The organism is Corynebacterium aquilae DSM 44791 (assembly GCF_001941445.1).
Classification (GTDB): domain Bacteria; phylum Actinomycetota; class Actinomycetes; order Mycobacteriales; family Mycobacteriaceae; genus Corynebacterium; species Corynebacterium aquilae.
On record NZ_CP009245.1, the window covers coordinates 2361697 to 2419367 of the forward strand.

Annotated in this window: 50 protein-coding genes; 23 read left to right on the forward strand and 27 right to left on the reverse strand. The window is 61.2% G+C overall.

The window, feature by feature from the left end:
- Window positions 1-207: 207 nt before the first annotated feature.
- The gene (gene dusB / locus CAQU_RS10030; RefSeq protein ID WP_075727382.1) at window positions 208-1353 is read left to right on the forward strand and encodes a tRNA dihydrouridine synthase DusB; all 1146 of its coding nucleotides are present in this window, start codon (window positions 208-210) and stop codon (window positions 1351-1353) included.
- Window positions 1354-1417: 64 nt separating this feature from the next.
- Window positions 1418-2158, forward strand: a complete 741-nt coding sequence (locus tag CAQU_RS10035; protein WP_075727384.1) for a phosphate signaling complex PhoU family protein — start codon at window positions 1418-1420, stop codon at window positions 2156-2158.
- Between the two features lie 186 nt (window positions 2159-2344).
- Here the strand turns inward: CAQU_RS10035 and pstB are convergent, their stop codons facing one another.
- From pstB to mshD, 5 genes are all read right to left on the reverse strand, one after another.
- The gene (gene pstB, locus CAQU_RS10040; RefSeq protein ID WP_075728676.1) at window positions 2345-3130 is read right to left on the reverse strand and encodes a phosphate ABC transporter ATP-binding protein PstB; all 786 of its coding nucleotides are present in this window, start codon (window positions 3128-3130) and stop codon (window positions 2345-2347) included.
- An 80-nt stretch (window positions 3131-3210) separates the two neighbouring features.
- On the reverse strand, window positions 3211-4041 hold the full coding sequence (gene pstA, locus CAQU_RS10045; RefSeq protein WP_084563249.1) for a phosphate ABC transporter permease PstA: 831 nt from the start codon (window positions 4039-4041) through the stop codon (window positions 3211-3213).
- A gap of 195 nt (window positions 4042-4236) precedes the next feature.
- Window positions 4237-5289 (reverse strand): phosphate ABC transporter permease subunit PstC, encoded by a 1053-nt coding sequence (pstC, locus tag CAQU_RS10050; protein ID WP_425429695.1) that lies wholly within the window; start codon window positions 5287-5289, stop codon window positions 4237-4239.
- A gap of 143 nt (window positions 5290-5432) precedes the next feature.
- Window positions 5433-6557, reverse strand: coding sequence for a phosphate ABC transporter substrate-binding protein PstS (gene pstS / locus CAQU_RS10055; RefSeq protein ID WP_075727388.1), 1125 nt, complete (start codon window positions 6555-6557; stop codon window positions 5433-5435).
- 568 nt (window positions 6558-7125) lie between these two features.
- On the reverse strand, window positions 7126-8079 hold the full coding sequence (gene mshD / locus CAQU_RS10065; protein ID WP_075728680.1) for a mycothiol synthase: 954 nt from the start codon (window positions 8077-8079) through the stop codon (window positions 7126-7128).
- Between the two features lie 69 nt (window positions 8080-8148).
- Between mshD and CAQU_RS10070 the strand changes: the two genes are divergently transcribed.
- Window positions 8149-8925, forward strand: coding sequence for an LmeA family phospholipid-binding protein (locus CAQU_RS10070; RefSeq protein WP_075727392.1), 777 nt, complete (start codon window positions 8149-8151; stop codon window positions 8923-8925).
- Between the two features lie 58 nt (window positions 8926-8983).
- Window positions 8984-9640: a heme-binding beta-barrel domain-containing protein gene (locus CAQU_RS10075; protein ID WP_075727394.1), complete on the forward strand. Its 657-nt coding sequence runs from the start codon at window positions 8984-8986 to the stop codon at window positions 9638-9640.
- A 64-nt stretch (window positions 9641-9704) separates the two neighbouring features.
- Here CAQU_RS10075 and CAQU_RS10080 read toward each other — a convergent pair whose 3' ends face one another.
- Window positions 9705-10670: an aminodeoxychorismate lyase gene (locus tag CAQU_RS10080; protein ID WP_084563253.1), complete on the reverse strand. Its 966-nt coding sequence runs from the start codon at window positions 10668-10670 to the stop codon at window positions 9705-9707.
- A gap of 52 nt (window positions 10671-10722) precedes the next feature.
- On the opposite strand from CAQU_RS10080, the gene ygfZ reads away from it, so the two are divergent.
- Window positions 10723-11883, forward strand: a complete 1161-nt coding sequence (ygfZ, locus tag CAQU_RS10085) for a CAF17-like 4Fe-4S cluster assembly/insertion protein YgfZ (RefSeq protein WP_245797256.1) — start codon at window positions 10723-10725, stop codon at window positions 11881-11883.
- 244 nt (window positions 11884-12127) lie between these two features.
- Window positions 12128-12301, forward strand: a complete 174-nt coding sequence (locus CAQU_RS10090; RefSeq protein ID WP_075727398.1) for a DUF3073 domain-containing protein — start codon at window positions 12128-12130, stop codon at window positions 12299-12301.
- A gap of 183 nt (window positions 12302-12484) precedes the next feature.
- On the opposite strand, the gene purM is transcribed toward CAQU_RS10090, so the two are convergent.
- From purM to CAQU_RS10105, 3 genes are all read right to left on the reverse strand, one after another.
- Entirely contained in the window at window positions 12485-13549 is a 1065-nt protein-coding gene (purM, locus tag CAQU_RS10095; protein WP_075727400.1) for a phosphoribosylformylglycinamidine cyclo-ligase, read from the reverse strand.
- A 65-nt stretch (window positions 13550-13614) separates the two neighbouring features.
- A complete protein-coding gene (gene purF / locus CAQU_RS10100) occupies window positions 13615-15147 on the reverse strand; it encodes an amidophosphoribosyltransferase (RefSeq protein ID WP_075727402.1) in 1533 nt (510 codons plus the stop codon).
- Window positions 15148-15298: 151 nt separating this feature from the next.
- The gene (locus CAQU_RS10105; RefSeq protein ID WP_075727404.1) at window positions 15299-15676 is read right to left on the reverse strand and encodes a sterol carrier family protein; all 378 of its coding nucleotides are present in this window, start codon (window positions 15674-15676) and stop codon (window positions 15299-15301) included.
- Window positions 15677-15835: 159 nt separating this feature from the next.
- Here CAQU_RS10105 and CAQU_RS10110 point away from each other — a divergent pair, with 159 nt between their 5' ends.
- Complete coding sequence (locus tag CAQU_RS10110) at window positions 15836-16837, forward strand: acyl-CoA thioesterase (RefSeq protein ID WP_075727406.1); 1002 nt, start codon at window positions 15836-15838, stop codon at window positions 16835-16837.
- 53 nt (window positions 16838-16890) lie between these two features.
- Here the strand turns inward: CAQU_RS10110 and CAQU_RS10115 are convergent, their stop codons facing one another.
- Window positions 16891-18078 carry a hypothetical protein gene (locus CAQU_RS10115; RefSeq protein ID WP_075727408.1) on the reverse strand — a complete coding sequence of 396 codons (1188 nt, stop codon included), beginning with the start codon at window positions 18076-18078 and terminating at the stop codon, window positions 16891-16893.
- A 193-nt stretch (window positions 18079-18271) separates the two neighbouring features.
- Between CAQU_RS10115 and CAQU_RS10120 the strand changes: the two genes are divergently transcribed.
- Together CAQU_RS10120 and CAQU_RS10125 are read left to right on the forward strand one after the other, a co-directional pair.
- Window positions 18272-19522 (forward strand): NAD(P)/FAD-dependent oxidoreductase, encoded by a 1251-nt coding sequence (locus CAQU_RS10120; RefSeq protein WP_075727410.1) that lies wholly within the window; start codon window positions 18272-18274, stop codon window positions 19520-19522.
- Between the two features lie 208 nt (window positions 19523-19730).
- Complete coding sequence (locus CAQU_RS10125; protein ID WP_075727412.1) at window positions 19731-19961, forward strand: hypothetical protein; 231 nt, start codon at window positions 19731-19733, stop codon at window positions 19959-19961.
- A gap of 75 nt (window positions 19962-20036) precedes the next feature.
- Here the strand turns inward: CAQU_RS10125 and CAQU_RS10130 are convergent, their stop codons facing one another.
- Together CAQU_RS10130 and CAQU_RS10135 are read right to left on the reverse strand one after the other, a co-directional pair.
- Window positions 20037-21374, reverse strand: coding sequence for a DUF2254 domain-containing protein (locus CAQU_RS10130; RefSeq protein ID WP_075727414.1), 1338 nt, complete (start codon window positions 21372-21374; stop codon window positions 20037-20039).
- A 163-nt stretch (window positions 21375-21537) separates the two neighbouring features.
- Window positions 21538-23517 carry an exo-alpha-sialidase gene (locus tag CAQU_RS10135; RefSeq protein WP_075727416.1) on the reverse strand — a complete coding sequence of 660 codons (1980 nt, stop codon included), beginning with the start codon at window positions 23515-23517 and terminating at the stop codon, window positions 21538-21540.
- Between the two features lie 688 nt (window positions 23518-24205).
- On the opposite strand from CAQU_RS10135, the gene CAQU_RS10140 reads away from it, so the two are divergent.
- Both CAQU_RS10140 and CAQU_RS13220 read left to right on the forward strand, forming a co-directional pair.
- Entirely contained in the window at window positions 24206-25141 is a 936-nt protein-coding gene (locus CAQU_RS10140) for an MFS transporter (protein WP_281247982.1), read from the forward strand.
- Window positions 25142-25330: 189 nt separating this feature from the next.
- A complete protein-coding gene (locus tag CAQU_RS13220; RefSeq protein ID WP_281247983.1) occupies window positions 25331-25618 on the forward strand; it encodes a hypothetical protein in 288 nt (95 codons plus the stop codon).
- Window positions 25619-26008: 390 nt separating this feature from the next.
- Here the strand turns inward: CAQU_RS13220 and purL are convergent, their stop codons facing one another.
- The 4 genes from purL to CAQU_RS10160 all read right to left on the reverse strand — a co-directional run bounded on the left by purL (window position 26009) and on the right by CAQU_RS10160 (window position 30132).
- Window positions 26009-28282 carry a phosphoribosylformylglycinamidine synthase subunit PurL gene (gene purL / locus CAQU_RS10145; protein ID WP_075727418.1) on the reverse strand — a complete coding sequence of 758 codons (2274 nt, stop codon included), beginning with the start codon at window positions 28280-28282 and terminating at the stop codon, window positions 26009-26011.
- On the reverse strand, window positions 28279-28950 hold the full coding sequence (purQ, locus tag CAQU_RS10150) for a phosphoribosylformylglycinamidine synthase subunit PurQ (protein ID WP_075727420.1): 672 nt from the start codon (window positions 28948-28950) through the stop codon (window positions 28279-28281). The genes purL and purQ overlap by 4 nt, the downstream gene beginning before the upstream one ends.
- Window positions 28951-28954: 4 nt before the next feature.
- A complete protein-coding gene (gene purS, locus CAQU_RS10155) occupies window positions 28955-29194 on the reverse strand; it encodes a phosphoribosylformylglycinamidine synthase subunit PurS (RefSeq protein WP_075727422.1) in 240 nt (79 codons plus the stop codon).
- A gap of 215 nt (window positions 29195-29409) precedes the next feature.
- On the reverse strand, window positions 29410-30132 hold the full coding sequence (locus CAQU_RS10160) for a type 1 glutamine amidotransferase domain-containing protein (protein ID WP_075727424.1): 723 nt from the start codon (window positions 30130-30132) through the stop codon (window positions 29410-29412).
- Window positions 30133-30540: 408 nt separating this feature from the next.
- Here CAQU_RS10160 and CAQU_RS10165 point away from each other — a divergent pair, with 408 nt between their 5' ends.
- The 3 genes from CAQU_RS10165 to CAQU_RS10175 all read left to right on the forward strand — a co-directional run bounded on the left by CAQU_RS10165 (window position 30541) and on the right by CAQU_RS10175 (window position 33783).
- Window positions 30541-31740: an acetyl-CoA C-acyltransferase gene (locus CAQU_RS10165; protein ID WP_075727426.1), complete on the forward strand. Its 1200-nt coding sequence runs from the start codon at window positions 30541-30543 to the stop codon at window positions 31738-31740.
- A gap of 79 nt (window positions 31741-31819) precedes the next feature.
- Complete coding sequence (locus CAQU_RS10170; protein ID WP_075727428.1) at window positions 31820-32872, forward strand: enoyl-CoA hydratase/isomerase family protein; 1053 nt, start codon at window positions 31820-31822, stop codon at window positions 32870-32872.
- A gap of 128 nt (window positions 32873-33000) precedes the next feature.
- Complete coding sequence (locus CAQU_RS10175; RefSeq protein ID WP_075727430.1) at window positions 33001-33783, forward strand: enoyl-CoA hydratase; 783 nt, start codon at window positions 33001-33003, stop codon at window positions 33781-33783.
- Window positions 33784-33867: 84 nt separating this feature from the next.
- Here CAQU_RS10175 and CAQU_RS10180 read toward each other — a convergent pair whose 3' ends face one another.
- Complete coding sequence (locus CAQU_RS10180; RefSeq protein WP_075727432.1) at window positions 33868-34461, reverse strand: TetR/AcrR family transcriptional regulator; 594 nt, start codon at window positions 34459-34461, stop codon at window positions 33868-33870.
- Between the two features lie 74 nt (window positions 34462-34535).
- Between CAQU_RS10180 and CAQU_RS10185 the strand changes: the two genes are divergently transcribed.
- Window positions 34536-35222 carry a GAP family protein gene (locus tag CAQU_RS10185; protein WP_075727434.1) on the forward strand — a complete coding sequence of 229 codons (687 nt, stop codon included), beginning with the start codon at window positions 34536-34538 and terminating at the stop codon, window positions 35220-35222.
- 157 nt (window positions 35223-35379) lie between these two features.
- Here the strand turns inward: CAQU_RS10185 and CAQU_RS10190 are convergent, their stop codons facing one another.
- Window positions 35380-35850 (reverse strand): hypothetical protein, encoded by a 471-nt coding sequence (locus CAQU_RS10190; RefSeq protein WP_075727436.1) that lies wholly within the window; start codon window positions 35848-35850, stop codon window positions 35380-35382.
- Window positions 35851-36144: 294 nt separating this feature from the next.
- Complete coding sequence (locus CAQU_RS10195) at window positions 36145-37887, reverse strand: AMP-binding protein (RefSeq protein ID WP_075727438.1); 1743 nt, start codon at window positions 37885-37887, stop codon at window positions 36145-36147.
- Between the two features lie 751 nt (window positions 37888-38638).
- On the opposite strand from CAQU_RS10195, the gene CAQU_RS10200 reads away from it, so the two are divergent.
- Both CAQU_RS10200 and CAQU_RS10205 read left to right on the forward strand, forming a co-directional pair.
- The gene (locus CAQU_RS10200) at window positions 38639-39835 is read left to right on the forward strand and encodes an acyl-CoA dehydrogenase family protein (protein ID WP_084563255.1); all 1197 of its coding nucleotides are present in this window, start codon (window positions 38639-38641) and stop codon (window positions 39833-39835) included.
- Window positions 39836-39982: 147 nt separating this feature from the next.
- Complete coding sequence (locus CAQU_RS10205; RefSeq protein ID WP_075728684.1) at window positions 39983-40744, forward strand: SDR family NAD(P)-dependent oxidoreductase; 762 nt, start codon at window positions 39983-39985, stop codon at window positions 40742-40744.
- A 76-nt stretch (window positions 40745-40820) separates the two neighbouring features.
- Here the strand turns inward: CAQU_RS10205 and CAQU_RS10210 are convergent, their stop codons facing one another.
- Together CAQU_RS10210 and CAQU_RS10215 are read right to left on the reverse strand one after the other, a co-directional pair.
- Complete coding sequence (locus CAQU_RS10210) at window positions 40821-41984, reverse strand: acetoin utilization protein AcuC (RefSeq protein WP_075727442.1); 1164 nt, start codon at window positions 41982-41984, stop codon at window positions 40821-40823.
- A 2-nt stretch (window positions 41985-41986) separates the two neighbouring features.
- Window positions 41987-44671 carry a GNAT family N-acetyltransferase gene (locus CAQU_RS10215; RefSeq protein WP_075727444.1) on the reverse strand — a complete coding sequence of 895 codons (2685 nt, stop codon included), beginning with the start codon at window positions 44669-44671 and terminating at the stop codon, window positions 41987-41989.
- Window positions 44672-44943: 272 nt separating this feature from the next.
- Between CAQU_RS10215 and CAQU_RS10220 the strand changes: the two genes are divergently transcribed.
- A complete protein-coding gene (locus CAQU_RS10220) occupies window positions 44944-45426 on the forward strand; it encodes a hypothetical protein (RefSeq protein WP_075727446.1) in 483 nt (160 codons plus the stop codon).
- A 155-nt stretch (window positions 45427-45581) separates the two neighbouring features.
- Here CAQU_RS10220 and CAQU_RS13250 read toward each other — a convergent pair whose 3' ends face one another.
- A complete protein-coding gene (locus tag CAQU_RS13250) occupies window positions 45582-47540 on the reverse strand; it encodes an oxidoreductase (RefSeq protein WP_075727448.1) in 1959 nt (652 codons plus the stop codon).
- A gap of 65 nt (window positions 47541-47605) precedes the next feature.
- Between CAQU_RS13250 and CAQU_RS10230 the strand changes: the two genes are divergently transcribed.
- The 4 genes from CAQU_RS10230 (at window position 47606) to CAQU_RS10245 (ending at window position 53315) form a co-directional block, all read left to right on the forward strand.
- Window positions 47606-48241 (forward strand): TetR/AcrR family transcriptional regulator, encoded by a 636-nt coding sequence (locus CAQU_RS10230; RefSeq protein WP_084563032.1) that lies wholly within the window; start codon window positions 47606-47608, stop codon window positions 48239-48241.
- A 689-nt stretch (window positions 48242-48930) separates the two neighbouring features.
- Complete coding sequence (locus tag CAQU_RS10235) at window positions 48931-50454, forward strand: CoA-acylating methylmalonate-semialdehyde dehydrogenase (protein ID WP_075727450.1); 1524 nt, start codon at window positions 48931-48933, stop codon at window positions 50452-50454.
- Window positions 50455-50729: 275 nt separating this feature from the next.
- A complete protein-coding gene (gene mmsB, locus CAQU_RS10240) occupies window positions 50730-51614 on the forward strand; it encodes a 3-hydroxyisobutyrate dehydrogenase (protein ID WP_075727452.1) in 885 nt (294 codons plus the stop codon).
- A gap of 195 nt (window positions 51615-51809) precedes the next feature.
- Entirely contained in the window at window positions 51810-53315 is a 1506-nt protein-coding gene (locus CAQU_RS10245; protein ID WP_075727454.1) for a GntP family permease, read from the forward strand.
- 101 nt (window positions 53316-53416) lie between these two features.
- On the opposite strand, the gene CAQU_RS10250 is transcribed toward CAQU_RS10245, so the two are convergent.
- A complete protein-coding gene (locus CAQU_RS10250) occupies window positions 53417-53989 on the reverse strand; it encodes a TetR/AcrR family transcriptional regulator (protein ID WP_075727456.1) in 573 nt (190 codons plus the stop codon).
- A gap of 147 nt (window positions 53990-54136) precedes the next feature.
- On the opposite strand from CAQU_RS10250, the gene CAQU_RS10255 reads away from it, so the two are divergent.
- Window positions 54137-54640, forward strand: coding sequence for a hypothetical protein (locus CAQU_RS10255; protein ID WP_075727458.1), 504 nt, complete (start codon window positions 54137-54139; stop codon window positions 54638-54640).
- Window positions 54641-54765: 125 nt separating this feature from the next.
- Here CAQU_RS10255 and CAQU_RS12745 read toward each other — a convergent pair whose 3' ends face one another.
- From CAQU_RS12745 to CAQU_RS10275, 4 genes are all read right to left on the reverse strand, one after another.
- Complete coding sequence (locus tag CAQU_RS12745; protein WP_157108993.1) at window positions 54766-55581, reverse strand: excalibur calcium-binding domain-containing protein; 816 nt, start codon at window positions 55579-55581, stop codon at window positions 54766-54768.
- Window positions 55582-55838: 257 nt separating this feature from the next.
- The gene (locus CAQU_RS10265; RefSeq protein ID WP_084563034.1) at window positions 55839-56333 is read right to left on the reverse strand and encodes an MlrC C-terminal domain-containing protein; all 495 of its coding nucleotides are present in this window, start codon (window positions 56331-56333) and stop codon (window positions 55839-55841) included.
- Window positions 56230-56625 carry an MlrC C-terminal domain-containing protein gene (locus tag CAQU_RS10270; RefSeq protein WP_169836040.1) on the reverse strand — a complete coding sequence of 132 codons (396 nt, stop codon included), beginning with the start codon at window positions 56623-56625 and terminating at the stop codon, window positions 56230-56232. Before CAQU_RS10270 ends, CAQU_RS10265 begins: the two co-directional genes overlap by 104 nt.
- Window positions 56626-56772: 147 nt before the next feature.
- Complete coding sequence (locus CAQU_RS10275) at window positions 56773-57576, reverse strand: hypothetical protein (protein WP_075727464.1); 804 nt, start codon at window positions 57574-57576, stop codon at window positions 56773-56775.
- Between the last annotated feature and the right edge of the window lie 95 nt (window positions 57577-57671).

The window sequence follows — 57671 nt, forward strand, 5'->3', positions numbered from 1 at the left end:
CCAGCAGCACCCCCAACCAGCACCTTTGTTAAAAGCTGGCGTCGTTCGCTGCTAGCGAACCTGCTTTCTTCGCTTCTGTCATGCCCCCGCAGCTGTTAAGACGCCCCCTGATTAACCTCGCCCCAAGGTGGCTCCAGTTCGGGGCGAGGGGGTTTGCTGCGCTGACGTTTTTCTCTTGCTGGTTGGATTAATGGAAGAATTCGGCTCATGTCAGTGCAAATTGGTTCCCTTTCTTTGTCTTCACCGGTGGTGCTAGCCCCCATGGCGGGCGTCACCAACGTGGCCTTTCGCACCCTGTGTCGCGAACTCGAACGCGAAGCTTTCGGCAGCGTTGCCGGCTTGTATGTGTGCGAAATGATTACTGCGCGCGCTTTGTGCGAGCGCAATGAGAAGACAATGCACATGACGACATTTGCTCCCGACGAGCAGCCGCGCTCCTTGCAGCTGTACACCACGGATCCACACTGGACGTATGAGGCAGCCAAAATGATTGTCGAGGAGGATCTGGCGGACCATATCGACATGAACTTTGGCTGTCCGGTTCCGAAGGTGACGCGTCGTGGTGGCGGCTCTGCCCTGCCCTATAAGCGTCGACTGTTTGGAAATATCGTGGCGGCCGCTGTGAAGGCCACCGAGGGCACTGACATCCCCGTGACCGTGAAGTTCCGCGTCGGCATCGACGATGAGCACCACACCCACCTGGATGCGGGCCGCATTGCCGTGGAGGAGGGCGCCGCCGCGGTGGCACTGCACGCGCGCACGGCCGCGCAGCGCTATTCCGGGGAGGCCGACTGGTCGGAGATTGCACGGTTGAAGGAGCACCTGGCTCATACCGGCATCCCGGTTTTAGGCAACGGCGATATTTTCGCGGCAGCTGATGCGTCCCGCATGATGGCGGAGACCGGTTGCGATGGCGTGGTGATCGGGCGGGGTTGTTTGGGCCGCCCGTGGTTGTTTGCTTCCCTGGCGGCGGAGCTGTCCGGGAAGCCCTTGCCCCCGGAGCCGACCTTGGGAGAGGTCACCCGCATCATTAGCCGCCACGCCGAGCTGCTCGTCGAGCACGACGGTGAGGAAAAGGGCTGCCGTGATTTGCGTAAGCATATGGGCTGGTACCTTCGCGGATTCCCGGTGGGGGGCGATGTTCGTCGTGCGTTGGCGACGGTGAAAACGTTGGATGAGTTGGCTCGTATCCTTGATCCTTTGCGCGATTCTGATGCGCTGGCCGACGATGCCGAAGGCCCACGTGGCCGTCAGGGCTCCCCCTCCAAGGTGGTTTTGCCGGAAGGGTGGTTGGACGACCCGGAGGATGTCACTGTTCCCGAGGGCGCGGACATCATGCATTCCGGCGGATAAACACCACCCCCGCCTTCACCCCCTTTGGCAATGGTTTTCATCCCAACTACTACAATCTGGGGTTATGCGCGATGCTTACGCCCAATCCCTTGCAGAATTTTCAGATAACGTGTGTTCTCTCGCGGACATTGTCTCCGAGACGATGGAGCATGCCACCTCCGCCCTGTGCCGCGCCGATAGGTTTCGCGCGGATAAAGCACTGGATTTAAAGAAGCAGGAAGTTGCCTTGCGGGAGTCCTGCGAGGAGCGCGCGGTGAAGCTTTTAGCGACGGAAAGTCCCGTCGCCCGCGATCTGCGCCAGGTGGTGTCCTCCATTTATATCGTGGAGGATCTCGCGCACATGGCCGCTTTGGCCCGCCACATTGCTCAAATTGCCGCGCGGCGTTCCCCGAAGCCTGCGGTTCCGGAACGGCTTGTCCCCTATTTCACCGAGATGGGCAAAGTGGCGTCCTCGTTGACCCGCACCATGCGCATGGTGCTGGCAAATCCCGACCCTGAGCTGGCATCTCAGCTGATGGATGAGGATGACGCGATCGACGAGCTGCACGCCTATTTGATGACCAAGTTGACCGATGAGGTGTGGCCGCACAGCACGGTTGAGGCTGTTGATGTGGCGTTGGCGAGCCGGTTTTTTGAGCGTTTTGCCGACCATGCGGTCAGCGTTGGTACGCGGATTGTGTATTTGGCGACTGGCTTGCACCACAAGGATTATCTCGCCCGGCGGGAGCGTGAGATGGAGGAAGCTTCCCAGTTCCATGACGAGATTCTGGCGTTGGAGGAACGTTTCCGGAATCAGTTCTCCTAGCGTTAGCACAGTTTCACTGGCCGTCTTCCCTTTCGAGGGAGGCGGCCAGTTTTTATTGGCTTAGCCCATGGAGAAACCCCCGAGGGAAGCTCCCTTTTGGGTGACTTCATTCGGGGGTTATAGCGGGCACTAATCGGACATTAAATAGTGCTTTGCTGTTGTTTTTGGTGCCCGGCGTGCGGGGTTTTAGCCGAAGCGGCCGGAGATGTAGTCTTCGGTTTCCTGGCGGTTCGGGTTGGAGAAGATGACCTCAGTGTCGTCGACCTCGACCAGGTTGCCGGGCTTGCCGGTGGCTTCCAGGGAGAAGAAGGCGGTGCGGTCGGACACACGTGCTGCTTGCTGCATGTTGTGGGTCACGATGACGATGGTGTAGTCCTCTTTGAGTTCGGCAATGAGGTCTTCGATGGCCAGGGTGGAGATGGGGTCCAGCGCGGAGCAGGGCTCGTCCATGAGGAGAACTTCGGGCTGGACGGCGATGGCGCGGGCGATGCACAGGCGCTGCTGCTGTCCACCGGACAGGCCGCCGCCCGGCTTGTCGAGGCGGTCTTTAACTTCTTCCCACAGGTTGGCGCCACGCAGGGCGCGTTCGGCGGTTTCTTTCAGGCGGGCCTTGTCCTTGACGCCTGCCAGCTTGAGCCCGGCGACGACGTTTTCTTCGATGGACATGGTCGGGAAGGGGTTGGGCTTCTGGAACACCATGCCGATGGTGCTGCGCACTGCCACCGGGTCGACGCCGGCGCCGTAGATGTCTTGCCCGTCGAGGGTGATGCGCCCTTCGACGCGGGCGCCGGGGGTGACTTCGTGCATGCGGTTGAGGCTGCGCAGCACGGTGGATTTACCGCAGCCGGAGGGGCCGATGAAGGCGGTGACGGCGTTGCGGGGGATGTCGAGGTTGATGTCGCGCACGGCGTGGAAGTCGCCGTAGTAGATGTTGACGTCTTCGAGTTTCAGCGCCAGGTTGCTGGGAGCCATCAGGCTTGCAGTCATGGTGGTCTTTTCTCCTTTGTGGGGTGCCAGTGGGTGGCGTTGGGTGGGTTGAGGTGGGGTGGGTTTTAGCGCTGGCCGGTGGCGAAGCGGGCGGCGATGATGCGGGCGCCGATGTTGAGGACCGCGATGAGCAGCACCAGGGTGAGGGCGGCGCCCCACATCTTGGCGATGACTGCGTCGGCGGAGCCTGCCTTGTACATGTCGAGCATCATCAGGGGCAGGGAGGACTGCGGGTTGTGGAAGGGGTTGTAGTTGATGGCTTGGGTGGAGCCGACCAGGATGAGCACCGGTGCGGATTCGCCCATGACGCGGGCGATGGCGAGCATGATGCCGGTGATGATGCCGGATCCGGCGGTGGGGATCACGATCTTGACGATGGTGAGCCATTTCGGGGTGCCGAGTGCGTAGGAGGCTTCACGCAGGTCTGCGGGGACGATGCGCAGCATTTCCTCGGTGGTGCGAATGATGACGGGCAGCATCAGCAGCACCAGCGACAGTGACACGGCGATACCGGAGCGTTCGAAACCGAACAGGACGATCCAGACGGAGTAGATGAACAGTGCAGCAACGATGGAGGGCACCCCGGAGAGGATGTCGACCATGAAGGTGGTGATGCGGCCGAGTCGGTTATTGCCGGCGTATTCGACGAGGTAGACGGCAACGAGGATGCCGATGGGGACAGATACCAGGGCGGTGATGCCGACCTGGATGAAGGTTCCGACCATGGCGTGGGCGGCGCCGCCGCCGGGCTTGCTCAGCAGCACGCCTTTTTGGCTGTAGGACCACCAGCTGGAGTTGCCGATGGCGTGGGCGCCGTGGGTGATCAGGTCGGTGAGCAACCACACCAGCGGGATGAGCGCGAGGCCCAGGGTGGCGGTGATGATGACGGTTGCCATGTTGTTGGTGAGTTTGCGGCGCGTTGAGGGCTGTTGGAAGGTGACGCCGGCGCTGACATTGTTGGGCGCGGGGCTAATACTCGTGGTCAAGGCGTGTCCTTTGTGCGTGGGTCGGTCGTACAGATTCGGGTGGTGTGGGGCGACCACACCGGTGGAGATCCCTTGGTGGGGTGGGGGTCTTGGTGAGTCTGTGGCTTATTTGGTCTTTCCTGCGCGGGTCACGATGCCGCGGGCGGCGGCGTTGACGGCGAAGGTGACGATGAACAGCACGAGACCTGCGGCGATGTAGGCGCCTGCTTTGAGGTTGTCGTTGAATTCGGGGGCGGCGTTGGCGATGGCGGTGGCGAAGGTGGTGCCGCCGTCGAACAGGGAGGCGCGGAAGGCGCTGGAGGGGCTGACCACGAGGTAGAGGGCCATGGTTTCGCCGAGTGCGCGGCCGAGGCCGAGCATGGAGCCGGAGACGAAGCCGGTGCGTCCGAAGGGCCACACGGTGAGTTTGACGACTTCGAAGCGGGTGGCGCCGAGGGCGAGGGCGGACTCGATGTGCCCCTTGGGGGTTTGGGCGAAGACTTCGCGGGCGGTGGCGGCGATGATGGGGAGGATCATGATGGCGAGCACGATGCCACCGGTGAAGATGTTGCGGCTGGTGGCGAATGCCGGGGAGTTGGCGTAGTGCTCAAACAGGAAGATGTTTCCTGCGTGCTTGTTGATCCAGTCGAAGAAGGGGCCGAGGGCGGGGCCGAGCACCATTGCGCCCCAGAGGCCGTACACGATGGAGGGCACGGCGGCGAGGATGTCGACGAGCCAGCCGAGGATGCCTTTGAGACGGGCTGGGGCGTAGACGGTGAGGTAGATGGAAATCCCGAGGGCGACGGGCATCGCGATGAGCAGGGCGAGGGTCGCGATGCTCATGGTGACCAGGAAGAGGTTGGCGATGCCGAAGGTCATGGCCTGCGGGTTGCTGGTGTTCCAGTCGCCGCGGTAGGTCAGAAAGCCCCACAGCCCACCGGTGTTGTTGTTCAGGGCGGGCACGGCACGCCAGACGAGGAACAGGCCGATGGCGGCGATCAGCGCGGTGATGGCGATGGAGCTCGAGCGAGCTGCGCCGAGGAACAGGCGGTCTCCCAGGTGGGGGGAGCCGTGCAGGTCCACCGAGCGTCGTTTCGGTGCGGCGGTGTCTGCGCCGGCGGGGGCGGGCGTGGTGTTGGTGGTCACCGCAGAGTCGCTAGTGAGGATATCGCTGGACACGATAGGTGTGGCCTTCCACGTAGAGGGGGCTGAACTGGTTGTTTAGTGCGAGGGGCGTTGTTCGCCGTACTTCACGGGAAAGCGGGTGTGGCGAACACGGGGCGGGCTTCCCGGTGTGTGGGGAAGCCCGCGAGGGGTTGTGATTAGTTGATGGCTTCGACAGCTGCGGCGAGCTTGTCTTTGTACTCACCGGACACCGGGATGTAGCCGGCTTCCTCGAGGTCGCTGTTCTGGGACTCCAGGGCCACGGTCAGGAAGTCCTTGACCTGGTTTTTGGTGTTCTCGTCGTAGCCTGCGGAGCAGACGATCTCGTAGGTGGTCAGCACCAGCGGGTAGGCACCCTTGGTCTTCATCTCGAACAGCTTGGTGGAGTCGACCACCATGTTGTGGCCCTCGGTCTTGAAGGTCAGGTTGTTCAGCGCCACGCCCACGCTTTCGGGGTTGAGCTCAACGGGGCCCTCACCGAAGTCGATGTCAGCGATGTTCAGGCCCGCCTCGGTGGCGAAGCCGGCCTCCACGTAGGTGATGGCACCGTCGATGCTTTGCACCTGGCCGACGACACCGGTGGAGCCGTTAGCGCCAGCACCGGTGGCAGAGGGGAAAGCCTTGCCAGTGGTGTCCCAGAATCCGCCGGTGGCGGCCTTGAGGAACTTCTGGAAGTTGTCGGAGGTACCGGACTCTTCGGAGCGGTAGATGACGCTGATCGGCTTATCGGGCAGGTTGTCGTTCATAGCTGCCAGGGCCGGGTCGTTCCAGTTGGTGATTTCGCCCTTGAAGATCTTGGCGATGAGCTCCGGGGTCAGGGTGACCTTGTCGACGCCGTCCAGCTTGTAGGCGACACCGACGGGACCGATGACCATGGGCAGGTGCCACGCCTCGTTGCCACCACAGCGCTTGGCGGCCGCCTCGATCTGCTCGTCTTTGAGCGGGGAGTCGGAGCCACCGAAAGCAACCTGGCCGGCGATGAACTGCTTCTGACCCGCGCCGGAACCGGAGGGGGTGTAGGAGAAGGACGCGCCGTCGACTGCGTTGGAGTAGGCGTTGCCGAAAATGTCCATCGCCTTCTGCTGGCTCGATGCGCCCTCAGCGACGAGGGTGCCGGTGGCCTTGGAGAGCTTCTCCTGGGCTGCGTCGGACACGGTGTTGTTCTCGGCGTCGCTCGGCCCATCGGAGCATGCTGCGAGCCCGAAGACGACCGCGCCGGCACCGGTCAGTGCGGCGAGGGTGCGGGCTGCGCGGGCATAACGGCGGTGGGTGTGAACAGTCATTGCTGGTCCTCTCAGCGAAGAAAAATGTTGCTTTCGGGGGTGCGAAATGCAGGAGTTGAATTCTTTTGAAGCGCCGCCCCACGAGCTGATCAGAGCGTGACGGAGCGGCTAAAGGACACAGTAATTGCGTTTATAGAAAAGGCCAGAAGTTTTAGGTAAACACTTGGTTAACCTCCTAGTAACTGGAGAACAACTACATCTTTGACCTGCGCAGTTAATTAGTTTAATGGGCATTTACCCATTTTTTTAGGTGACATTTTAAAGCATTTTCCTACCCCCGCATTGGGTAAAAAATTGCCCATAATTGGAAAGTTCCCATTATAAAATTGCCCCATATCCCCGCCTCCCCCACCATCGCCCAAAGCCCACCAATAAATACATCCCAGCCCACCCCCTCAACTACCCCCAATAAGCCGTTCAACGCAACCCCGCCCACACACATCGGAAAACCCCACAAATAGACCTCACGCTGCACAAACCCACCCCACCACACCCCCAAATACACACCACCCCCGCCAGCCCACCGCCACCCCACGGCAGCCAGCCAACACCCCCGACACCACCAGCACTACACCGCGTACACCACGTGGCGCTCAATCACCCCAAAACCCATCCTCTCGTAGGTCGCCACCGCCGCCTCATTATCGGCCTCCACATACAAAATCACCTCAGCCGCCCCCCTACCGAACAAGTGCTTCACCCCCACCGCCACCAGCGGGGAGCCCAAACCCCGCCCCTGATAATCCCGATGCAACCCCACCACATACACCTCACCACGAACCACACTGCCCTGCCCGGAAGGAACCGACCCATGCCACTTCGTGTAATGGAAACCAACCAGCCTGCCAGCCTGCTCATCCACCAACAACAACACCCCCTGCGGATCAAACCACTGCGCAGCCATCGACCGCCGCAGCTGGGCCTCATCCCACCCGCCCTGCTCCGGATGCCAATCAAACGCATCATTATTCACCCGCAGCCACTGCTCATGCACCCAATCCTGACCAAAGCGCTGCACCGCACCCGGATAATCCATCCACACCAAATCCCCCGCAACCGGCCGCGCCGCCAACTCATCAACCGCTAAACGCGCCTCCTGATTCTCAATCCGCATCACCAACAACTCACGCTGCACCGACCAACCATGCGACCACGCAAAACCCTGCGCCGCCGGCACATTTCCATGCGCCCACACCCCCTCCACCACGCCCGCTGACCGCATCGCATCCACCAACGCATCCCCCACCCCGCGCCGCCGAAAACGCGGATCCACCACCATCTCCCCCATCCGATCCGGCAACACCACAGCCACCCCACACACCCGGCCCGGCTCACCCGCAAGGGTCGCGATAAAACACCGCGCCCCCTCAGCACCATCGGCAACCCCCTCCCGCACCGCGCGCACATACGCCTCCGACAACGGCTCCACCCGATCCACCCGGAAAGCCTCATCGATCACCGACTGCACCTGGCCTGCCACATCCCCCTCCACAGGCAACTGCACAGAAACCACATCAAACATCAACACAAACACATCCTTAAAAAGCAGTCTTATTACTTAGGCTGAAATCTACCTGCTTAAATAAGAACCGTGTTGCGCCTAACTATTCCCCGCCCCGCCATCGCCCTCGCCGCCACCTGCGCAGTCCTCGGCGCAAGCGCCTGGGCAATCGACACCGGCGCCGCCATCACCGCCGAACACGCCGCCAGCGAAGCAATCCGCGCCGCCGAACCCGCCGGCGCCCAATCCGTCACCCCCCGCGTCTCCTTCGCCGCCCCCTCCTTCCTGCTGTCCGCACGCAAAGGCAAACTCGCCCACATCGAAGTACGCCTCATCGACGTGCCCACCGAAACCTTCGGCCCCATCACCGTCACCACCTCCGGGCACCAAATCACCGGCAGCAGCGCAGACATCCGCGCCGGACACCTCGACGGACTCGACGCCCACGACGTCACCCGCTCCGCCTCCCTCGACGCCGCCGCCGTCGGAAAAATCCTCGACATGGACGACATCGACATCTCCAACCCCGACGACGTCTCCCCCTCAGCCGCCGCCCGCGCCCACGTCAGGCTCTCCGGAACCCCCGCCGGCTGCAGCAGCCCAGCCACCATCATCGCCGACCTCCGCGTCACCGCCCAAACCATCCACATCACCCCCACCACCGTCGAAACCCACCCCACCTGCAGCGCCTTCAACGGCAACGACGACACCGCCGTGAAGGAAAAATTCACCTGGTCAGCCCCCGGCTCAACCCTGCCCATCGTCGGCAACATCGTCTCCTTCCTCGTCCGCGGCGGATCCCTCTTCCTCGAATCCCAAAACCCCCACCCAACCCACCTCAACCCCCAACTATTCACCGTCGAATAAACCCCGCACCCCACCCAGCCACACAACCCCACCCACAACAAACGCTAGGCTGGGAAACATGTCTGACAACACCACGAACACCCCCGACAGCAACCAGCCGGCACCCCTATCCGGCAACGACGCCGTCAACCTCGCCGCCGAACAAGCCAAAACCACCAGCGACAAAAACATCACCCCCTTCCCCGGGCTCCCCGTCGCCGAAGACACCGCCAACCTCCGCCAAGGCCCCAACCTGCACGACGGACTACTAGCACTACTCCCCCTCGTCGGCGTATGGCGCGGCGAAGGCCAAGCAGACACCGGCGAAGACGGCCCCTTCGCCTTCGGCCAACAAATCACCGTCTCCCACTGCGGACAAAACTACCTCAGCTACGAATCCCGCATCTACCGCCTCGACGAAGAAGGCAACCCCGCCGGCCTCGACCAACGCGAAACCGGATTCTGGCGCATCTCCGACAAAGACGAAATCGAATTCATCTGCACCCACTCCAGCGGCATCGTCGAAATCTTCTACGGACAACCCCTCAACGAACGCGCCTGGGAACTCGAAAGCGCCTCCACCATGGTCACCGCCACCGGCCCCACCACCCTCGGCCCCGGCAAACGCCTCTACGGACTCCTGCCCACCAACGAACTCGGCTGGGTCGACGAACGCCTCGTCGACGGCGCACTCAAACCCCGCATGTCCGCCCAACTACGCCGCGTCGCCGGCTAACCCACACCCCCAAAAAAGCCGTATCCCCACCCCGGGATACGGCTTTTTTACACCCCAACTACCCTCAAGCACCCACCTGCGCAGCAATCGCCCGATCCAACAACGCCGCCACATCAACAGCATCCTTATTCTTCGGCAACTTCTCCTGACCCAACCGCGTCACCTTCACCGCAGTCCGCGCCGCACTAACCAACCACACCCCATCAGCAGCCCGCAGATCCTCCACAGACAACTCCTTCGCCTTCACGCTCAACCCCTGGGCCTGCGCAAACTCAAACAACAACGCCTGCGTCGTGCCCTCCATAATCGAATCCAACCCCAACGGAGTCCGCAACTTATTACCCCGCGTCACCACCACCGTCGACGTCGCACCCTCCAACACCGTCTCCCCCTGCACATAAATCACATCATCAAACCCCTCCTGATGCGCATAACGCACAACCGACATCGCAGCCGCATAATTCAAACTCTTCGCCCCCACCGCCAACCACGGAAACTTCTTCCGATTCTTCTTCCCCGGCAACTCATACCCCCGCTCAGCAAGCATCACCCGCACCCCCTTCTCCCGCTGCTCATACACACTATCCGGCAAGGGACGAACCACAATCCACGCAGTCGCATTCCCCGTAGCCGCCCGCCCCCGCGACAACGTCCACGAACACGAACCATCCTGATCATCACCAAAAGCCCGCGCCGCCTCCAACGTCGCTTTCAACCACGTCTCCTCCACCACCTCAGGAAGATCCAACAACTCCGCCGAACGGGCAAAACGCCGCACATGCCGCTCCACATTCACCGGGCGCCCACCACGAATCAACAACGTCTCAAAAACGCCATCCCCACGCGTCACCGACGCATCATCGAAATACACGTGCGGCAAACTCGGACTATGCATCCGCGTCGACCCCCCATAAGGCTCCACAATCACAATGACGGGATCCTTCTTCGCCCCCGAACGATGCCGCCCCAAGCGCACATCCACATCGAAACCAGCGGCACAATCCGCAGCGTTAGGCCCTGAAGTAGTCATGCTACAAGCATAGAGCGCCACCAGCCCCACCCCGCCCACTACGATGGCAGGTGTGACTGAGTCGATACCCGAAAAAGACACCACCGCACGCTACCGCTCCGCCCTGCTCGACTGGCCCGGCGCAGCACCCGCCACCGACCCCACCGCCCTCGAAGGACACGGCAGCGTCGCCTGGCACTACGGCGACCCACTCGGCGAACAACACAAAACCACCGTATTTATCGACCGCAGCCACCTAGCCACCGTGGCAATAACCGGCGCAGATGCGGCCACGCTCTGCAACTCACTGCTCAGCCAAAAACTCGACGACGCCGCCCCCGGCACCCTCACCGAAGCGCTCAACCTCGACGCCCAAGGCCGCGTCCTCCACCACGCCCACGTGGTAGTAGGCGACAACCTGATCCTGCTCACCGCAGAGGACACCCACGCCCACCAACTGAGCGACTACATCACCAAAATGGTGTTCTGGAACGACGCCGAAGTACGCATACATCCCCTCGGCATCATGACCCTGCTGGGCGATCCCGATGCCGACATCGTCGCCGAAACCCGCCACCTGGCCACACTCGCCCGCGACTGCGGCGCCACCACCCACCCCGCCACCATCACCCCCGACGACCTCGACTCCATGGGCGGCATCCTCCGCCCCATCCCCGAAGGACCCCGGGCCCGCGTCGATGTCCTGCTGCCCCGCGAACACACCGACGCCTTCGCGCGCGCCCTCTCCGATCGCGGTGCCCACCCCGCCGGACTACTCACCTTCACCGCGCACCGTGTGTTCGCCATGGACGCCCAAACCGGCATCGACTCCGACGAACGCACCATCCCCCACGAAAACCCCCAATGGGTGCGCAATGCAGTCCACCTGAACAAAGGCTGCTACCGCGGACAGGAAACCGTCGCCCGGGTAGATAACATCGGCCAATCCCCCCGCGCACTCGTCCGGGTACTCCTGGACGGCTCCTGCCCGCAGCTTCCCGCCCCCGGTGCCCCCATCACCAGTGGCGGACGCCCGGTGGGATTCCTCGGCACCATCGCGCAACACCACGAATGGGGACCCGTTGGCCTGGCAATGATCAAACGGTCCGCATTGGGCTCCGCTGCCTTGCAGTGCGAACAAGCAGCCCTCACGATCGATCGCGACAGCCTTCCTGAAGACTCCGGCCCCAAAGCCGGCAAACTCGCCCAACAGCGCCTCAAAGGGCAGCTGTAGCAACCTGTGCGAAGCACCCCACACCACGGCCACCGGGAATCACCCGCCCCTAAATACGAGGGCTGTTGTGTGAAGCTTTACGCATAGACTTTCGTCGAATTCCCCCCAGGTGCACCCGCCATGACCAGGAATGTTAGCCAAATTTTTTGCTTTACCGCTATTGTGTCATGCAGGAAGATAATGTTGAAACTCAACGGGGCTGCCGAACTCCCGCGCACCCCGGTCAAACCAAGGGGGTCCAACCATGGGTCGCGGTCGTGCAAAAGCGAAACAGGCCAAGGTTGCTCGCAAGCTCAAGTACAGCACTCCTGAAATGGACCTTGACTCACTCCAACGTGAGCTCGTGCAAAAGTCGGATGACCACTCTGAGTTCGATAACTCTTACGAGAAGTGGGCCGATGAGGACGACTGGCGCTAGCCAGCCGTCCGTGTGAGTGCATTAACACAACCTTTTCGTTCCTGGCTCACCAGGACAGCATTCACAGAGATCCTGGTCGATCGATCAGGATCTCTTTTTGCTGCCTAAAACAATAAGAACCGCCCGCCCCAGCCCCGAACAATCGGGGAGGTGGCGGGCGGTCTGTTGCGCAGGATAAGCGATTTACCAGTTGGGGTGGGAATCGCTCATGACCACTCGCTCATCGCTTTCTGCGGTGGTCACGGTGCCCAGCTCCCAGGCGTCAATGTGGCGGGCGGTCAGCATAGCCAGAGCCCGATCACGATCCTCGGGGGCGACAACGGCAATCATGCCAACACCCATGTTGAAGGTCTTCTCCATCTCAGACATGGGAACCTTGCCCAAATCGGCGATGGTGCGGAAGATCTGGCCGGGAGTCCAGGTGGCGCGGGAAATCTTCGCGGTCAAACCTTCGGGGATCACACGCGCCAGGTTTCCGGCAAGTCCACCACCGGTGACGTGGCAGAAGGTGTGCACGTCACATTCGGCCGCCAACGCCAGGCAGTCCAAAGCATAAATCCGGGTGGGCTCAAGCAGCTCCTCCCCCAAGGTGCGACCCAACTCATCCACATAGCCGTCGAGAGACAGCTCTGCTTTCTCCAGCAGGACGTGGCGAGCCAGGGAGTAGCCGTTGGAGTGCAGGCCAGAAGACGCCATACCGATGATGACGTCGCCAGAACGCACCTTGTCCGGGCCGAGAACCTCATCAGCTTCCACCACACCAACAGCGGTAGCGGACACGTCGTAGTGTCCGGGCTCCATCACGCCGGGGTGCTCCGCGGTCTCGCCACCAAGCAGCGCACAACCGGCCTGCACGCATCCCTCAGCGATGCCCTTGACGATCTCGGCAACGTGTTCCGGGACGACCTTGCCGATGGCAATGTAGTCCTGCAGGAACAGCGGTTCAGCGCCGCACACCACAAGATCATCAACGCACATGGCAACCAGGTCGATGCCGATGGTGTCGTGCTTATCCATGGCCTGCGCCACGGCGAGCTTGGTGCCCACGCCGTCGGAGCCGGCAGCGAGCAAGGGGTTGTTGTACTTGCCGAGCGCGAAAAGGCCGGCAAATCCGCCCAGTCCGCCACGGACTTCCGGGCGGGAGGCGCGCTTTGCGTGGGGTGCAAAAAGCTCGACGGCTTTGTCGCCAGCCTCAATATCGACGCCGGCAGCGGCGTAGGAGACGGCGTCGGTGTTCTGGTCAGTCATAGTCGTGTCAGCAATCGTGTGAGAAAACGTGAAAAAAGGAAGAGAAAGCGCGACGATTCGGCAGCCTAGGAGCCAGCGACGTCATCGCCACCGGTGCCTTGCATAGCGCGAACCAAATCGGCGTTCGCGTTACCCGCAGGAAGACCCAACGGATACACACCATCAAAGCAGGCGCAGCATAGTTCTGGATAGACCTGCTTGGTGGATTCCACCATGGCGTCAACGGAAACGTATCCCAAAGAGTCCGCACCGACGGCGGTGCACACGGACTTCACCATGGCTTCTTCGTCATCGCCCTCCACGCAATTGGCGAGGAGCTCACCCGGGGAGGCGAAGTCGATGCCGTAGAAGCAGGGCCACTTCACCGGCGGAGAGGCGATGCGAACATGAACCTCGGCAGCACCTGCTTCGCGCAGCATCCGAATCAGTGCGCGCTGGGTGTTGCCACGAACAATCGAATCGTCGACGACCACCAAACGCTTGCCGGCAATGACCTCGCGCAGAGGGTTCAGCTTAAGGCGAATACCGAGCTGGCGAATGGTTTGGGAAGGCTGAATGAAGGTACGGCCCACATAGGCGTTTTTCATCAGCCCTTGGCCGAAAGGAATCCCCGACGCCTGGGCGTAGCCCACCGCCGCGGGTGTGCCCGATTCCGGCACGGGGATCACCATGTCCGCCTCGGCGGGGCATTCCTTGGCCAGTTGGCGGCCAATTTCCACGCGGGTGGCATTGACGGCGCGACCGCGGATGATGGAGTCCGGACGGGCCAGGTAGACATATTCGAAGACGCAGCCCTTGTGGGTCGTCTTCGCGAAATGCTCGGAGCGGACACCGGAGGCATCAATGGTGATGAACTCGCCGGGTTCGACTTCGCGCACGAAGGACGCGCCCACAATGTCAAGAGCCGCAGTCTCGCTGGCAACCACCCAACCGTTGTCGAGACGCCCGATGGACAGGGGACGCACCCCGTGCGGGTCGCGGGCGGCGTACAAGGTTTTGCCATCGGTGAAGGTCAAACAGAAAGCACCCTTGATGCGGGGCAAAAGCGCTTTGGCCGATTCCACCAATGAAACATTCTCGCTCACCCCATGCGCCAGCAGGGCGCACATGACGTCGGAGTCGGAAGGGTGGGTTTCCTTGTTGACCAGCTCCAACGAGGCTGCCTCATCGAGCAGTTCGAGGTAGTTAACCAGGTTGCCGTTGTGCCCGAGAGCCACGTCGGTGCCATCGGAGGCCATCCGGAACATTGGCTGGGCGTTTTCCCAGCAAGCCCCACCAGCGGTGGAGTAGCGGGTGTGGCCGATAGCCACATCACCTTTGAGGGCACCGAGGGACTGTTCGTCGAAAACCTGGGACACCAGACCCAGATCCTTGAACACGACCACCTGGTCGCCGTCACCGACGGCGATACCTGCGGCCTCCTGCCCACGGTGCTGCAGAGCGTAGAGACCGTAGTAGGTCAGTTTGGCCACGTCCTCCCCAGGCGCCCACACTCCAAAGACGCCGCACTCCTCGCGGGGGGCAGTCTCGCCGTGGTCGTCGTAGGGGGAATACGAAAAACGGTCAGATGTGCTGTTCGATGCCGATAAACCCGGCATCGCATTTCGCTTTAAAGCCACGCGCCACATGGTAGTGGGAAAAACCCACTGCTCGCTAGAATCGTGCTCACCCCGTGGGGGTGGCTCTCCCCCTCAAGGGGAGAAAGTAACCCGATCGGCGTTTGTCTGTCTGCAAACTGTTGCTAACAACTCATAGTGGGACGATCGGCAAAAAATGCGCGACCTCAAGCGCTCGCGTCCCCGAAACCTCTACTCCGGGTTCCTGCGCCACATCCTGTAGTTTTTTCAGGCCGGTAGCCACCTGCAACCAATGCAGGGGCGCTAATTCCACCACGTTCGGTGGAGTACCGCGGGTGTGGCGCGGCCCTTCGATGCATTGCACTGCCACGAATGGTGGGACACGCAACTCCACGGTGTGCCCTGGCGCCGCATGTTCTACTGTGCGCGCAGTCAACCGTACGGCGGCGGCGAGGGCCTTTCGGTCGCAGGAATCAACCTCCCCACGGATGTAGTCGGAAATGGCCAGCACTGCAGTTCTGGTTTCAACGGGATCTGGGGCTTTTCTCACACCTGCGATCCTAGTAAAGTGCGGTAGGACACATTAAGCGCCCCTCTCCCCGGCGCGCCCCTCCCCTGCCTTACGCCTGCTAGGCGTTGTTGCTGTTGTGGTTGTTGGTGGGGCGTGTGTTTGTTTCATCCTCTTTTTGCTTTAAGGCTGTCTTTTTTCATGTCTGCTTTGTCTTCTGTTGATCGTTCTCCTGAGGTGACGCTGCGTTTTTTGGCGGCTCCGACGGATATTATTTTGGCGGGTTCTCACGGTGTGGGTGGTGGCCGTGTGTTGGAGTGGATCGATAAGGCGGCGTATGCGTGCGCTGTTGGGTGGTCTGGTGCTTATTGTGTGACCGCGTATGTGGGTCATATTCATTTCACGCGCCCGATTCCTTCTGGCCACATGGTGGAGGTGCGTTCTCGGATTGCGATGACTGGCCGTTCGAGTATGCACATCATTAATGAGGTGTTGTCTGCGGATCCGCGTGAGGGTGTTTTTACTCGGGCGTGTGATTGTTTGGTGATTTTTGTGGCGAAGGATCCGGCGACGGGTAAGGCGATGGAGGTGCCGAAGTTCGTTCCTCGTAATGAGGAGGAGGAGCGGGTGTATGCGGCTGCTGAGTCTCGCATTGAGTTGCGTAAGGCGATTGAGGTTGAGATGGAGAAGCAGACGTACAATGGCCCGTCTGATGCGCCGCGTTTGATTACTCGTTTTTTGGCGAAGCCGACGGATGTGAACTGGGGTGGCAAGGTTCATGGTGGTACTGCCATGGAGTGGATTGATGAGGCTGCGACGGCGTGCACGATGGAGTTTTCTGGGGAGCATACGGTGGCTGTGTATGCGGGTGGTATTCGTTTTTATCGTCCGATTCAGATTGGCGATTTGATTGAGGTGGATGCTCGGATGATGCGTGCGGATGCGCGCAGTATGCAGATGAGTGTGCATGTGCGTGCTGGTGCGCCGACGGGTGGTCGTGGTGCGTTGGAGGAGGCTATTCACGCGACGATTACGTATGTTGGGGTCGATATTGATGGCCAGCCGTTGCCGGCGCGGGAGTATATTCCGCGGACGGAGGAGGATCAGCGTTTGGCTGGTCATGCGGCGGTGTTGCGTGAGTTGCGTGCGAAGTATCATCCGCTGCCGTTGATTTCGCGGACGAATCCGATGGAGATTGATTAGTCGGGGTGTTGTTGACCCGCCGGTGTTGGTGCCGGCGGGTTTTTGTGTGGGGTTTAGGTGGTTTTTTCTGCTTGTTCGAGGGCTTTTAGGGTGTCTTCGAGCAGGGCGTCTTGGTTTTGCTGGGTGAATTTTCGGGCTTGTTGGATGCGGCCGGTGCGGATGAGTCTTAGGACGTAGGCGTTGGGTTGGTTGTGTGCAAGTTGGGGTTCTGCTTCGGTGCGGATGAATTCTTCGGTGCTTGTTCGGTCTTTGCCTTGGAGTTGTTGTGCTGCGGTTTCTATTCGGGTGAGCATGGTGATGGTGGGGGCAGCTTGGTAGGCGCGGATCCATATGCCGATGAGTTCTTCGGCGCGGTCGGCTTTTTGTAGGGCTATTGCGAGTTGTTCGGCGAGTTGTTGGCTGCCGGGGTGTTCGCTGAGGCGGGTGAGTGCGTCTTCGCCGATGTCGATGGCTCGTTGTAGGTGTCCTGCTTCTTGGAGGTTGTGTACGAGCTTCGCCATTGCGTGGCTGTTGTTCCAGTCGGGTTGGGCGAGTTCTATGAGTTTTTCGGCGTCGCCTTGGGCTATTGCGAGGCGGGTGAGTGCGTCGGTGGGGATGGTGCGGTTTGTTTCTTGGGCGAAGAGGTTGGCGTATTCCTCCAGTGCGGCTGCGCCCAGTGTTGGTGTGTAGTTGACGATGTTGGGGTCAAAGAGGTCTTGTTCGCTTTGGTAGGTGAATTGGTGGAGCCAGTGGACTAATTGTTGTTGTTCGGTTTCGTTGAGTTTGGGGCGGACGTTGTTTACTGCGTGCGCGTGGTTTTCCATGAGTTCTTCGACCAGCTGGGTGTGTAGCCCTAATGAGCTGTCGGATCGCGCGGTTGTGTCTGCTGCGTATGTCATGGCTAGTTGGATGAGGGCTATGACTTCCCTGCTGGGGTGCTTGTGGGCGAGTGTTCCTAGGGTGTTGATGGTGTCGTTGGCGTTGTCGGCCCAGGTGTTTGCGGCGTCGTAGAGGTAGAAGTCGCGCTGTGGTTTGAGGGTGTTTTCGATGTCTTGGGCGAGGTCGTTGAGCCTGCTGGTGCTGGTGGTGTTGAGTTGGTTGACGATTGTTGCTAGTTGGTTTGCTAGTTGTTCGTCCAGGGTGCGCAGCGGGGCGATGTGGGGGCTTAGGTGTGTGGCGAGGTGTGCTGCGAGTTCTGTGGGTTCTGTGGGTTCTGTGGGTTCTGTGGGTTGTGGTGGGGTGGGGTTGTTATGTGTGTCCATGGGGTTCGTCCTCGGTGTTTGTGGGGTGTGTGGCCAGTATTGTGGACAGTTTTGTTTAGGATATCGCCAATATTCATGGCGTGGTTTGCGGCTGTTTGGGTGTGGGGGCGCCGGCGCGGTGGTGGGGTTTTTGCCATGATGGTGTCACTGATGTTTTTGTCGTAGTTTTTCCGATTGAGGTGTTGAGGTCCAGATGAGTGAGCGTTCGCAGTCCGGTAGTTCTTTGTCCCCCGATGCTGGCGTTGCCGAGCCGGATGTGGTGGTTGTTGGTGCGGGTTTGGCAGGTTTGGTTGCTGCCCGTGAGTTGGAGGATGCCGGCGCCCGGGTCGTGGTGGTTGAGGCTGCTGATCGTGTGGGTGGTCGGGTTACTACTGATGTGGTGGAGGGGTTTACGTGCGATCGGGGTTTTCAGTTGTTGAATCCGGCGTATCCTGCTGCGCGTTGGGAGTTGGATTTCTCGCTTTTGGGTTTGCAGCATTTCCCGCGTGGTGTGGTTGCTGTTGAGGGCGCTACTCGCCGGGTGTTGGCGGATCCTTTCCGTTTTCCTCGCAGTGTGAAGGCGTCGTTTCAGTCTTTGTCGCCGGCTGATGTGTTGGCGGTGCTTCGTCTTATCCGCCCGGGCCAGGAGGGTTCTTTGGGTTCTGCAGTGCAGGCGGCGGGTTTTTCTCCTGCTATTCAGCGGCTGGTGTGGAACTTTTTGTCTGGGGTGGTGGCGGATAGGGAGTTGTCGTGCCCGGTTGGTTATGGGCAGTCGTTGTTGAAGTATTTTGCTTTGGGTGCTCCGGCGGTGCCGGCGCAGGGTATGGCTGCGATTCCTGCCCAGTTGGCGGAGGATTTGCGGGCTCCGGTGCGGTTGAATACTGAGGTTTTGTCGGTTGCGCGCACTGGTGAGGGGTTGCGGGTGGATACCAGTGAGGGTTCTTTGCGGCCTCGGGCTGTGGTGTTGGCTGCTGGCCCGTGGGCTTCTGCGGCGTTGTTGGGTAGCCCGCTGGAGACTGCGGGTGGGTTGACGACGTGGTGGTTTGCTACCCCTACTCGTCCGACGCGGTCGCGTTTCTTGCATGTTCCGACGCATGCTGCTGCGCGTTTGGCGCATGCGGTGGTGGTGTCTAATACTGCGCCGTCTTATGCGCCGGCGGGTCAGCATTTGGTGCAGGCCACGGTGGTGGGTGCGGTGGCTGATGCGCAGGGGCAGGCTGATGCGGTGGCGGCGGATGCTGCTGCGCTGTTGGGGTCGAGTTGTGATGATTGGCGCCTGTTGCGGGCGGATGTGGTTGATCATGCTTTGCCCCGGGTGGGTGCAGCACCGCTGCCGGAGGCTCCTGCAGGGGTGTTTGTGGCGACTGATGCTCAGCATGCGAGTATTCAGGGTGCTTTGCAGGCGGGCCGGGATGCTGCTGTTGAGGCTGCTGAGTCTTTGGGGCTGTCGTTGCGGCATCACTAGGCGCGCAGGTGTTTTTTCGCGGGTGACAGGGTGGGGCGCTTCGGCGTTTATGATGAAGCGTGGTTGGGTGTGACGCTGCGTTGAGCGCCTGGTGTGGCTCAACGCACCTTCTCACCGTCTCACCACCTCACCGACTCATTGTGCGCTGTCGGCTGTTTGTCGCTTTTCGCCTTTTCGGTGCTGTTTTTATTCCGGTAGAAAGTTACTCATGTATTCCCTGACATTGCTGACCACTGCTTTGACTCTTTTCGCGGTGGCTTCGGCCACGATTGTGTTGGTCATCGAGCTGCGCCGCGACGCGACGACGCTGCGGGCTGTGGTGACTAGTGGCGCTTGTGTGGTGTTTCCGGTGGTCGGGTTGTTGGCCTACATCATTTTCCGTGCGGTGGAAACGCGTAAGGAGTTGGAGGATGGCCGGGCGAACAGGCCGAATACTTAGGCTGTGCCATATGGATATCCCCGCTGTTGATGACCAATTGGTCTTTGACAGCGGGGATATTTTTTGGGGTGGTTTTTAGCTGTTTGTGCGGCGGGTGTGCTGTTTCTGGGCTGCGTGGTCGAGGGTGGAGTTGGTAGTGACTTCACGCAGTTGCTCGTAGCGTGCCTGGATGTCGGCCAGGTCGGCTTCGGCGTCGACGAGGCGCTGAGCGTCGGCGAGGACGAGGTCGCCGTGGTGTTGGATGTAGTTGACGCGTTCGGGGATGTCGACGACGGTGGCGACCTGGGCGAAGGCTTCGAGCATGCGGATGTAGACGGCGGTGGTGCCGGCGGCGTTTTGGCGCAGCTGGTGGAACATGACGTCCATGAGGCCTTCGAAGGTGGTGACGGTGTATTGGACGCGCAGCACGTCGTCGACGGCCATCACGCCTTGGGGTAGGGCCCGGTTGTGGAGCTGGGCGAGTCCTTGGGCGAAGCGGTCGATGACGTCCATGGCGGTAAATGGGTCGTTGGTGCCGGGGCTTAACGCGCGGACGCCGACTTCGAGGAGCTGGCGGACGTTGAATTCGAGGTCTTGTTCGTCGGAGCGTTCTTTGCCGATGATGAGGGCGGCGTTGATTTTGTCGGCGTCCATGTCGCCGACGACGCGGGCGATGGGGGATCCTTTGAGGACGTGGTCGCCGGGCCGGATGAGCAGTTCGACGGCGGATTCTTGCTTGTCGGCGGCTTTGGCCAGCCAGCCGTAGTCGACGTATTGGATGTAGCCGCTGGCTTGGGCGGCGATGGGGGTTGCCGCCAGGAAGTAACCTTCGGGTGCGCGGCTGAATCCGGCTTGATCTTCGGCGAGTTCGGTGCCGGCGTCGATGGCGGTGGTCAAATCGTCGGCCAGGAGGTTAACGACCCTGGTCATGGAGATGCTGCGCGCCATGTGGGCGATGTAGTAGACGAGGAAGATGACGCAGGCGGCGGCGTAGAGCATGACGACGGAGACGTTGTAGTGGGGGACGAAAACTTCGTCGTCGGCCATGCCGCCCCCGGAGACGGCGCGCAGCGAGTACAGGGAGAACGCGAAGGTGGCGACGTAGATGCCGAGGGTGGTTTGGATGCCGCGGTCGGCCAAAAAGCCGTGCAGGAGGCGGGGTCCCATGGAGGAGACCACGGAGGATAGGGCGGCAATGGTGATGGAAAAGACGGTGCCGGCAACACCGATGGAGGCGCTGGCGACCGCGCCGAGCAGGCTGCGGGCGCCGGATTCGCCGCCGGCGTAGATAAAGTCGAGCCATTCGGGTTGGGGGAGGTTTTTCTCCACCCAGATCAGACTGGCTGCTAGGGCGACGGAGACGACCACCAGGACTGCGGGGATGAACCAGAAAGCGTCGGTGGTGCGGCGCAGAAAATGCCGGAATCGATTCATAGCGTTTAAGTCTAAAAGGACTGCTGTTCGTATCGGGTGGTGGGGCGCGCATGAAGTGACCCACGGCCGGTGCGCGCGGGTGCCGTGGCGCCGGCCGTGGGTCTGTGGTGTGTGTCGATCCTGCGTGGACCGGGGGTTCACCACACGTGTTGGAGGTGTTTGCTTAGGCCTTGAACTGCGGGAAGATCACGTCCTTGAAGAGGGCGAGCCCCGTGCCAAGCAGCAGGGCGATGACCATCAGCAGGCTTGCGGGCTGTGAACTGCCGGAGGTGTCCGATCCGTCCTGCCCGTCGTTTCCTATGGGTTTGGGGTCGTTGGGGTCGGCGGGGATCTCTGGGCCTTTCACCGTGATGATGGTGGTCGTTTCGACCATCTCATCCGCGCCTTGTTTCACCGGTGTTCTTGCCGTGATGGTGTAGGTTCCGGGCCTTTTGGGCGGGGTGTACTCGATGGCGGCTCTGCCGTTGATGTCACTGGTCGCCTCCCCGAGGGGAGTCTTGCGGTCCTGGTTGAAGTAGACCTTTGCTGATTCCAGGGGCTTGTCGAGGAAGCTGACGTGCGCGGCCAGCTCAGTTTTCTCCCCTGCCATAACTTCCACCTCGCTCATCTCGAGGATCGGCTTCGGTTCGGCGACCTCGACGGCAAAGGGCGTGACGGTGCGGGTGGGGCCGTCGGTGAACATGGTTACCGGGTAGGAGCCAAAGTCGGTTCCTTCCGGCACGGAGATTTTGACCTGCAGGTAGACGGGCTCAGCGGAGGTGGTGATGGGGGTGGCGCTGACCTCCCAGCCTTCCGGCGCCTCGAATCTCACGGGTGTGGCCTTTAGGCCCACACCCATCGGGTCGGCGATGAGCAGCTCCCTGGTCGTTTCTTGACCCGGCGCGACGGTGAGTTCGTGGTCGTCGACGCCGAGGCAGGCGCCGCCGAGCCAGGCGGCGTTGAAGGTGGCGAGGGAGATGTTGTTTTTGTTGCCCTGGTTGTGGCCTTCGTAGAGCAGGCCTACGCGCCCATTGGGGAGGACGGCCATGGAGGTGTATTGCACCTCGTTGACGTCGAGTTTCTTTGCGATTGGCCAGGTCTTGCCGTCGTCGCAGCTTAACCGCACGGTGGGGTTGACGCGCCCGTGGTCGCTGGCGGTGTTGGAAAATAGCAGCACTTTGGAGCGGTTGGACTCGGGCTGTGCGGTGGGGAATGCCTTGATGAGCGAGGCGTTGTTGTGGGGGTCGGGCAGTTGCTCTTCGACGGTGGGTTCGCTGAAGGTTTCGCCGCCGTCGGTGGAGTAGGAGATTTTGCGGGCGCGCGTGCTATCGGAGGCGCGGGAGCTGTTCATCAGTCGCCCGTCGGAGAGTTCCACCACTTTGTTTTCGTCCATGCCGGTGCCGAAGGGGGTGCCGCTGCGCCAGGTTTTTCCGTGGTCGTCGCTGATCCACATCACCGCCTGGTAGGTGTCGTCGGCGGTTTTGATCAGGGCGGGCTGTACGAGCCTGCCGGCGTGTTGGCCCATGGTGAGTTGGATGCCGTTGCCGGAGGTGGCGAAGCGGGATTTCACGCTGGTATCGGGGGTGATGTCTTTGGTGATGACTTGGCTTTCGCTCCAGGTTTTTCCGCCATCGTCCGAGCGGGAGACTGCCGCGTGGAGGACCTTGCGGTCTGTCGGGTCGACGCCTGCTTCGGAGGTTTGGAAGGAGTTGTCGAAGGATTTGACGTGGAAGTTGAACAGCTTCCCGGTTTCGCGGTCGATGAGGATGCTGGGGTCGGAGTAGCCGAATTTGTTGTCCCCTGGCTGTCCGCTTGCGAGTCGGGTTTCCGGGGTGAAGGTGTGGCCGCTGTCGGTGGAGGTGCGCAGCATGATGCTGTTGGCTTGTGGGGCGTCTTGGCAATTGGCGGGCCTGCCGTCGTAGCTGGCCAGGACGGTGCCGTCGTTGCTCACGCCCAGGGAGGGGATGCGGTAGCAGTTGAAGTCCCCGCTGCCGCCTTCGGCGATGGTGTGGGTGGTGTAGCTCGGGGTGGTATCACCGACTGCGAGGTCGAAGCCGTGTCGATGTTCTTCCGCTGCAGCTGCCACTGCGTGGAGGTGAGGCATGCTCAACGCGAGGGCGCTCATGAGCGCGATGAGTGGTGCGCGATGGTTGTGTCGTCGCATGTGGACTCCTTAGTGGACAAAGAGAAAGGACACCACGCTCTTGCGCTGACACACTGAAGATGTGGACACCTCGGTGCGCTTCGGCGCGTGTGTTGGCGTGGTCTCAGTGTGATCTTCATCCTAACGGGTGATGTGCGCTGTGGAAAGGTTTTCTTATAACTCGCGTCACACAGCGCACCCGATCGCGAGGCACCTAACGCGTGGCCGCCACGCCCTCACACCCCCACATAACACCGCGCCCTGTCACACCCGGGCAAACGTTTGCACAAAACCCCACCGCAACCACCCAACCGGCCAGCCACACACCCCTCCCCCACGCCCCACCGGCCGGCACGCCCGTGCCACAAAGAACACGCAGGCCCAGCTTCACTTCCGAAGCGGGGCCAAATATTTCGCCCCCAAAGAGCATTTTCCGATAGTTCACAAAAACCTATTGCCCGTGTTGACATTTTTGGTCAAACAAAAACCCAGCCACGCGCCATCACCTTAAAAAACCCTGCCCTACCTGCACCTTTTGAAGATACATACCTTTCACCACGGTTTTTGCAGTTCAAAAAAGACTGGACATAACCTGTCAACTATCCAACAAAAACCAACACTTTTCACAGCCTCGCGGCAGGCCAATACACACCGGCCTCACCCCGCAAGTTTTCGACGAGGCGCCTCACCCGAAAGGAGCTGACACGACATGAAGTTCTTCGAGCTTCAACGCCCACCACACAGCGGGCTCACCCTGGAGCAACAGCGCAAACTGTGGCTGAAAAACTTCCTCAAAGCCTTCTTCGTGGTCTTTGTCGCCTACATGTGCATGTACCTGGTGCGCAATAACTTCAAGGCCGCCCAGCCTTTGCTCAAAGAGCAATACGGGCTGACCACCCTGGAGTTGGGCTACATCGGCCTGGCGTTTTCCATCACCTACGGCATCGGCAAAACCGCCCTGGGCTACGTCATCGACGGCCGCAACACCAAAAAGATCGTCTCCTTCCTGCTGCTGGCATCCTCGGTGACGGTGCTGGCGCTGGGCTTGTTCCTGGCGGCTTTCGGCTCCCACGTCGGCATCTTCGTCGCCCTGTGGGGCCTTAACGGCGCCTTCCAGTCCGTCGGTGGCCCCGGCTCCTACTCCACCATCACCTCCTGGACGCCCCGCTCCCAGCGCGGCCGCTACCTCGGGTTCTGGAATGCCTCCCACAACATCGGCGGCGCCTTCGCCGGCGTGATCGCCCTGTGGGGCGCCAACCAGTTCTTCCACGGCAACGTCGTCGGCATGTTCGTCTTCCCCGCCGTCATCGGCATCATCATCGGTGCCGCCGGCATGTTCATCGGCAAGAATGACCCCCAGGAGTTGGGCTGGAACACCTCGGAAGAAATCTTCGAAGAACCCGTCGAGGTGCGCAACATCGAATCCGAACAAATGACCAAGTTCGAGATTTTCCGCAAGTACATCATGCGCAACCCCTGGATCTGGCTGCTGTGCGTCGCCAACGTGTTCACCTACATCGTGCGCATCGGCATCGACAACTGGGCACCGCTCTACGTCACCGAAACCCTCAACTTCGACACCGCAGCCGCCGTCGACACCATCTTCTACTTCGAAATCGGCGCCTTCGTCGCCTCCATGGTGTGAGGCTTTGTCTCCGACCTGCTGGGTGGACGCCGCGCCTTCGTCGCCGTCGCCACCTTCGCCGTCCTGTTCTTCGCCGTCGGCTTCTACAAAAACGCCACCACCGAATCCCAGGTCAACATCTCCCTGTTTGTCCTTGGCGCCCTGATCTTCGGCCCCCAGCTCCTCATCGGTGTGTCCCTGGTTGGCTTCGTGCCGAAGAAAGCCATCTCGGTGGCCAACGGCATGACCGGCACCTTCGGCTACCTCTTCGGTGATTCCCTGGCCAAGGTTGGTCTGGCGATGATCGCCGACCCGGAGCAAAAAGGCCTGACCGTCTTCGGGCACCTGCTCCACGGATGGGGTGCAATGTTCACCGTGCTGTATGCAGCCCTGGTCGGCGGCATCATCCTCATGCTGATCGTCAGCATCGGCGAGGAACGCCAAATCCGCCGCCTCAAAGCAGACGACGCCAACGCCGCCATGGCCGCCACCTCCTAAAAGCCCCCACAGTTTTCTCCTAGACACGCCTGTGCCCGCACGGATCAACACCGCGCGGGCACAGGCGTATTCGGACTTCTAGGTGCAGGCATAACCACACCCCCGGCGCTCATAGTCAGCGATGCGCACCAAGCCTTCGACCGCACGGATCCCGCGGCAGAAATCCTCCCCGCCCACGACATCATGCGCGTGAGCGCGACGAACCTGCACCGCGAATTCGCCACCCTAATCCCCACCGAGTGCGTGCTTAAAGACTTTCCCCCACCCAACCCCAATAGGCGGTCATCGCACACTCCACGGGCGAAGCACACTGGCCATTTTTAGGCAGAAAACACCCGCTGCCATCCAGGATGGACAACAGCGGGTGTTTCGTAGTTTTTCGGCTGGTGGTTACTCCACCACAGAGTTCGCACCAACGGCGTGGCCGAACATGTTCGGCAAAGTCTCACGCCACGCGGTGGAGATTTCCTCCAGGCCGACCTGGACTGCACCCAGGTTCACCGTCTCACCGGCGGTGGTGGTGCCCAAGGACACGGCCGGGATGCCAGCCTCGCCTGCAAGGGCGATGACCTTCTCGGCGTTGCTCGGGTCAACAGCAATCACCATGCGGGATGCGGACTCGGAGAACAGCGCCACGAAAGCATCCTCGTGAACACGAGTGACATCCACATCGAGGCCGACGCGAGAGGTAATAGCCATCTCCACGAGGGTCTGTGCCAGACCACCCTCGGAAACGTCGTGAGCGGCAGCAATCAGGCCGCCCTCGACGGCCTGGCTGTTGAGCAGCTTGGCCAGCTTTTCCTCGTTTTTGAGATCCACCTGCGGGGGCAGGCCGTTGAGCCCGCCACCGGAGATCTGCTGCCAGATGGAACCACCGAACTCGTCGAAAGTTTCACCCAGGGCGATGAGCTCCTGGCCGGCGGCCACGCGGGTGCCGATAGCGTGGTGCACATCCTCAATGACACCGAGCACACCAACCACCGGGGTCGGCAGAATCGGCACGTCACCGGTCTGGTTGTAGAAGGACACGTTGCCACCAGAAACCGGGATAGCCAGCTCGTGGCAGCCATCGGCCAGGCCGTGCACGGCCTCCTTGAACTGCCACATCACATCCGGGTTCTCCGGGGAACCAAAGTTCAGGCAGTTGGTCACAGCGATCGGCATCGCACCAGTAGCGGCCACGTTGCGGTAGGCCTCGGCCAGCGCCAGGCGGGCACCGGTGTTCGGATCCAGGTAGGTGTAGCGGCCGGAGCAGTCAGCGCTCACAGCAACACCGCGGCCGGTTTCCTCATCGATACGCAGCACACCGGCATCCGCATCCTTGGCCTGCACCGTGTTGCCACGCACATAGCGGTCGTACTGCTCGGTGATGAACGCACGAGAGCACAGTGCCGGGGAGCTGACCATGTCCAGCAAAGCCTGCTTGAGATCCTCAGGGCGAGCGACCGGGGTATACACCTGGACGTCGTCCTGCCACTCGGGGCGGGCGTAGGGGCGCTGGTACTCAGGGCCCTCGTTGGCGATGGTGTGCGCGGGAGCATCCACCACGACCTCACCGTGGTGGGTGATCACCAGGTGCTTGCCATCGGTGACCTCACCGATCTCCGCGCAAGGAACATCCCAGTGGGCGCAGATTTCCTTGAACTTCTCAACGTTTTCCGGCTTCACCACAGCGCACATGCGCTCCTGGGATTCACTGGAAAGGATTTCTGCCGCAGTCATGTTCTCTGCACGCAGCGGAACCGCATCCAAGTTGACGCTCATGCCACCATCACCAGAGGCTGCCAGCTCACTGGTGGCACAGGACAGGCCCGCGCCACCAAGGTCCTGAATACCGACGACCACGCCAGCGCGGTACAGATCCAGGCAGCACTCGATGAGCACCTTCTCGGCGAAGGGGTCGCCGACCTGCACGGCCGGAAGCTTGCGCTCTGCGCCCTCCTCAAAAGTGTCGGAGGCCAGCACGGACACGCCACCAATGCCATCGAGACCGGTACGGGAACCGAACAGCATGACCTTGTTACCCAGGCCGGAGGCGAAAGCCAACTTGAGGTCTTCGACCTTCAAGGTGCCGACGCACAGGGCGTTAACCAGGGGGTTGCCGGCATAGGACTCGTCGAAGACGGTCTCGCCACCAATGTTCGGCAGGCCCAGGCAGTTGCCGTAGCCGCCAATGCCGTCGACCACGCCGGGCAGCACACGCTGAGTATCCGGGGCATCAGCGGGGCCAAAGCGCAGCTGATCCATCACCGCGATCGGGCGGGCACCCATCGCCATGATGTCGCGGACGATACCGCCCACACCGGTCGCAGCGCCCTGGTGGGGCTCCACATAGGAAGGGTGATTGTGGCTTTCCACGCGGAAAGTCACGGCGTGACCATTTCCGACATCCACCACGCCGGCGTTCTCGCCGATACCGGCCAGAATCTTCGAGGCCATCTCCTCAGTGGTGGTCTTACCGAAGTAGCGCAGGTGCGTCTTGGAGGACTTGTAAGAGCAGTGCTCCGACCACATCACCGAGTACATCGCAAGCTCTGCGTCGGTGGGGCGACGGCCCAGGATCTCCTTGATGCGGGCGTACTCGTCGTCCTTCAGGCCCAGCGATGCGTACGGCTGCTCCAGGTCCGGGTTGGCTTGTGCCTGCTCAACAGTATCGTTCATCATCGGCCAATCTCCTTTGCGACGGATACGAACAGGCCCAGGCCGTCGATCGACGGGCCGGTCAGGGCCTCACAGGCGTGCTCCGGGTGGGGCATCAAACCGACCACGCGGCCGTTTTCGCTGCACACGCCAGCAATCGCGTTAACGGAACCATTGAAATTGTCGGTGTAGCGGAACACCACGCGGCCGGAATCCTCCAGCTCCTTAATGGTCTCCGGGGCGGCCTGGAAACGGCCCTCACCATGCTTGGCGGGAATCAGAATCTTCTGGCCGGCCTCAAACTGGTTCGTCCACGCGGTGGTGTTGTTTTCCACCGTCAGGTAGGTGTCCTCGCAGTGGAAGTGAAGACCCTCATTACGGGTCAACGCGCCCGGCAGCAGGCCGGACTCAGTCAAAATCTGGAAGCCATTACAAATGCCAAGAACAGGCATGCCCTTACCGGCAGCCTCCACCACGGCCTGCATCATGGGGGCCAGCGCAGAGATCGCACCGCTGCGCAGGTAGTCACCGTAGGAGAAACCACCCGGGACCACCACCGCGTCCACGCCACGCAGATCCTTGTCAGCGTGCCACAGGTCAACAACCTTCGCGCCGGAAATGCGGGATGCGCGGGCGGCATCAACATCGTCCAGGGTGCCGGGGAAGGTGATCACACCGATCGTGATCGCCATAGGGTTACGCCCCCTCAACCACGATGTCGAAGTCTTCGATCACAGTGTTCGCCAGCAGCTTGGAAGCAATTTCCTGCAGCTCGTCGGCGGACAGATCCTTCTCAGTGTCGATGACGAAACGCTTACCCTGTCGCACATCGGTCACGCCGGTGACCCCAATACGACCCAGTGCGCGGTGAACAGCCTGGCCCTGCGGGTCCAGAATCTCTTGCTTCGGCATGACATTGACGACTACTCGCGCCACGGTGTCTCCCTATGAATTAAACGGTGCGGGGATAAAAAGCTTGCCCAAAAACCGCCGCCTGGCGTGCGAACGCAAAGCGGCGAACGTCCGGCCACTTTTGTCGACACAGCGGGGGTGTTTGCACAGAACAGAGCATAGCGACGCGCCGAACCTAACGAGAACCAGTCCCCCCACGGGGGTAAGACTCACGACAGTTTTGTTCGGTGAGTGCCCGACTAGCTCGACGCCAGATCCGCCACGATCGCGCGCGCCAACCGCTCACTGGATTGGGGGTTTTGCCCGGTGTACAGGTTGCCATCAACCACAATGTGGGGGCGCAGCGGGAAACCAGCTTGATAAGACACCCCGATCTGCTTAAGCCGATCCTCCAAAAACCAAATGAGCTTGAGGGAAAAGGGATTGAGCAGTTCTTCCTTATTCGACAGCGCAGTGATTTTGCGGCCCGCAAAAGCATTAGAACCGTGGGGCGTTTTCGCACTGAGCATCGCAGCCGGCGCATGACACAGCATGCCCAGCGGCTTGCCCGATGCTAGGCGCTTGACCAACAACTGGCCACTGTCCAGGTCCTCGGCAAGATCTTCCATGGGGCCGTGCCCGCCCGGATAGAACACGACGTCAAAATCCGCCTGATCCACCTCACTCAGTGGCACGGGATTGTCCAGCTGCTCGGCGATGGAGTCCAGGTAGGAACGAATCTTGGCGCGTTTACCGGGAAGTCCCCCGGCCATGCTCAGGCTGAACTGATCAATGGTGGGGGCAACACCGCCCGGGGTTGCGATGGTGATGTCGAATCCGGCATCGCGGAAAACGCGATGCGGGACCGCTAATTCTTCAGCCCACACGCCCGTCGGCCTGGTGCTGCCATCTTTCAGCGTCAACTTGTCGGCAGCCGAGGCCACAAAAAGTACGGATCGTTGCGCAGTGTCTTGTGCGACCATGGTGAATTCCTCGTCCTTCAAGCAGGCCTTGGGAAGTTTTTCCTGCTGTCTCCCAGGCTAATCCCACCCCCAAAGTTGGGGGTCGATCTTCTGTGGGTGCGTGTATGAAGTTCACCCCCAAGGGGGTGTGGCGCAGCCAGATATTTTGCCAATTCGTGGCACCCATCACAGATTCACCGGTAGCATCGCCACACATAAGGAAAGTAGCCCCCATCACATTTGCCGTTTCGAGTCGGTGGCACACACGCCACATAGGTACGGAAAACCTTTAAGCGTTTCCCAGCACCCCACACCGTGGCGGTGTGCGGCTACTTCCCCGCCCCCTAGCCGGTGGCCCCTCGCACCGGTGTCACCTCTTTTTCTTTCTCTTCTTGTTGACCTCCACAACCTCAAGGCAGGCAAAACACCATGGCAAACCCCCAACACACTCCCGATGACATCGTCATCGTTGGTGCCGCACGCACCCCCACCGGACGTTTCCTCGGTGGCCTTTCATCCCTTCCCGCTACCGCGTTGGGCGCTATCGCCATCAAGGGTGCCCTGGAGCAGGCCGGGGTCAACCCGGACCGCGTCGACGCGGTGGTCTTTGGCCAGGTGCTGCAGGCTGGTGCCGGCCAGAACCCCACCAAGCAGGCCGCGCTTGGGGCTGGGGTGCCACAGCGTGCGCACACCAACACCGTCAACAAGGTCTGCCTGTCTGGCCTGACCGCCATCATTGACGGTTCCCGCATGTTGAAGGTGGGCGACGCCGAGGTGGTAGTTGCCGGCGGCATGGAGTCCATGTCCAATGCGCCCCACCTGTTGAGCAATTCGCGCACCGGCACCCGCTATGGTGCGGCCACCATGAAAGACCACATGGAGTCCGACGGCCTGACCTGCGCCCGGTTGGGGATTTCCATGGGCGAGCTCACCGAAACCCATGCGGATCGCTACCCGGTGACCCGGCAGGAGCAGGACTCGCTGGCGCTGCACTCCCACCAGGCCGCGCACGACGCGTGGGAGGACGGCACCTTCGACCGGGAGGTCGTACCCGTCACGGTGAGCACCCGCAAGGGCGAAACCGTGGTGTCCCGCGACGAGGGCATTCGCGCCGGCTTGAGTCAGCAGGACTTGGATAAGCTCTCCCCCGCCTTCGTCAAGGACGGCTCAATCACTGTCGCGCACGCCTCCCAGATCTCCGACGGCGCCTCCGCCGTGGTGCTCACCCGGCGCGGCACCGCGCAGGATAACGGGTGGCCGGTGTTGGCGACGGTGTGTGCTGCGGGGCAGGTTGCGGGCCCTGATTCTTCCTTGCAGGCGCAGCCGGCGAACGCTATTGAGCAGGCTTTGGCTCGTCAGGGCTGGTCTGCTGCGGAGTTGGATCATGTGGAGATTAATGAGGCGTTTGCTGATGTTGTGATTCACTCTGCGCGCCAGTTGGGGGTGGATATGTCCACGGTGAATCCGGCTGGTGGTGCGTTGGCTTTGGGCCATCCGATTGGTGCTTCTGGCGCTCGTTTGGTGGTGCATGCTGCGCACCGGATTGCTGCTGGTAAGTCGCATCGTGCAGCTGTTGGTTTGTGTGGCGGTGGCGGCCAGGGTGAGGCCCTGTTGCTTGAGGATGCTTAGCCCCCGTGGGTCGTTTCCAGGTAGTGCCCACGCCATAACTTTTGTTTGTTTTTCGACTCTTTTTTAGGAGCCTTTTCTCGTGACTTCTTCCACCGCGACTTCTCCCGTTTCTACTACCGTGTCCGGCAGTGCCGGCATCATTACCCTTACTCGTTCCAAGGCGCTTAATGCGTTGACCCAAGAGATGGTCGATTTGATTGCTGAGGCGCTGGAGCGTTTCCGTGGGGATGACAACGTCAAGGTTGTTGTTCTGCGCGGTGAGGGCGAGCGTGCTTTTTGTGCCGGCGGCGATGTGGTGATGCTGTACCACGAGGCCAAGAGCCATGGTGATAAGGCGGAGCATTTCTGGCGCACCGAGTATGAGCTGAATTTGGCGATTAATCGCTATCCGAAGCCGATTGTGGCGTTGATGCATGGCATCGTGCTGGGTGGCGGGATTGGTATTTCCGCGCATGCTTCGCACCGGGTGGTGACTGATTCGACCAAGGTTGGTATGCCGGAGGTTGGGATTGGTTTTGTGCCTGATGTGGGTGGCACTTTCTTGTTGAGCCATACTCCGGGGCATTTGGGACGCCATTTGGCGTTGACTGCCGCGCATGTTGGCCCTGCTGAGGCGCTGCGTTGTGGCATGGCTGATGTGTATGTCCCCGAGCAGGATCTGGATGCCCTGGTGGAGCGTCTCGCAGAGACCGGTGATGTGTCGGCCATTGAGTCTTTTGCGCGTGATTGTGGCCCGGGTTTTGCTGACTCTTACGACATCATTGAGTCCGCTTATGACGCGGAGACTGTCGAGGACATTCTGGACAATCTCGATAAGGATGGTTCGGAGTTTGCTCAGGATGCGGCTAAGCGTATTCGGCGTGGTAGCCCGTTGGCGTTGAAGGTGACGTTGGCGGCGTTGAATAATGCTGCTGATTTGGATTTGGCGCAGGCGTTGAACCAGGAGTACCGCACCTCGCTGAATATGCACGCTAACCCGAATTTTGTGGAGGGTGTGCGCGCCCAGTTGGTCGATAAGGATCGCAACCCCTCCTGGATTCCGGCAACCCTCGAGGAGGTCACTCATGATGATGTGGCGGCGATTCTTGGGCCGGTTGTTGATGAGCGTTTCGGCGAGCTCGGGTTGAGTTAGTCGCCGGTTGTTGGGCCCCGCCGTGTGTGCCGGTGGCGTGTGCCGGCGAGTGCGGGGCCTGTGGCCGCTGAGGCTTTGTGGCCGATGTTTCTTTCTACTTTTTTCACTTTTCTTTTTTAGGAGTCCCCATGACTGAGTCCACTTTTGACAACATCCTCGTTGAGCGTCGCGGTCGCGTCGCCCTGATCACGTTGAACCGCCCGAAGGCGCTGAATGCTTTGAATAGCCAGACCATGGAGGAGCTGGTGCGGGCTACTGGTGAGCTCGATGGCGATGACGGCGTGGGCTGCATCGTCCTGACCGGTAGTGAGAAGGCTTTTGCTGCTGGTGCTGATATCAAGGAGATGTCTAGCCAGTCGGCCACGGAGATGTTCATGAGCAACTTCTTCGCCCACTGGGAGAACTTCACCCGCGTGAAGACTCCGATCGTGGCGGCGGTGTCCGGCTACGCGCTGGGTGGTGGCTGCGAGCTGGCCATGATGTGTGACTTCATCATTGCCTCCGATACGGCGAAGTTTGGCCAGCCCGAGATCAATCTGGGTGTTATCCCCGGTATGGGTGGTTCCCAGCGACTGACTCGCGCTATTGGCAAGTCCAAGGCCATGGAGATGTGCCTGACCGGCCGCATGATGGGCGCGGAGGAAGCCGAGCGTTCTGGCCTGGTGGCCCGCGTGGTTCCGGCCGCAGAGCTGCTCGACGATGCGTTGAAGACGGCGGCGACCATCGCTAATAAGTCGAAGGTTGCCGGCATCATGGTTAAGGAGGTCGTCAACGCGGCCTATGAGATGACGCTGGCTCAGGGCATCAACTACGAGCGCCGTGTTTTCCACTCCGTGTTTGCCTCTGAGGACCAGAAGGAAGGCATGTCCGCCTTCGTCGAAAAGCGCGAAGCAAACTTCAAGCACCGCTAAAAGGCTCACGCCGACCGAATTCTTACGGGGCGGTCACCACAACATCTGTGGTGACCGCCCCGTTTTTCGCGTGTCTAGCGGTGGTTATCGCCGAAGGAGAGAAAGGCCGGCCTCGAGGTCGCCGATGATGTCTTCGCGGGTGACACCGGGGTTGTTCAGGCTGTCGAGGGTCAGTCCATTGACTAGGGCGGTGATGAGGCGGGCTCCGCGTTGTGGGCTGAGTCCTTCGCGCAGCACGCCTTGGGCTTCGGCGTCGCGTAGGTAGTGCTGGACGCGGGTTTGGAAGTATTCCAGTTCTGTGTTGTAGAGCTCGGCTAGCCACTGCCTGGTGGAGGCGGCTGCGCCGATGATGACCCAGGTAGCTGCGTCTTCTCGTTGTTGTGTGCCGATGGGCAGCAGTTCGGCGAGGACTAGTGCGAAGGAGCCGTCTTTGGTGGTGTGTTGTGCCGCTGCTGCGGTTCTTTGTTGTTGGCGCTGTATTGATCGGACGAAGGCCTTTGCGATCAGTTCGTCGCGGGTGCCCATGTGGTACTGCACGGTGCCTGGGGCGACGTCTGCTTGTTTGGCGACGGTGCGCACGCTGAGGGCATCGAATCCGTCTCGAACGAGGACTGTTAGTGCCGCGTCTGCGATGTGTTGTGCGGCGTGGGTGAAGTGGTATTCGCGCGTAATGTCCATGGTTTTCCTTGACCAACAGCCTACATTCTCATACAGTCGTATTAATTCATACGGTCGTATGAGAAAGGATATGTATGCACCTCCTACCACTGGCCGGACTCGCCCTTGTCGACTCCCTCAGCTTGGGCACCTTCGTTATCCCACTCGGACTGATCATCTTCTGGAAAGGCGTCAAAGCACGCCTCCTCGGCATCTATCTCGCCACGATTACCATCGCCTACTTCCTCCTCGGAATGGCACTGCTACTGGGTTTTTCGGCCGCCTTCTCCCACTTATCTGCAGCCACGGACAGCAAGTGGTTCAACACTGCCATGCTGATCATCGGCATCGCACTCGCCGCCTACGGGATCCTCGCCCCCACCCCGAAAAAGCGCGAGCACTACAGCGGCGAGAACCCAACAGCGACAAAGCTGCGCGCCAAAGGTTCCTCCCCTGTAGCCATTGCGAGCCTCGCGCTCGGCGCCTGCGTCATTGAGGCGGCAACCATGCTCCCCTACTTGGCCGCCATCGGCATGATCGAAACACTCGATGCACCTTTCATCGCCAAGATCATCATCATGGCCACCTACTGCCTCATCATGATCGCACCAGCTGCCAGCATGGCCGCACTGGCCATGCTCATCGGCCCGAAGCTGCTCAAGACCGTCACCCGCTGGATTCCGGAACTGGAGTATCAGTCAAAGGTCACCCTGTTGTGGATTGCAGCCATCGCAGGAATCTACATCGCCGCCACCAGTTACGCCGCCCTTGAAAGGTTGTAAACCACCACCAACCGCTGCGCACGCAAAAGCCCGCCGTGGCAGACCTTTAGTTCACAGGTTTGCCACGGCGGGCTTTCACAATGTCAGGGCTGCTAAACCCTTACATAGGTAGCTTTAGGGCACCCCAGCTAGGCGCCCTTCAGACCCAGCTTTTCACCTAGCGGGGCAAGGCGGGCAGTGCAGGCAGGTTCACCCCACCAACGACGAACGGGGAGAGCAGCATCGCCAAGGGCACCACGATGATTCCGATGCGGAAAATGTTGTGCACGATGGCCTGCAATGCCTCGCCCGGGTAGGCGGAGGATCCCAACCAGGCTTGGGCCACATCACCGAAGGAGTTCTCCACCCAGGAGCAATCTTCTTCAACGTGAATCTTCGGCTGCACACCGCCACCCTTGTGCAGCTTTTCAGCACACTTTTTCGCGGACTCAGCATCAGTGGACCCGTAGGTCATGGCCAGACGCGCCTTTTCTTTCTCCGCGTCCGTCAGCCCGTTTGCCTGCTGCTGGGAGGAAGTCAAACTCTTCGCAGGCTCTGGTGTGGCCTCAGCAGCCAGAGCAACTGAGGCAGTGCCCACTAGCAAAGACACACTACAGGCCAGTGCGGCAAAAGATTTAGCAATAGTCATGACAACAACCTTTTTCTATAGGTATCCACCACAGGCCATCGGGGACGCGCCCTTGACCTTGATGGATTTTTAGCGGCGGCAAAACATCCTCATTGTAAAAAAACAAGACCCGGCACCAGCACTTTGAGCAACTACTCCCCCACCCGTTTCTCACCTGCGAACACTTGTGGCAAAAAGTCAGGTTGTCACGGGAAAAGTGGCGGCAGCGCATAGACAATGGGGCCGGAAGTGTTGTGGTTTCTTCCGACCCCATTGTGGTGCACCTTTTGAAGTGCTGCGCTTTTTTACATCGTGCTAGCCACGCAGGCTCGGGAAGTCGCTGTCTGCGAACTCGGTGCCGGCCTTGTTGGCGCCCTGGTCTTCTGCGTGGATGACATCCTCACGCTTGCGAAGCTCAACGCGGCGGATCTTGCCGGACACGGTCTTTGGCAGTTCGAAGAATTCCAGGCGGCGGATGCGCTTGTAGGGTGCGAGCCCTTCGCGGCAGTGCTTGAGGATCGACTCTGCGGTCTCAGCGTTGGGCTCATGTCCTGCGGCCAGCGCAACGTAGGCCTTCGGCACGGCCAGGCGCACCGGATCCGGGGAGGGAACCACCGCGACCTCGGCGACGGCCGGGTGCTCGATCACCACGGACTCCAGCTCGAACGGGGAAAGACGGTAGTCGGAGGCCTTGAACACATCGTCGGAGCGGCCGATGTAGGTCAGGTAGCCATCCTCGTCGCGCTCTGCGATGTCACCGGTGTGGTAGAAACCGTCGCGGAAAGTCTCGGCGTTTTTGGCCTCATCACCGTAGTAGCCCGGGGTCAGGCCGACGGGGCGGGGGTCCAGGCGCAGGCAGATCTCGCCGTGATCGCCGATCTCGTCGGTGGCCGGGTCAATGAGCACCACATCCATGCCGGGTAGCGGGCGCCCCATGGAGCCGGGCTTGATCTTCTGGCTGGGCGAGTTTGCGATCTGCACGCTGGACTCGGTCTGGCCGAAGCCATCGCGGATGGTGGTGTTCCACTGGCGCTCCACCACGGAGATCAGCTCCGGGTTCAGCGGCTCACCGGCAGCAACGACCTTCTTCGGCGGGGTGTTCAGCTTGGACAGGTCGGCCTGCACCAGCATGCGCCACACCGTCGGCGGCGCGCAGAAGGAGCTGACGCCTTCCTCATCCATCTTCGCCATCAGCGCCGCTGCGTCGAAGCGGGCGTAGTTGTACAAGAAGATGGTGGCGCCAGCGATCCACGGCGCGAAGAAGTTCGACCAGGCATGCTTCGCCCAACCGGGGGCAGCGACGTTGAGGTGCACATCGCCCGGCTCCAGGCCGATCCAGTACATGGTGGACAGGTGGCCCACCGGGTAGGAGGTGTGGGTGTGCTCCACCAGCTTGGCCTTGGAGGTGGTGCCGGAGGTGAAGTACAACAGCAAAGTCTCATCGGCCTTGGTTGCCTGGGTCGGGGTGAACTCGACCGGCGCTTCGAAGGAGTCGCTGTAGTTCAAGGTGGGGTGGGAATCCTGGGCGGGGGCCTCGTTTCCGACCTGGATGACGGTGAAATCACCGGGCACCGCACCAAACTTTTCGGCATCCTCCGGGTTGGCGACAACCCAGGAGATATTGGCTCGTTCGGTGCGATCCGCCAGGTCGGCAGGACCCAGCATTGCGGTAGCGGGGTTGAGCACGAAGCCACCCTTGATGCAGGCCAGCATGGTTTCCCACAGTTCGACCTGGTTGTTGAGCATCAGCATGACACGATCGCCACGCTTGACGCCGATGGAGGTGAACCAGTTGGCGAGCTGGCCCGAGCGAGCAGAAAGCTCCGCGAAGGTGCGGCGGGTTTCGCTGCCGTCCATTTCGGAGATGACCAGAGCTTCGTTGTCCTTGGTTTCCGGGTTGGTGCCGAGGTAGTCGAACCAGTCGAGGGCAAAGTTGAATTCCTCGAAGCGGGGCCAGACAAATTCCTCGCGCGCGGCCTCGTAGTCCTCGCGCAGCGCGAGTAGTCGGTCGCGGGCTGCCTTAAACTTTTCGGTGTTGGCGCTCAGGGTGGTGGTCATGTGTCCTCCATGCGGGTGTGAGAAGAAGGGATGCGGTCGGCCAGTGCCTACAAGGGGCGTGGTGGCGTTCGTCTTCCGCGGTGCGGGGTAAAAGGGACGGATGGGACAATCGTTCGACATTGCGGCGCGGTGGGGGCAGGTGCACACCCGCCGGATCGGTACGGGGGATGCCGTAAGTGTGGGCCAGGCCCTCACCGCGCCTAAATGTGATGTGTGACATGAAGCATAGTGGGGCATGTCACCAAGCGGGGCGGGTTTGGGAAACAGATACGACATTCACCCCCACCACATCCCCACCCCATCCACCATCCCCGCAGGACACGCGGAAGAAGTCCGAGACATCAGACAAGCCTAGGCGGGGGCAAAATCCCCCATCACGCCCCCGCCGCAGCCCCTCAGGCGCCCTAGGAAAGACCCCTTCTCGCGCAAGTTGCAATGACCCACGACACCACAAAGATAGAAGTGTGGGGGCTGCCACTGGGGGTAAACGTTGTTATTTCCGCCACGAACGACAGTGATGAGCGATACACTTTTGCACACACTGGCCCACGGGCACCCAGAGCTTTTTCTTCCCTCTACTGCCCAACATCACAGGCCACGCACCCCAACAAAAAAGAGCAACAGCCCACCCATCCGCTGGGCCGTAGCACTTTTTCACCCAACAACTCACAAACCGCTGTACCCCACAGCAGCCCCCGCGGCACCTGCCCGGGAACTACCAGCTTTTTCTTCTCTTAAGGAGATGTTCTTCATGTCTTGCTCCCCCATCAACCCCGACCTATTGTCCAAAGTTTCCTTCCCCGACCCGGATCTTTTGAAAGTCGCCGATCTCCTAAGCCTCGAGGAAAAGGCCCACCTGGAAAAGGTTCGCACCTTCCTGCAGACCGAGGTTCGCCCGAACGTCGGTGGCTACTGGGACCGGGAAGAATTCCCCTTCGATCTGCTGCCGAAGCTGGCCGAGTACGGCCTGGGAGAAATTGAGCTGTCCGGCTTCTCCAATCTGCTCAAAGGCCTGCTGTACGCCGAGGTCACCCGCGCAGACGTGTCCCTGTCCGCACTCGTCGGTATCCACAACGAACTGATCATTGGTGCCATCGACCAGCTGGGCTCCCAGGAGCACAAGGACACCTGGCTGGATGACCTGCGCACCTTTAAGAAGGTGGGCTGCTTTGCCCTGACCGAGCCCGATCACGGCTCCGATATCGCCGGCGGTCTGGCCACCACCGCGGAAAAGACCGCCGACGGCTGGGTCATCAACGGTGAAAAGCGCTGGATTGGTGGCGGCACCTTCGCCAACTTCGCGGTGGTTTTCGCCCGCGATGTGGCTGACAAGGAAGTCAAGGGCTTCATCGTGGAGATGGACCGCGAAGGTGTGTCCGCCTCCAAGATTGAACACAAGATGGGCCTGCGCATCATGCAGAACGCCGACATCACCTTCGACAACGTCGTCGTCCCCGAATCCGCACTGATGCCCGGCGCGACCACCTTTGCTGGCACCAATGTGATGTTGCGGAATTCTCGCGCGTGGGTTGGTTGGCAGGGTGCTGGTGTGCAGCTGGCGATCATGGATCGTGCGCGCCAGTACGTGTTGGAGCGTGAGCAGTTCGGTAAGAAGTTGGCGAAGTTCCAGCTGGTGCAGGAGCAGATTGCGCGGATTCAATCCAATGCGTGTGCGTCTTTGGCGATGATGGCTCAGGTGGCGTGGCTGCAGGAAAATGGTGCTTTCGATATGCCGCATGCGGCGATGGCGAAGTCCACTGCGACGCGTTATGCCCGTGAGTCTGCAGCGCTTGCGCGTTCCCTGGGTGGCGGTAATGGCATCGTGACTGAGCACGAGTTGTCGAAGCTGTTTAACGATGTGGAGATTCTCTACACCTACGAGGGCACCTATGAGATCAATGCTCTGATTGTGGGTCGCGCGATTTTGGGTACTGGCGCTTTCGTCTAGTTGTATCCAGCGGTTTTTAGGGGAGGGGTTTGTTGCTTCTCCCCTGCCGCTTGTCTTTCTTTTTGTCTGTTTTCTTCTTTTTCTCTTCTTTGTGAAGGGTGTCCTGTTCAGGAGCCGTGATTTTCGATGTCTGATTTTTCTGCCTTGTTGAACGCTGGTGCTGCCAGCGCTGTTGTTTCTGGTGGCGCGAGTGGTTTGGGTTATGCGACGTGTCAGCGTCTTGCTGAGCTTGGGGTGAAGGTGTTTGCGCTGGATCTTCAGGCCGGTATCGATAATTTGGAGTCCCCGGTTGAGGGGGTGACCTATGTGCCGACTGATGTGACGGATCCGGATGCGGTGCGTGCTGCGGTGCAGCAGGCTGCTGCGGCTGCGCCGCTGCGTGTTGCTGTGGCGTGTGCTGGTATTTGCCCGTCTAAGCGCATCATTGGTCGTAATGGTCCGCATGATCCAGCTTTGTTTGCGACGACGATTGCGGTGAACCTCACGGGCACGTTCCATGTGATGGAGTTTGCGGCGGAGGCGATGGCGTCCCAGGAGCCGGTGGATGCTGATGGTCAGCGTGGCGTGATTGTGACAACGGCGTCGGTGGCGGCGTTTGAGGGCCAGGTGGGTCAGGCTGCGTATGCCGCCAGTAAGGGTGGGGTGCAGGCGTTGACGATTTCTGCGGCGCGTGATTTGGCGAGCAAGGGTATTCGTGTGAATACGATTGCTCCGGGCATTGTGGAGACTCCGATGATGGCGTCGATTACACCGGAGTTCCGTGAGGAGTTGGAGCGCCTAGTGCCGTTCCCGCACCGTATGGCCAAGCCGCAGGAGTATGCGCGTTTGGTGGAGATGTTGGTCGATAATCCGTATCTCAACGGTGAGACGATCCGTTTGGATGGTTCTTTGCGGATGCCGCCGCGCTAGCGCGTACCTAGAAATGCGGCTGGGGCCTGTCGCTTCCCTTTGTTGGGAGGCGGCAGGCCCCTTTTTTGGGGCGTGTTTAACCCCGGTATGGTTCGAGCCCCCAGTAGGGGAACACGGCTTTGGAGGTGGTGAGTACGGGTGCGGTGGGGGTGTCGGACAGGACGCGTTCGGGGTGGTATTCCTTGAGCACGTTGAGTGCGCCGATGTCGCCGAGGGTGGCCGATGGGTTGTTTGTCATGGTGCGTTCGGCCCAGTGGGTGGGCATGGTGGCCAGGGGGTCGAGTTTGACGCCGGCGACGGCTGCCATGACCTGGACCCAGGTGCGGGCGACGGAGTCGCGGTTGTATCCGCCGCCGCCGAGGGCGACCCATTTGCCGCCGCAGAAGCGGTCTACCCAGCGGGAGACGCTGCGGTAGCTTTTGGCCATGGCGTCGACGCTGAGTTGGAGGTGGGTGAGGGGGTCGTTGAGGTGTCCGTCGGCGCCGTGTTGGGTGATGAGGATTTGGGGGCGGAATTTTTGGAGGATGGGTGGGACGATGCCGTGGACGGAGTACAGCCAGTCGAGGTCTTGGGTTTCGGGTTCAAGGGCGACGTTGATGGCGGTGCCGAGGGCGTCGGGGCCGCCGATGTCGCCACCGAATCCGGTGCCGGGGAACAGGTAGAGGCCGGATTCGTGGATGCTGATGGTCAGCACGCGGGGGTCGTTCCAGAAGATTTGTTCGACGCCGTCGCCGTGGTGGGCGTCGAGGTCGAGGTAGGCGATGCGGGTGGCGCCGTGGTCGAGCAGCCATTGGATGGCGACGGCGGCGTCGTTGAGCATGCAGAAGCCAGATTGGGCGCCGGCGCCAGCGTGGTGGAGGCCGCCGGCGAGGTTGATGGCGCGGTTATAGCGGCCGTTCCAGACGGCTTGTGCGGCGGTGACGGTGCCGGAGACGACGTGGGCGGCGATTTCTGGCAGGTGGGGGACGACGGGTTGGTCTTGGGTGCCGATGCCTTTGTCGGGGTGGGCTTGGCCGCTGGCTAGCGCTTGGAGGTATTCCTCTTCGTGAACACTTGCGATGAGCTGGGGGTCGGCTTCGGGCGCGGTTTCTAAGTCGAAGTAGTCCAGCAGCCCGAAGTAGTCGCCGAGTTCGACGGATAGTCGCACGCGGTCGGGCCCCATGGGGTGGGTGTCGCCGTAGGAGTAGTTGGTGAGTTTTTCGTCGTAGACGAGCAGCGACCGGGGGTGTGGGCTGGTCATGGCTAGCCTCTTTCGATGTTGCGGGCGAGGGGGTCGCGTTGGGCGGAAATCGGTGCGATGCGGATGCGGGCGCCGACGACGTTGGTGGTGTCGGCGGCGGCGATGACGGGGGTGAGTTCGACTTCGACGATGCTGGGCAGGTCGTCTTTGAGTTGGCCGAGTCGCATGAGGATGGATTCCATGCCGGCGATGTCGGCGCTGCGGGTGCCGCGGTAGCCGGTCAGCAGGGGTGCGGCGCCGAGTTTGTGGAGCATGCCGCCGGCGTCGCTGCGGCGGATGGGGGGCACACGCCAGGAGATGTCGCCGAGCAGGTCGCTGGCCATGCCGGCGGCACCGCAGGAGATCATGGGCCCGAGCACGGGGTCTTCGATGGCTTTGATGGTCCAGGAGGAGCCGGCGGGGACTTCCGGCTGGACGGTCAGCCCCAGGTGGCTCAAGGCGTCGGCGGCGTGTTCTTCGGGCAGCAGTGCGGTGGCGGCCTTGTTGAGCACGCGCCAGGCACGGGCCATGGCTTCGGGGGTTTCGATGGCTCGGATGATGGTGGCAAGTTCGGGCCGTCCGCGCACGATGGGGCTGGTGGCTTTGAGGACCACGTCCCAGCCGAAGCGCTCGGCGGCGGCGACGGCTTCGTCGAGGTTGGCCACGGGTTGCCAGGGGGTGACGGGGATGTCGTAGCTGCGCAGCAGGTCGACGCATTCTTCGTCGCTGAGCCAGCGCCCCTGCGGGCTATCGGCGAGGATCCCATCGACGAAGGCGCGGGCGGCGTGCGTGTCGCCGGTGTAGGTTTCGTCGTCTGGGTGGGGGCGGGCAAGCGATCGGCGGTGTTCGTTGTGCACGATCAGCGACAGCGCTTCGAGCGCTTCGGCATAGGCGTCGAAGATGGGCAGCTGCCCTTGGGTTTCCTCCCCTTCGGGTGGGGTGGGCAGGTCGGAAAATCCCACAAACACCCCAAGCAGCGGGATGGTGGTGGGGCGGGCTAGGTTTTCCAGGCTTAAGTGCACGGCGTCGAAGACGGGGTCGGAGATTTCGACGATGGCGCACAATACGGCGTCGGCTTCCCCGCTTGTTAAGACTTCCTCGGTGCGTTTTAATACGCCTGCGGCGGGGTCGCCGCCGACGGTGGTGAATGCTGGTGTGAGCCCGAAGCGGCGGGCGGCGGCCATCATTTGTTCATTCAGGCCGGCCGAGTTGGATACCACGTGGACGCGGGTGCCTTGGGGCACGGGTTGGCGGGCCAGGATTTGGGCGATGTTGTACATGGTGTCGCGCTGGGAGACGACCATGGCTCCGGCGTCGCCGATGACTTCGTCGAGTGCGCCGGCGGTGGCGGTGGGCAGGTCATGGCCGTCGTGGTAGCGCGCGGAGCGCAGCGCCCGGGAGGGGGTGAAGATGACCACGGGTTTTTCTAGCGCCAGTCGGCGCAGCACGCGGAAGAATTTGCGGGGGTTGCCGATGGCGTCCAGGGACAGCAGGCAGATGTGGGTGTGTTCGTCATCGGACCAGAATTGGATGACGTCGTTGGCGGTGACGTCGGCGAAGGATCCGGTGGCGAAGAAGTTGGATAGTCCGCAGTGTGATTTGGAGGCGCGGGTCAGGGCGAGGGCGGCAACGCCGGCGGACTGGGTGAACAGGCCGACGTGCCCGCGCCGCGGCATGGGCACGGCGGTGGCGTTGAGGGAGATGGTCGGGGCGGTGTTGATCATGCCGAGGGAGGCGGGCCCTAGGGCGCGCACCCCGTGGGTGCGGGCGGCGGCGACGAAGTTGGTGTTGGCTTCGGCGGTGAGGATGGGGTTTTGTCCGCGGGCGAGCACCACCACGCCGCGGGCGTTTTTGCGGGCGGTGGCGGCGAGGATTTCGTCGAGGGTGTCGGGCTCGTATTGGACGAGCACCAGGTCGACGTCTTCGGCAATCGAGTCGAGCGCTTCGGCGGCGGTGTGGGTGTCGGCGTGCGCGCCGAGGGTGATCATGCGCAGCGTACCGGCGTATTCGCCGCCGACGATGGCGGTGATGATGTGCTGCATGGTCTCCACTGCGCCGATGACCGCAATGGAGCGCGGTTCGATGATGCGCCGGATGGCGGCGGCTTCGCTTTTATGCTCGCGGGCGAGCATGACCTCGCGGGATTTGGCGGTGGGGTCGATGGGGAAGTCGACGACGATGAAGCCGTCTTCGAGCTCTGGGGCGACGTTGTAGCCGGCCCGTTTGAACACCTGCACCATGGAGCGGTTTTGGGTGAGCATTTCGGCGAAGAAGCGCTCGACGTGGTTTTCGCGGCCGATGTGGGCGAGGTGTTCCAGCAGCACGTTGGCGACCCCGCGCCCCTGGTGGGCGTCTTGGACGAGGAAGGACACGTCGCCGACTTTGGCGGGTTTGAGTTGCTCGACGGTTTCGTAGCGGGCGGTGCCGATGATTTTTTCTTTTTCGGTGAGCACCAACGTGACCCGTTCGTCGTGGTCGACGTGCAACCAGTGTTCGAGGTCATCCTCGCTTAAGTCGGGGTGGGTGCCGAAAAAGCGCAAGTATTTCGATTCCTCGGATACTCCCTGGTAGAACTCGATCATCTCGTCGACGTCGCCGGCTCGCACGGGGCGCAGGTTGGCGACCGCACCGTCGGCCAGGACCACGTCGGCTTCCCAGTGGTCGGGGGCTTTCGTGGTGGGCTCGAATCGGGGGTCACGGGTGCTCATGGTGCGTGGCCTGTTCTGTGGGATGCAAGGGGATATCGGCGCCAACACGCGCCAAAATATGTGACCCAGTTTACTTTTTTGCCGGCAGGCTTCGCAGGGTTTTTGGACGTGAAACCCACCTGCGACTTGCCCGCGCCCCGCCCCGCCTGGGGTGCACCGATGGGTCGCAAAAGCCTGCGGTGGGGGATTTTTAGGTGGCACACTGGGGTGTGTCACCGCTTTTTTAAAGTTGTCTTTGTCCCCCACCCATCTGCTGTGTGAGGAGTTTTTCGATGTCGAGCAACGAGCAATTCCCAACCAATGATCGCTCGCCGGTGCCACCGGCGGGTCATCGTTCTGGTGCGTTGTCGCGCTGGTCAGATATCGCCAAGCCTTTGCAGGTCAAGCTGGTTGCGCTGGGTGGCGTGCTGTTGCTTGCGGGGGCGGCGATCGGCGGCGCGGTGGGTTATCACGCCGCGCCCCTATCGGGTGTTTCCGATAGTGCGGGACAGAAGACCGCGGCCGATATTGCAGCTATTCCACTAGCGCCTGATGACTATTCCGATCCGCAGCACGTGTTGTCTGTGCGCTGCCCGGTCACTGATGATGGGGGCAAGTTTTTGGGCTATGTGGTCGGCTATGCGGAGGAGTCTGCTCCGGAAAAGGCCCACCATTTTGCGCAAAACTATCTCAGTTCTTTTGGTTCCGCATCGGCGACAATGGGCAGCTGTGAGCGTTTGCTGGATCACCCGGGCATGGGCGCGTATCCGCAGTAGGCCGAGCCTGCGCACCAGCAGCACTGTTGGCCGCGCCACCGTTTGGGAAGTCCAGACAGTGTTGTTGGGGACTTTTGAGGTGGCGCGGCCACTGCTATTGCCACGGATATGAGCGCGGATACTTGCGCGGATACCTGGTTGGTGTGGGTGGTTTCCTAGCCGAGGTCGGCGATGATGCGGTGTGCCAGCGCCGCCGAGGACTGGGGGTTTTGGCCGCTGTAGACCGCACCGTCGCGCACGATAAAGGGGCGCAGCGGCAGGCCTTTGCGGTAGTTCACGCCGGCGTCTTTCATGGCGTTTTCTAGCAGCCATTCGGCTTTCCACGCGAAGGGGTTGAGCAGTTCTTCCCGGTTGGATAGCCCGGTCATGGTGTAGCCGGCAAAGGCGTTTGCGCCGGTGTCTGTGTCGGCGGCCAGGATGGCGGCGGGCGCGTGGCACAGTAGTGCGACCGGGCGGCCTGCGGCGACCCGTTCAGCCAGCAGTTGGCCGCTGCTGTGGTTGTGGGCGAGGTCTTCCATGGGGCCGTGGCCGCCGGGGTAGAACACCACGTCGAAGTCGTTGTGGTCGATGTTTTCCAACACCGCCGGGTGGGCGAGTTGTTCCTCGATGCTGTGCAAGTATTGCTTAACGTGCGTGCGCGTGCTGGGGGCGCCGCCGCTGATGCCGAGGCTGAGTTCGTCGAGCGTGGGCCGCACACCGCCGGGGGTGGCGATGGTGATGTCCCATCCGGCGTGGGTGAACATCTCATGCGGGACGGCGAGTTCTTCTGCCCAGAATCCGGTGGGGTGCATGGTGCCGTCTTTGAGGCGCCATTGGTCGGCCGCGGTGACGACGAAGAGGACTTTCTTGTTGTCCACCGGGTGGATGTGGCGCTGGTAGAGCCAGTTTTCATAAGCCTTGTTCGCGCCAAGTCCGTGTCCTTGTTCCAGGGCGAGCGCGGCCCGCGGGTCGAGGTTTAAGCGGGGCTTTTTGCCCTTGCCGAGCCGCCGCATGGCGGCGCGCACCCACGCCATAGAGGCCGCGGACGCCAGCATTTTATTGGTGATGGTGGTGGTGGGGATGTGCGGCTGTGCGCCGTGGTTGCCGGCGCGCCAGGCGTTGGGAAGCGCCGGGTCGGCGGCTAGTGCGGTGCCGATGCCGACCAGGTCGACGCCACTGGCCAGAACTTTTGTGGCGACGCTGTAGCGGGTGATGCCGCCGGTGACCATCAGCGGCAGCGGGGTGTCGTGGGTGAGTTGGGCTGCCATGTCAAGGAAGTAGGCTTCGCGGGCCTTGGTTTTTTCGTCGGCGGCGTTGCCGGTCATGGCGGGGGATTCGTAGGAGCCGCCGGAGAGTTCCACAAAATCCGCGCCGGCAGGCTGCAGCCAGGCGAGGACCTGTTTGGCGTCTGCGATGTCGAAGCCGCCTTTTTGAAAATCGGCGGAGTTGAGTTTGACGGCGACGATGAAGTTTTCGCCAACGGCGGCGCGGGTGCGCCGCACGGTCTCCAACAGGAAGCGGGCGCGGTTTTCTAGGCTGCCGCCCCAGCTGTCCTTGCGGGTGTTGGTCAGGGGGCTAAGAAATTGGCTGATGAGGTAGCCGTGGGCGGCGTGGATTTCCACCCCGTCGAAGCCTGCTTTTTGTGCCAGGGTGGCGGTGGTGACGAAGCGTGTAATGGTGTCTTCGACCTGCTGGCCGCTCATGGCGACGGGCCGGGCAAAGCGCACAGCCTTGGTGTCCGTCTCAACGCGTTTGTCGCTAGCACCCCAGGCCACGCCGGGCTGGCCGTCGGCGACCTGGCGGCCGGGGTGGTTGATCTGCATGATGGCGCGGGCGCCTTCAGCCTTAATAACTTCGGCCCACTGGGCGAAGGGGCCGATGGGTTGCAGCTCGTCGAGCACCATGGCTTCGGGGCCGGTCAGGGCGGCGTCGTGCACCATCACGTTGCCGGTGATCAGGGTGCCGGTTCCACCCTTGGCCCAGGCGGAGTAGAGGCGAAGGACTTCCGGGCCGGGGACGTGTTCGTCGGTGCCCATGGATTCTTCCATGGCTGCTTTGACGATGCGGTTGGGCAAGCTCATCCCGCGGTTGAGGTTAAGTGGGGCAAAGAGGTCTGCGGTGGGGGTGGTGGTCATGGTGGGCCTTTCCAAACTCAGATGTTAACGTTGTTTACATCGCAGACTAATGAAGGAAGTTAACAATGTCAACATCTGCCCACTCGCCCGACCCCACGCACTCCCCGCACCCCACCGACGCTGCAGCGCAGAGCTATCACCACGGGGATCTCAAAAACACCTTGCTCACCCTCGCCACCGAAGCACTCGACCAGGGCCAGCCGCTATCGCTGCGCAAACTCGCCACCAAAGCCGGGGTCTCCCCCACCGCCACCTACCGGCACTTTAAAGACAAAAAAGCCCTCGAATCGGCCCTGGCTGCCCGCGGATACGAGCAACTCACCCACCAACTTGCCGCAGCCGGCAACAACGTCCACCACCCCGTAGAGCTCATCGCCTTAACCCGCGCCTATGTCACCTTTGCCCGCACGCACGCCGCCACCTTTTCACTGATGTTCACCACCGACTGCGACCCCGACTCCCCTGAGCGCGTCCAGGCGGTTCAGGCACTGGCCACCACCTGCCGCGGCATCGTGGCGGCAACCCTGGACCACCCCAGTGACGAGGAGGTAAATGCTGCCGCCACCAGCCTGCTGGCCTTTACCCACGGGCTCGCAACGCTGATCCTGGAGAAAAAGCTTCCCGGCGAAAGCGATGAGGAAGTACACGCCAGCATCCAGCAGGCATGGGCCGGCATGGGGATCCTCGCCAGCAGCAGCTAGCCCACCGGCCACACCGCCGTGCGATACCAGCCGCCACCACAGGGCGCGGCCAGCATCGACACCTCCCATCCACGAGGAGGCGCAACCCAGTAAGCGCGCGGCGAAGTATGGGCACGGTGCTGTCATGCACACACAGTGGTGCTGTCGTGCGGGCACAGTGATGCTGCCATGTGGGCACAGTGATGGTGTTGTTACGCGCACACAGTGATGTTGTCGCGCGGGCACAGTGGTGCTGTTGTGCGGACACAGTGATGCTGCCGTGTGGGCACGGTGGTGTTGTTGCGCGGGCACAATGTCGCGAGCGCACACCGTCGCAAGTGCACGGCGCAGTGCGCGCATGGTTTCACCCGCCGTGCGCGCGAGGGTTTTACGGGGCTTGCCTGACGCACCGGATGCCTTTCCGGCGGGAAAAATGGCGTGATAGCGCTTGGAATGGTGGTCTTTTCCTGCTGGCCAGCACAACTTTTATGGGGCAGCACGCATGGGGATGTGGGGGGCGCGGCGCTTGCCGCACTGTCGCATTCACCCCCACGGCAACCGGGGTCGGCCTGGGGTTTTCGGCGCCTGCTGGGGTGAATAGTGTTCACAGTCACGAAAAACCGCGCGCTTTAGCCTGAATCACATTAGGCTGTGACCCAACACACCAAACGTCATCGTTTGCAGTCCTAATACTTCTTTCAGGAGGCTCCATGAGCACCGTCTACGGACACTTCATCAACGGCGAGCGCGTCGCCGGCACCTCTGGCCGCACCCAGACCGTCTACTGCCCCGCCACCGGCAAGGCCTCCGCCGAGGTCGCCCTGGCCACCACCGACGAAGTCAACGCCGCCATCGACACCGCCATCGCAGCAGCCCCCGGCTGGGCCGCCACCAACCCGCAGAAGCGCATCCGCATCCTCATGAAGTGGATCGCCCTGATCGGCGAGCACCTCGACGAGCTGGCTGAGCTGCTCGCCCTGGAGCACGGCAAGACCTTCGACGACGCCAAGGGCGATGTCATCCGCGGCGTGGACGTCCTCGAGTTCGCACTGTCGGCACCCCACATGCTCAAGGGCGAGTTCTCCGACTCCGTCGGCACCGGCATCGACACCTACTCCATGCGCCAGCCGCTCGGCGTCGTTGCAGGCATCACCCCCTTCAACTTCCCCGCCATGATCCCGCTGTGGAAGGCCGGCCCCGCCATCGCCGCCGGTAACGCCTTCGTCCTCAAGCCCTCCGAGCGCGACCCGGGTGTGCCGCTGCGCCTGGCCGAACTGTTCATGGAGGCCGGCGGCCCCAAGGGCGTGTTCACCGTCGTCAACGGCGACAAGGAAGCCGTCGACGCCGTGCTCAACAACGACGCCATCAAGGCAGTCGGCTTCGTGGGCTCCACCGCCATCGCCCAGTACATCTACGAGACCGCAGCCAAAAACGGCAAGCGCGCACAGTGCTTCGGTGGCGCCAAGAACCACATGATCATCATGCCGGACGCCGACCTCGACCAGGCCGCCGACGCCCTGGTCGGTGCCGCCTACGGCTCCGCCGGCGAGCGCTGCATGGCCATCTCCGTTGCCGTGCCCGTCGGCCAGGAAACCGCCGACCGCCTGCGCGACAAGCTGATGGAGCGCATCCCGAAGCTCAAGGTCGGACACTCCCTCGACCCGCAGGCCGACTACGGTCCGGTCATCACCCCGCAGGCCAAGGAGCGCATCCACACCCTCATCAACGAAGGTGTCGAAGCCGGCGCCGACCTGCTCATCGACGGCCGCGACAAGGGCGCTAACGACGCAGAATTCAACGGCGAGTCCCTCGCCGACGGCTACTACGTCGCCCCGACCCTGTTCGACAACGTCACCCCCGAGATGTCCATCTACACCGAAGAAATCTTCGGCCCCGTGCTATGCATCATGCGCGCCGAGTCCTACGAAGAAGCACTCGCCCTGCCGAACGAGCACGTCTACGGCAACGGTGTCGCCATCTTCACCAACTCCGGTGCCGCCGCCCGCGACTTCGCACAGCGCGTCCAGGTCGGCATGATCGGCGTCAACGTTCCGATTCCGGTTCCGATCGCCTACCACACCTTCGGTGGCTGGAAGGCCTCCGGCTTCGGCGACCTCAACCAGCACGGCCCGGACTCCTTCCGCTTCTACACCAAGACCAAGACGGTCACCAGCCGCTGGCTGGAAAACGCCGAAAACGTCGGCGCCTCCTTCGTCATGCCGGTCATGGACTAAACACTTTCCACCGCCTGACAGGCGGGGAAGCACCCCCACTTCCCCGCCACAGACAACCCCCACTGAAAAACACATCGCCCAAGCAGCCCCACTGCTTCAAGGCCACTTTTGGTGGGGGTTTGTTGCCCCCACCAGCGCCAAAAAATAACGCTTTCTCACCCAACAACTTCTGCGCGCTGGCCCCAGACGATTTTTTTCGTCTTATCGGTCTTGTCGTTTTTCTTTTTCCTTCACAACCCCAAAACACAACCCCCAAACAGCAAAGGACACCACCTATGTCTAAGCCCGCCATCGCATTCATCGGCCTCGGCAACATGGGCGGCCCCATGGCCGCCAACCTCGTCTCCGCCGGCTACACCGTCCACGGCTTTGACGTCACCGACATCGCCCGCGAAAAAGCCGCCGAAGCCGGCGTCACCCTGCACGACTCCGCAGCCGACGCCGCCAAGGACGCCCAGATCGTCGTCACCATGCTGCCCAACGGCCGCCTGGTCCGCAATGTGCTCGAAGAGTGCGCCACCGGCGAAGGCAAGCTGTACGTCGACTCCTCCACCATCGGTGTGGGCGAAGCCAAAGAAAACGCCGAGTTCCTGAACTCCACAGGCTCCCGCTACATCGACGCGCCGGTCTCCGGCGGTGTGGCCGGTGCCGCCGCCGGCACCCTGGCCTTCATGGTCGGCGGCGCCGACGCTGATCTCGCAGAAGCCAAGGACATCCTCGATGTTATGGGCCGCTCCACCACCCACTGTGGTCCTGTCGGCGCAGGTGCCGCCGCCAAGCTGTGCAACAACATGATCCTCGGCGTGCAGCAGATCGCAATCGCCGAAGGCCTCGTCCTCGGCCAGCGCCTCGGACTGGACCCGCAGGCATTCTTCGACGTGGTCAGCAACTCCACCGGCTCCTGCTGGGCACTGACCACCAACTGCCCCGCCCCGGGCGTGCTCGGCAAGGCCCCCAGCGATAACAACTTCGAGCCCGGCTTCGCCACCAACCTCATCGTCAAGGACCTCGGCCTGGCCATGAGCGAGGTCGAAGCCACCGGCACCGAAGCCCGCCTCGGTGAGCTTGCTTCCGAGATCTACTCCAAGCTCGCCGACGACGGACTCGGCGCTAAGGACTTCTCCGTCGTCTACGAACAGCTCCGCGAGCGCAAGGCCTAACAAGCCCTCACCCTTTCTTCTTCACTTCCCTGCGCACGCGTAGCGCGTGCGCAGGTTACGCCCCGCTTTCTCATCCAAACAGCCAACAATAAACACCTGGCTTTTGTACGGGACGCGGGGCGTGCGCGCGTTAAAGGCGCACCATTTTTCATCCCTCATCCACGAAGTTTGTAAACACAAAGGGGCTTAAAAACCATGGCACTTCCTGTCATCGGCATCGTCGTATCCCTGGCGGTGCTGCTCGTACTGGCCTACCGTGGCCACAGCGTGGTGGCCGTCGCACCGATCGCGGCACTAGTTGCAGCGATTTTTTCCGGCGCACCACTGCTGGCCACCTACACCCAAATCTTCATGCCGGCCCTCGGCAAATTCATCGTCAGCTTCTTCCCGCTGTTTATCGCCGGCGCCATCTTCGGCAAGCTCATGAGCTCCTCCGGTTTGGCCGCCGATCTAGCGCACGGCATTTCCAAAATCATGGGACCACGCAAGGCGATGTTCTCCACCGTGCTGGCAACGGCACTTCTGACCTACGGCGGCGTGAGCGCCTGGGTGGTCGCCTTCACCATCGTCCCCATCGCCTCCGCCCTGTTTAAGGAAGCCGGCATCCCCAAACGCCTGATGCCCGCAGCCCTGGCCTTAGGCACCATCACCTTCGCCCTGGCAGCACTGCCCGGTAGCCCCCAGGTGCACAACGTCATCCCCACCAAGTACTTCGGCACCACCACCTACGCCGCCCCGGTGCTGGGCCTGATCGGCACGGTCATGATGTTCGGCCTGGGCATGGCGTGGCTGCAGTACCGCATCCGCACCCTCAAAGCCGCAGGCGAGCTGTACCTGCCCGAAGGCGTCGAAGACGTAGAGCACTCCCCGGACGAAAGCCCCTATGTGGATCCCGACGTGGAACCCAACCCCCACTTAGAGCCCGGGCACCTCGCCACCCACGTGGAGCAGCCAGACGCCCACACCCACCACGACGTGGTGGCTAAAGCACACGACGACAAGTGGGGCCTGCGCGCCTTCTTAGGATTTTTGCCCGTCGCCGTGGTCATCGGCATGAACTACGCATTCCTGTTCTTCTTCACCAAGCACATGGACTTCTCCTACCTGGCCGATAAGAAGTTCGGAGAAACCAACATCACCGCCGTGCAGGGTGTGTGGTCCGTGGTGGTCGCCATTGTCACCGCCATCATCCTCATCTTCGCGATGCGCCCCAAGATGATCCCGCAGATGATGACCGAGCTGTCCGAGGGCGCCAAAAACGCCATCCTGCCGTGCTTCACCACCGCCAGTGAGGTCGGCTACGGCGCGGTCGTCGCATCCTTGGCCGTGTTCGCCGCCATTAAGACCGAGATGTTCAACATCGGTGGCGACGCCCTGATCGTCGGCGTGATCTCCACCGCGGTGATTTCCGGTATCACCGGTTCTTCCTCCGGTGGTCTATCCATCACCATGGAGGCATTTGCCGACCAGCTGCAAACGATGGCTGCAACGCAAAACATTTCCGTGGAAACCCTGCACCGCATCATCGCAATGGCATCGGTGTCCTTCGACTCGCTGCCCCACAACGGCGCAATTTTGACCATGCTGCTGGTGTGCAACATGAGCCACAAGCAGTCCTACAAGGACATCGCCATGGTCACCATCGTGGTGCCCATCATCGTCCTGCTGATCCTGCTCACCGGCGTGGAACTCATGCGATAACACCCCACATGTCTTATGTCCCGACACCTTCCCAGGTGCCGGGGCACAAAACTCACACCACCCACCAAAGCCCGAAAACCCCCGCACACCGCTAGCTGTTGCTAACCGCGGCCTTCTACGATGTCTTGAACCAGCGTGGAGTAGTAATCCTCCAACTGCTTAAAAGAGTGCTGATCGAAATCCGGATCACCCACGCGCCGCATAAACGACAACCCGATGAGCAAAGCCACGGCGGACTGGGCCCGCAACTGCGGGGAAGGACTGCCATCCGGGGCGTGGGCGGTGATTTGTTCTTCCAGCCGACTGACAATGTCTTGGCGAATGCGAATCCCCATGGCATCAAGGGTGGCATCTGACCCGCCGGCAACGCACAGGATGCGCACCATCGAATAGGGCGCGTCCACGGGAGCGGTGAGTGTTTCGCGCACGGCATCGCGACCCAGGGTTGCGAAATCTCCGCCAAACATTGATTGCCCCGACACGGAGAAATCCAAGGTCATCTCGAAAAGGCGCTCTTTGCTCACGCCGTGTTTCATCACCAGGGAAGTACTGACCCCGGCGGCGTCGGCAATGTCTTTCACCGACACATCGGCATAGGAGTGCGCGGAAAAAAGTTCGCGGGCACATTCGACGATGCGATCGCGTGCGCGATCGCCTTGTTGGGCGGCTGTCATACCCTCGCATTGTATTGCAGTGCGATTATCCTCGAAGCAAAATCATGCACCTCATTGTCTGCTTTACTCCCCCAGCTTTCACAAGGTGCCCCACCGTGGCCCTCATGTCACAGGTGGCCTTCCGACCAAGAAAGAAAAGGGAAAGTTATGGCTTTAACCACCACGAAACGTCAGGCTGCCGCCATTTTGTGCGCGCTTGCCTGCACGACGACCTGCCTGCCGATGCTTGCGAATACCGCCACCGCACAACAGGCACAGGGCATTCGGCCCCATCACCCAGATCCGGTCATCCCCGAAAAAATGAGCCCGTCCGAACGCAAGAAGCTCGCCGAATATCGCGCTTTCCTCAACCGCAGTTTGCCGACAATTACCTGCACCGATTTGCGAAAGGTTCCAGGGGTAAAACCCACTGATAGCCGCGGGGTGTTCGCGGAGAAATCCCGCCGCCATTTCGACCGAAAGTATGGAATTCCAGGTGGGGCTTATGCCTCTACCGAGTACGCTGCCGGGCAGCTTGCCGCGTGGGGATCTTTCAACACTGCACTGGCCGCTAAGGCCGCCGAGTGTGGAGTGATCAAACGTGCCTCCACTCCCCCACCGGCCCTGGGTCAGACCCCGACCGGTGGCTCGGGGTCGTCGCTGTCTTCCTAGCTTTCCTCATCTTCGCAACCCCACCTGACTCAATGACAGATCGAGGATGAATACAGTCAAGGGCCGCAGCTCCCATGCGGGGGCTGCGGCCCTTGAAAAATTAACGGAGTGAAATCCTCAGTGAATTACCACTCGCAGGCAATGCCGTCCTTGTCACGGTCGAGCTTGCCGCGGTAGCCGGGCTCACCAGCGTAGATCGGGCCATAGCCCTGTGCGTGAGCAGCGGCGCAGTTCTTGAAGTAGGAACCTGCCGGCGGAATCTTACGTCCACGGGCAACAGGGGCAGGAGCCGGGGCAGGTGCCGGTGCCGGAGCAACGTGAACCGGTGCCGGCGCGGGAGCAGGTGCAGGTGCGGGAGCCGGGGCAGGAGCCGGAGCGGGAGCAGGTGCGGGTGCGGGTGCGGGAGCCGGTGCGGGGCCGGGGATGATGCCCGGCAGCGGGTTCGGCACACGACCAGTGGCGACATCACGCAGGAAGTTGGTGATACCGAAGATGATGGCGCCAATGACACCAAGTGCGACGACAACACCGATGATGACGCCGGTGTTCTCGGAGGAGCCTTCAGGCTTAGCAGGGGTTTCCTTGGGATCCTCAGTACCAGGCTTCTCGGGCTGTGCCGGAGTATCGGTCTTCGGGGCCTCAGCAGCGGGTGCCTCGGTCTTCGGGGCTTCAGTCTTAGGAACCTCCGCAGCCGGAGTCTCTTCCTTCGGAGCGTCCTTGGCGGACTCCTTTTCGGCATCTTCCTTCGGCGCATCAGCGGCCGGGGTTTCATTCTTGGGAGCATCCTTAGCAGCCGGATCCGCCTGAGCGTCGGTTGCAGGAGCAGTGGTGGCGGTGTTCTCCGGCTGTGCAGCTTCTTCAGCGTGTGCGGGTGCAACTGCCAGGGAGACAGCAACGGATGCGCTGACGAACAGCGAAACGAGCTTCTTGTTGCGGGTCATGATGCCTTCTCTAGATCCGGTACGGGATATCTTTCAAAAATGTTTTAACCCCGCATATCCGGCTTAACCTAAACGGGGGTAAGCCAAGGGGTAAAAGCCAAAACCACTAATTCCTTTTTGCCCCACCTGCCGCTTACACCTCAGCTTTTCGTATTGAAAGTCCACTCTCAACACAATTGCTGCGGCACACTTCTACACCCGAAATGCAGCAATGGCGCTAACCAGCCGAAAACTAGTTAGCGCCAAAATCCCGAAGGCTAATGGTGCAGGACGAGCTCTGTTTCCATTTCCGGATCGAACGGGAACATTGGCCGCTTAATCCTTCGATGATTCAGACGAATGAGGTCTTGATCAACACCACCTGGAGTTAGTGCCAGCATCCAATCCTGTTGGATTGCATGCAACTCGGGTTCTAGGTATCCGATTTTGACGACAATGATGTCAATCTCGGTTGGTTCAATATCCAACCGGCGATACATGTCGAGGGTGCTGAATTGGCATCGTTGCGCAGTGACAACAAAGCTCAAATTCCCCTTGTCTAGCCGTACACAAGTACCACCAAAAAGGTCCTCCGCGACAGCCTTGACAGTGGCCGTAACCGTAACCTCTCCGGGAGCGCGCGTATCCATCTTGCCCCCGACGTTGAGCTCAACTTCGCTCCCGATGCCAGCCGCGACTGCCTTTTTCCACCGCGGCAGGGTCCACGTTTGATACCTGAACCACTCGCTTGGAACCATTGATGACCTCTTCATTTTTTAGGAGAGCGTCCAATGTGAAGGTGCAATCGTCTGCCCCACCAGCGCCAGGGTTATCTCCCGAGTCGGAAATAAAGTAGGGCTTCACGGGACTTGCTAATGCAGCAGCCAGACAATCTTCGAACTGTGCCTCGGGCGCAACGAAATGGCCGCCACGCTTTTCGATATCACCGATATCGTGCTTGGCGGCGGCGTGTTGAAGGCGTGGCCAATCATGAAGGATTCCTTCGACGCCGCTGTGGCAAAAACCTGTTGTCACCGGTTTCGAACTTAAGGTTCGCGTACTCACCGATGGACAGGATGCTGTTCTACTGGGGGCTATCGCCACAGCCCGATCAGTAGCTGGAACCTAGACGAATCCGGGGCAGCCTCGTCTGCCCGGTTCGAAACCCTGATGTGGTTCCGGCAACTGCTGTATCACCAGTGCCTGCGGGAATCAGTAAGCGGTCGAGGTATGAGTTCCGTCCGCCACAGACTTTTGGGAAGTTGCTTCCTCTAAGTCCGACGCTGCGGCTGCTGCGAGGCGCGACTTCCTTGCAGCACGGGCTTCATCCTTTTTGTTCTTTTCATGCCTACGCTGCACCCACTCCCAACTATTGGGGTCATAGACCTCGCGTGGGCGTTCAACAGCCCCGTACTTGCAGATACACCGTTGGCGGTCGGTAATTCCTTCAGGAATATGAACACCTGGTAGCTCGAATGTCCTTGGGGTGGATGTATCACCAGAAATTAACCGCAACGCGGGGTGCTCTGCGCGGGTCAGGTCAAACATCAAACGATGCACCGGGGTGTTACTATCCTCGACTCCGGGGATTAGCTGCCCAAGGCTGACGTCTAGAGCCTTGTACTTGTATTCCTCGGCGCATTGTTCTTTTGCGGGGTGATACCAAGCACGAACTTGAGTGAAGGCTCTGTTGAATGCGAAATAGAAAACGTCCAGCAGACGGGGATCCCGCTCAGGGTCATGAATCACGGGCGCCTTGAAAGAAGCGCTCTTCGCTGATGGGCGGCGGCTTTTGACGGCAACGTGCGTCGCCAACCATGCTGAATAGTCGCAGTGCAAGCATTCGATTTGCCCAAGAACTCGGCTGACCTCGCAGCCAAGATTGTTGCATGACGGGCATTTGAAACGCTGTGCTAGATATGCTGCACCTTTAGCCCAATCGTTGATGAGCTTTTGGGCACTTTTTTCTGCGTGCATACGAGTAGTAGTGGACGTGTTGTCCTCGTGGTGTTCCATGAGCACTCCCCTTGGTCGTATCAGCTGCTCGTGATGGGAATTGTTGCAAAAAAATCTCTCCCTGTCAGCAGATTTGCGAAGGTTCACCTTGCTCG

Coding starts and splice junctions, on each gene's coding strand:
- dusB (WP_075727382.1), top strand. CDS start 208: ATGTCAGTGCAAATTGGTTCCCTTTCTTTGTCTTCACCGGTGGTGCTA.
- CAQU_RS10035 (WP_075727384.1), top strand. CDS start 1,418: ATGCGCGATGCTTACGCCCAATCCCTTGCAGAATTTTCAGATAACGTG.
- pstB (WP_075728676.1), bottom strand. CDS start 3,130: ATGGCTCCCAGCAACCTGGCGCTGAAACTCGAAGACGTCAACATCTAC.
- pstA (WP_084563249.1), bottom strand. CDS start 4,041: ATGGCAACCGTCATCATCACCGCCACCCTGGGCCTCGCGCTCATCCCG.
- pstS (WP_075727388.1), bottom strand. CDS start 6,557: ATGACTGTTCACACCCACCGCCGTTATGCCCGCGCAGCCCGCACCCTC.
- mshD (WP_075728680.1), bottom strand. CDS start 8,079: ATGTTTGATGTGGTTTCTGTGCAGTTGCCTGTGGAGGGGGATGTGGCA.
- CAQU_RS10075 (WP_075727394.1), top strand. CDS start 8,984: ATGTCTGACAACACCACGAACACCCCCGACAGCAACCAGCCGGCACCC.
- CAQU_RS10080 (WP_084563253.1), bottom strand. CDS start 10,670: ATGACTACTTCAGGGCCTAACGCTGCGGATTGTGCCGCTGGTTTCGAT.
- CAQU_RS10090 (WP_075727398.1), top strand. CDS start 12,128: ATGGGTCGCGGTCGTGCAAAAGCGAAACAGGCCAAGGTTGCTCGCAAG.
- purM (WP_075727400.1), bottom strand. CDS start 13,549: ATGACTGACCAGAACACCGACGCCGTCTCCTACGCCGCTGCCGGCGTC.
- purF (WP_075727402.1), bottom strand. CDS start 15,147: ATGCCGGGTTTATCGGCATCGAACAGCACATCTGACCGTTTTTCGTAT.
- CAQU_RS10110 (WP_075727406.1), top strand. CDS start 15,836: ATGTCTGCTTTGTCTTCTGTTGATCGTTCTCCTGAGGTGACGCTGCGT.
- CAQU_RS10115 (WP_075727408.1), bottom strand. CDS start 18,078: ATGGACACACATAACAACCCCACCCCACCACAACCCACAGAACCCACA.
- CAQU_RS10120 (WP_075727410.1), top strand. CDS start 18,272: ATGAGTGAGCGTTCGCAGTCCGGTAGTTCTTTGTCCCCCGATGCTGGC.
- CAQU_RS10125 (WP_075727412.1), top strand. CDS start 19,731: ATGTATTCCCTGACATTGCTGACCACTGCTTTGACTCTTTTCGCGGTG.
- CAQU_RS10130 (WP_075727414.1), bottom strand. CDS start 21,374: ATGAATCGATTCCGGCATTTTCTGCGCCGCACCACCGACGCTTTCTGG.
- CAQU_RS10135 (WP_075727416.1), bottom strand. CDS start 23,517: ATGCGACGACACAACCATCGCGCACCACTCATCGCGCTCATGAGCGCC.
- CAQU_RS10140 (WP_281247982.1), top strand. CDS start 24,206: ATGAAGTTCTTCGAGCTTCAACGCCCACCACACAGCGGGCTCACCCTG.
- purL (WP_075727418.1), bottom strand. CDS start 28,282: ATGATGAACGATACTGTTGAGCAGGCACAAGCCAACCCGGACCTGGAG.
- purQ (WP_075727420.1), bottom strand. CDS start 28,950: ATGGCGATCACGATCGGTGTGATCACCTTCCCCGGCACCCTGGACGAT.
- CAQU_RS10160 (WP_075727424.1), bottom strand. CDS start 30,132: ATGGTCGCACAAGACACTGCGCAACGATCCGTACTTTTTGTGGCCTCG.
- CAQU_RS10165 (WP_075727426.1), top strand. CDS start 30,541: ATGGCAAACCCCCAACACACTCCCGATGACATCGTCATCGTTGGTGCC.
- CAQU_RS10175 (WP_075727430.1), top strand. CDS start 33,001: ATGACTGAGTCCACTTTTGACAACATCCTCGTTGAGCGTCGCGGTCGC.
- CAQU_RS10180 (WP_075727432.1), bottom strand. CDS start 34,461: ATGGACATTACGCGCGAATACCACTTCACCCACGCCGCACAACACATC.
- CAQU_RS10185 (WP_075727434.1), top strand. CDS start 34,536: ATGCACCTCCTACCACTGGCCGGACTCGCCCTTGTCGACTCCCTCAGC.
- CAQU_RS10190 (WP_075727436.1), bottom strand. CDS start 35,850: ATGACTATTGCTAAATCTTTTGCCGCACTGGCCTGTAGTGTGTCTTTG.
- CAQU_RS10195 (WP_075727438.1), bottom strand. CDS start 37,887: ATGACCACCACCCTGAGCGCCAACACCGAAAAGTTTAAGGCAGCCCGC.
- CAQU_RS10200 (WP_084563255.1), top strand. CDS start 38,639: ATGTCTTGCTCCCCCATCAACCCCGACCTATTGTCCAAAGTTTCCTTC.
- CAQU_RS10210 (WP_075727442.1), bottom strand. CDS start 41,984: ATGACCAGCCCACACCCCCGGTCGCTGCTCGTCTACGACGAAAAACTC.
- CAQU_RS10215 (WP_075727444.1), bottom strand. CDS start 44,671: ATGAGCACCCGTGACCCCCGATTCGAGCCCACCACGAAAGCCCCCGAC.
- CAQU_RS10220 (WP_075727446.1), top strand. CDS start 44,944: ATGTCGAGCAACGAGCAATTCCCAACCAATGATCGCTCGCCGGTGCCA.
- CAQU_RS13250 (WP_075727448.1), bottom strand. CDS start 47,540: ATGACCACCACCCCCACCGCAGACCTCTTTGCCCCACTTAACCTCAAC.
- CAQU_RS10230 (WP_084563032.1), top strand. CDS start 47,606: ATGTCAACATCTGCCCACTCGCCCGACCCCACGCACTCCCCGCACCCC.
- CAQU_RS10235 (WP_075727450.1), top strand. CDS start 48,931: ATGAGCACCGTCTACGGACACTTCATCAACGGCGAGCGCGTCGCCGGC.
- mmsB (WP_075727452.1), top strand. CDS start 50,730: ATGTCTAAGCCCGCCATCGCATTCATCGGCCTCGGCAACATGGGCGGC.
- CAQU_RS10245 (WP_075727454.1), top strand. CDS start 51,810: ATGGCACTTCCTGTCATCGGCATCGTCGTATCCCTGGCGGTGCTGCTC.
- CAQU_RS10250 (WP_075727456.1), bottom strand. CDS start 53,989: ATGACAGCCGCCCAACAAGGCGATCGCGCACGCGATCGCATCGTCGAA.
- CAQU_RS10255 (WP_075727458.1), top strand. CDS start 54,137: ATGGCTTTAACCACCACGAAACGTCAGGCTGCCGCCATTTTGTGCGCG.
- CAQU_RS12745 (WP_157108993.1), bottom strand. CDS start 55,581: ATGACCCGCAACAAGAAGCTCGTTTCGCTGTTCGTCAGCGCATCCGTT.
- CAQU_RS10265 (WP_084563034.1), bottom strand. CDS start 56,333: ATGAAGAGGTCATCAATGGTTCCAAGCGAGTGGTTCAGGTATCAAACG.
- CAQU_RS10275 (WP_075727464.1), bottom strand. CDS start 57,576: ATGGAACACCACGAGGACAACACGTCCACTACTACTCGTATGCACGCA.